This is a genomic window from Ruegeria sp. K7 (assembly GCF_056531785.1).
On the sequence record NZ_JBQFMJ010000003.1, the window covers coordinates 1 to 55,162 of the forward strand.

59 protein-coding genes (1 of these 59 cut by a window edge) are annotated in these 55,162 nt (G+C 60.3%); 34 read left to right on the top strand and 25 right to left on the bottom strand.

The window, feature by feature from the left end; translation table 11 throughout:
* Positions 1–192: hypothetical protein (locus tag ACR0FE_RS06950; RefSeq protein WP_480441028.1), on the top strand; the 192-nt coding region annotated here is incomplete at its 5' end.
* Positions 193–206: 14 nt separating this feature from the next.
* Here ACR0FE_RS06950 and ACR0FE_RS06955 read toward each other — a convergent pair.
* Positions 207–1,409, bottom strand: coding sequence for a Zn-dependent hydrolase (locus tag ACR0FE_RS06955; protein WP_480912451.1), 1,203 nt, complete (start codon positions 1,407–1,409; stop codon positions 207–209).
* Positions 1,410–1,564: 155 nt separating this feature from the next.
* Between ACR0FE_RS06955 and ACR0FE_RS06960 the strand changes: the two genes are divergently transcribed.
* Genes ACR0FE_RS06960 through ACR0FE_RS06975 form a run of 4 tightly spaced genes read left to right on the top strand, consistent with a single transcriptional unit; the run spans position 1,565 to position 5,065 of the window.
* The gene (locus ACR0FE_RS06960; RefSeq protein WP_480911930.1) at positions 1,565–2,215 is read left to right on the top strand and encodes a histidine phosphatase family protein; all 651 of its coding nucleotides are present in this window, start codon (positions 1,565–1,567) and stop codon (positions 2,213–2,215) included.
* A gap of 19 nt (positions 2,216–2,234) precedes the next feature.
* Positions 2,235–2,849, top strand: a complete 615-nt coding sequence (locus tag ACR0FE_RS06965; protein WP_480911933.1) for a glutathione S-transferase family protein — start codon at positions 2,235–2,237, stop codon at positions 2,847–2,849.
* A gap of 14 nt (positions 2,850–2,863) precedes the next feature.
* On the top strand, positions 2,864–3,919 hold the full coding sequence (locus tag ACR0FE_RS06970) for a saccharopine dehydrogenase (protein ID WP_480911935.1): 1,056 nt from the start codon (positions 2,864–2,866) through the stop codon (positions 3,917–3,919).
* A gap of 3 nt (positions 3,920–3,922) precedes the next feature.
* A complete protein-coding gene (locus ACR0FE_RS06975; protein ID WP_480905928.1) occupies positions 3,923–5,065 on the top strand; it encodes a saccharopine dehydrogenase family protein in 1,143 nt (380 codons plus the stop codon).
* Between the two features lie 68 nt (positions 5,066–5,133).
* Here the strand turns inward: ACR0FE_RS06975 and ACR0FE_RS06980 are convergent, their stop codons facing one another.
* The 4 genes from ACR0FE_RS06980 to ACR0FE_RS06995 all read right to left on the bottom strand — a co-directional run bounded on the left by ACR0FE_RS06980 (position 5,134) and on the right by ACR0FE_RS06995 (position 6,985).
* On the bottom strand, positions 5,134–5,334 hold the full coding sequence (locus ACR0FE_RS06980) for a DUF1127 domain-containing protein (protein ID WP_170613123.1): 201 nt from the start codon (positions 5,332–5,334) through the stop codon (positions 5,134–5,136).
* A gap of 54 nt (positions 5,335–5,388) precedes the next feature.
* On the bottom strand, positions 5,389–5,622 hold the full coding sequence (locus ACR0FE_RS06985) for a YjiS-like domain-containing protein (protein WP_170613121.1): 234 nt from the start codon (positions 5,620–5,622) through the stop codon (positions 5,389–5,391).
* A gap of 175 nt (positions 5,623–5,797) precedes the next feature.
* On the bottom strand, positions 5,798–6,115 hold the full coding sequence (locus tag ACR0FE_RS06990; RefSeq protein WP_170613119.1) for a DUF3775 domain-containing protein: 318 nt from the start codon (positions 6,113–6,115) through the stop codon (positions 5,798–5,800).
* Between the two features lie 99 nt (positions 6,116–6,214).
* Positions 6,215–6,985: a DUF1365 domain-containing protein gene (locus ACR0FE_RS06995; protein WP_480911938.1), complete on the bottom strand. Its 771-nt coding sequence runs from the start codon at positions 6,983–6,985 to the stop codon at positions 6,215–6,217.
* Between the two features lie 149 nt (positions 6,986–7,134).
* Between ACR0FE_RS06995 and ACR0FE_RS07000 the strand changes: the two genes are divergently transcribed.
* Together ACR0FE_RS07000 and ACR0FE_RS07005 are read left to right on the top strand one after the other, a co-directional pair.
* Positions 7,135–7,791 carry a sigma-70 family RNA polymerase sigma factor gene (locus tag ACR0FE_RS07000; RefSeq protein WP_170613167.1) on the top strand — a complete coding sequence of 219 codons (657 nt, stop codon included), beginning with the start codon at positions 7,135–7,137 and terminating at the stop codon, positions 7,789–7,791.
* Between the two features lie 7 nt (positions 7,792–7,798).
* Positions 7,799–8,449 (top strand): ChrR family anti-sigma-E factor, encoded by a 651-nt coding sequence (locus tag ACR0FE_RS07005; RefSeq protein ID WP_480905934.1) that lies wholly within the window; start codon positions 7,799–7,801, stop codon positions 8,447–8,449.
* Between the two features lie 9 nt (positions 8,450–8,458).
* Here ACR0FE_RS07005 and ACR0FE_RS07010 read toward each other — a convergent pair whose 3' ends face one another.
* The 6 genes from ACR0FE_RS07010 to ACR0FE_RS07035 all read right to left on the bottom strand — a co-directional run bounded on the left by ACR0FE_RS07010 (position 8,459) and on the right by ACR0FE_RS07035 (position 15,783).
* Positions 8,459–9,688, bottom strand: coding sequence for a DNA recombination protein RmuC (locus ACR0FE_RS07010; RefSeq protein WP_480911942.1), 1,230 nt, complete (start codon positions 9,686–9,688; stop codon positions 8,459–8,461).
* Between the two features lie 52 nt (positions 9,689–9,740).
* Positions 9,741–11,606, bottom strand: coding sequence for a DNA mismatch repair endonuclease MutL (gene mutL / locus ACR0FE_RS07015; RefSeq protein ID WP_480911945.1), 1,866 nt, complete (start codon positions 11,604–11,606; stop codon positions 9,741–9,743).
* A 280-nt stretch (positions 11,607–11,886) separates the two neighbouring features.
* Positions 11,887–12,816, bottom strand: a complete 930-nt coding sequence (locus tag ACR0FE_RS07020) for a metal ABC transporter permease (protein WP_480911948.1) — start codon at positions 12,814–12,816, stop codon at positions 11,887–11,889.
* Complete coding sequence (locus ACR0FE_RS07025; protein WP_170806984.1) at positions 12,813–14,018, bottom strand: metal ABC transporter permease; 1,206 nt, start codon at positions 14,016–14,018, stop codon at positions 12,813–12,815. The genes ACR0FE_RS07020 and ACR0FE_RS07025 overlap by 4 nt, the downstream gene beginning before the upstream one ends.
* A gap of 3 nt (positions 14,019–14,021) precedes the next feature.
* Positions 14,022–14,825 carry a metal ABC transporter ATP-binding protein gene (locus ACR0FE_RS07030; RefSeq protein WP_480813821.1) on the bottom strand — a complete coding sequence of 268 codons (804 nt, stop codon included), beginning with the start codon at positions 14,823–14,825 and terminating at the stop codon, positions 14,022–14,024.
* A gap of 4 nt (positions 14,826–14,829) precedes the next feature.
* Entirely contained in the window at positions 14,830–15,783 is a 954-nt protein-coding gene (locus tag ACR0FE_RS07035; RefSeq protein WP_480911951.1) for a metal ABC transporter solute-binding protein, Zn/Mn family, read from the bottom strand.
* 199 nt (positions 15,784–15,982) lie between these two features.
* Between ACR0FE_RS07035 and deoC the strand changes: the two genes are divergently transcribed.
* Genes deoC through ACR0FE_RS07050 form a run of 3 tightly spaced genes read left to right on the top strand, consistent with a single transcriptional unit; the run spans position 15,983 to position 20,198 of the window.
* Positions 15,983–16,981, top strand: coding sequence for a deoxyribose-phosphate aldolase (gene deoC, locus ACR0FE_RS07040; RefSeq protein WP_480912453.1), 999 nt, complete (start codon positions 15,983–15,985; stop codon positions 16,979–16,981).
* 48 nt (positions 16,982–17,029) lie between these two features.
* Positions 17,030–19,363 (top strand): aldehyde dehydrogenase family protein, encoded by a 2,334-nt coding sequence (locus ACR0FE_RS07045; protein ID WP_480911954.1) that lies wholly within the window; start codon positions 17,030–17,032, stop codon positions 19,361–19,363.
* Positions 19,364–19,388: 25 nt separating this feature from the next.
* Positions 19,389–20,198: an SDR family oxidoreductase gene (locus ACR0FE_RS07050; protein WP_170613097.1), complete on the top strand. Its 810-nt coding sequence runs from the start codon at positions 19,389–19,391 to the stop codon at positions 20,196–20,198.
* 21 nt (positions 20,199–20,219) lie between these two features.
* Here the strand turns inward: ACR0FE_RS07050 and ACR0FE_RS07055 are convergent, their stop codons facing one another.
* The 7 genes from ACR0FE_RS07055 to ACR0FE_RS07085 form a co-directional block, all read right to left on the bottom strand.
* Positions 20,220–21,530: a M16 family metallopeptidase gene (locus ACR0FE_RS07055; RefSeq protein ID WP_170613095.1), complete on the bottom strand. Its 1,311-nt coding sequence runs from the start codon at positions 21,528–21,530 to the stop codon at positions 20,220–20,222.
* The gene (locus ACR0FE_RS07060) at positions 21,527–22,867 is read right to left on the bottom strand and encodes a M16 family metallopeptidase (protein WP_480911958.1); all 1,341 of its coding nucleotides are present in this window, start codon (positions 22,865–22,867) and stop codon (positions 21,527–21,529) included. The genes ACR0FE_RS07055 and ACR0FE_RS07060 overlap by 4 nt, the downstream gene beginning before the upstream one ends.
* Before the next feature lie 81 nt (positions 22,868–22,948).
* Positions 22,949–23,467: a DUF3035 domain-containing protein gene (locus tag ACR0FE_RS07065; RefSeq protein ID WP_170613092.1), complete on the bottom strand. Its 519-nt coding sequence runs from the start codon at positions 23,465–23,467 to the stop codon at positions 22,949–22,951.
* A gap of 50 nt (positions 23,468–23,517) precedes the next feature.
* The gene (lspA, locus tag ACR0FE_RS07070) at positions 23,518–23,994 is read right to left on the bottom strand and encodes a signal peptidase II (RefSeq protein WP_170613090.1); all 477 of its coding nucleotides are present in this window, start codon (positions 23,992–23,994) and stop codon (positions 23,518–23,520) included.
* Positions 23,994–25,583, bottom strand: coding sequence for a bifunctional phosphoribosylaminoimidazolecarboxamide formyltransferase/IMP cyclohydrolase (gene purH / locus ACR0FE_RS07075; protein WP_480911962.1), 1,590 nt, complete (start codon positions 25,581–25,583; stop codon positions 23,994–23,996). Before purH ends, lspA begins: the two co-directional genes overlap by 1 nt.
* A gap of 22 nt (positions 25,584–25,605) precedes the next feature.
* Positions 25,606–27,345, bottom strand: a complete 1,740-nt coding sequence (locus tag ACR0FE_RS07080) for a heparinase II/III family protein (protein ID WP_480911965.1) — start codon at positions 27,343–27,345, stop codon at positions 25,606–25,608.
* A gap of 90 nt (positions 27,346–27,435) precedes the next feature.
* A complete protein-coding gene (locus ACR0FE_RS07085; RefSeq protein WP_480911968.1) occupies positions 27,436–28,692 on the bottom strand; it encodes an RsmB/NOP family class I SAM-dependent RNA methyltransferase in 1,257 nt (418 codons plus the stop codon).
* Between the two features lie 89 nt (positions 28,693–28,781).
* Between ACR0FE_RS07085 and ACR0FE_RS07090 the strand changes: the two genes are divergently transcribed.
* Complete coding sequence (locus ACR0FE_RS07090; RefSeq protein WP_170613083.1) at positions 28,782–28,964, top strand: DUF1674 domain-containing protein; 183 nt, start codon at positions 28,782–28,784, stop codon at positions 28,962–28,964.
* Between the two features lie 4 nt (positions 28,965–28,968).
* On the opposite strand, the gene ACR0FE_RS07095 is transcribed toward ACR0FE_RS07090, so the two are convergent.
* Positions 28,969–29,823, bottom strand: coding sequence for a LysR family transcriptional regulator (locus tag ACR0FE_RS07095; protein ID WP_170806996.1), 855 nt, complete (start codon positions 29,821–29,823; stop codon positions 28,969–28,971).
* Positions 29,824–29,921: 98 nt separating this feature from the next.
* Between ACR0FE_RS07095 and tmpA the strand changes: the two genes are divergently transcribed.
* From tmpA to ACR0FE_RS07110, 3 genes are read left to right on the top strand one after another with little or no spacing between them, the layout of a single operon-like run.
* The gene (gene tmpA, locus ACR0FE_RS07100; protein ID WP_480911973.1) at positions 29,922–31,058 is read left to right on the top strand and encodes a 2-trimethylaminoethylphosphonate dioxygenase; all 1,137 of its coding nucleotides are present in this window, start codon (positions 29,922–29,924) and stop codon (positions 31,056–31,058) included.
* Entirely contained in the window at positions 31,055–31,645 is a 591-nt protein-coding gene (gene tmpB / locus ACR0FE_RS07105; RefSeq protein ID WP_170679852.1) for a (R)-1-hydroxy-2-trimethylaminoethylphosphonate oxygenase, read from the top strand. Before tmpA ends, tmpB begins: the two co-directional genes overlap by 4 nt.
* Entirely contained in the window at positions 31,642–32,310 is a 669-nt protein-coding gene (locus tag ACR0FE_RS07110) for an ureidoglycolate lyase (RefSeq protein ID WP_170613076.1), read from the top strand. The genes tmpB and ACR0FE_RS07110 overlap by 4 nt, the downstream gene beginning before the upstream one ends.
* On the opposite strand, the gene ACR0FE_RS07115 is transcribed toward ACR0FE_RS07110, so the two are convergent.
* The gene (locus tag ACR0FE_RS07115; RefSeq protein ID WP_170613074.1) at positions 32,297–32,980 is read right to left on the bottom strand and encodes a DUF2306 domain-containing protein; all 684 of its coding nucleotides are present in this window, start codon (positions 32,978–32,980) and stop codon (positions 32,297–32,299) included. The genes ACR0FE_RS07110 and ACR0FE_RS07115 overlap by 14 nt on opposite strands.
* A gap of 38 nt (positions 32,981–33,018) precedes the next feature.
* Positions 33,019–33,828 carry a 4-hydroxy-tetrahydrodipicolinate reductase gene (gene dapB / locus ACR0FE_RS07120; RefSeq protein WP_480911978.1) on the bottom strand — a complete coding sequence of 270 codons (810 nt, stop codon included), beginning with the start codon at positions 33,826–33,828 and terminating at the stop codon, positions 33,019–33,021.
* Positions 33,829–33,931: 103 nt separating this feature from the next.
* Between dapB and rbfA the strand changes: the two genes are divergently transcribed.
* The 9 genes from rbfA (at position 33,932) to pnp (ending at position 42,349) form a co-directional block, all read left to right on the top strand.
* Positions 33,932–34,327, top strand: a complete 396-nt coding sequence (gene rbfA, locus ACR0FE_RS07125; protein ID WP_170613070.1) for a 30S ribosome-binding factor RbfA — start codon at positions 33,932–33,934, stop codon at positions 34,325–34,327.
* A complete protein-coding gene (locus tag ACR0FE_RS07130) occupies positions 34,324–35,067 on the top strand; it encodes a phosphodiester glycosidase family protein (protein WP_170613068.1) in 744 nt (247 codons plus the stop codon). Before rbfA ends, ACR0FE_RS07130 begins: the two co-directional genes overlap by 4 nt.
* A gap of 54 nt (positions 35,068–35,121) precedes the next feature.
* A complete protein-coding gene (truB, locus tag ACR0FE_RS07135) occupies positions 35,122–36,030 on the top strand; it encodes a tRNA pseudouridine(55) synthase TruB (protein WP_170824934.1) in 909 nt (302 codons plus the stop codon).
* A 46-nt stretch (positions 36,031–36,076) separates the two neighbouring features.
* Positions 36,077–36,841, top strand: coding sequence for a hypothetical protein (locus ACR0FE_RS07140; protein ID WP_480911983.1), 765 nt, complete (start codon positions 36,077–36,079; stop codon positions 36,839–36,841).
* A 43-nt stretch (positions 36,842–36,884) separates the two neighbouring features.
* Complete coding sequence (locus ACR0FE_RS07145) at positions 36,885–37,388, top strand: DUF1643 domain-containing protein (RefSeq protein ID WP_170613062.1); 504 nt, start codon at positions 36,885–36,887, stop codon at positions 37,386–37,388.
* A gap of 84 nt (positions 37,389–37,472) precedes the next feature.
* Positions 37,473–38,495, top strand: a complete 1,023-nt coding sequence (locus ACR0FE_RS07150; RefSeq protein ID WP_480911986.1) for a calcium-binding protein — start codon at positions 37,473–37,475, stop codon at positions 38,493–38,495.
* A gap of 144 nt (positions 38,496–38,639) precedes the next feature.
* Complete coding sequence (rpsO, locus tag ACR0FE_RS07155; RefSeq protein WP_170613058.1) at positions 38,640–38,909, top strand: 30S ribosomal protein S15; 270 nt, start codon at positions 38,640–38,642, stop codon at positions 38,907–38,909.
* Positions 38,910–39,139: 230 nt separating this feature from the next.
* Entirely contained in the window at positions 39,140–39,973 is an 834-nt protein-coding gene (locus tag ACR0FE_RS07160; RefSeq protein ID WP_480911990.1) for a hypothetical protein, read from the top strand.
* Between the two features lie 225 nt (positions 39,974–40,198).
* Positions 40,199–42,349, top strand: a complete 2,151-nt coding sequence (gene pnp / locus ACR0FE_RS07165) for a polyribonucleotide nucleotidyltransferase (RefSeq protein ID WP_480911993.1) — start codon at positions 40,199–40,201, stop codon at positions 42,347–42,349.
* A 52-nt stretch (positions 42,350–42,401) separates the two neighbouring features.
* On the opposite strand, the gene ACR0FE_RS07170 is transcribed toward pnp, so the two are convergent.
* Positions 42,402–43,286, bottom strand: coding sequence for a LysR family transcriptional regulator (locus ACR0FE_RS07170; protein WP_480911995.1), 885 nt, complete (start codon positions 43,284–43,286; stop codon positions 42,402–42,404).
* A 133-nt stretch (positions 43,287–43,419) separates the two neighbouring features.
* Here ACR0FE_RS07170 and ACR0FE_RS07175 point away from each other — a divergent pair, with 133 nt between their 5' ends.
* The 3 genes from ACR0FE_RS07175 (at position 43,420) to ACR0FE_RS07185 (ending at position 46,432) form a co-directional block, all read left to right on the top strand.
* Positions 43,420–44,727: an aminotransferase class I/II-fold pyridoxal phosphate-dependent enzyme gene (locus ACR0FE_RS07175; RefSeq protein ID WP_170613050.1), complete on the top strand. Its 1,308-nt coding sequence runs from the start codon at positions 43,420–43,422 to the stop codon at positions 44,725–44,727.
* A gap of 216 nt (positions 44,728–44,943) precedes the next feature.
* Positions 44,944–45,639: an outer membrane beta-barrel protein gene (locus ACR0FE_RS07180; protein ID WP_170816826.1), complete on the top strand. Its 696-nt coding sequence runs from the start codon at positions 44,944–44,946 to the stop codon at positions 45,637–45,639.
* Positions 45,640–45,709: 70 nt separating this feature from the next.
* Positions 45,710–46,432 carry a glycosyltransferase family 25 protein gene (locus ACR0FE_RS07185; protein WP_480911998.1) on the top strand — a complete coding sequence of 241 codons (723 nt, stop codon included), beginning with the start codon at positions 45,710–45,712 and terminating at the stop codon, positions 46,430–46,432.
* An 82-nt stretch (positions 46,433–46,514) separates the two neighbouring features.
* Here the strand turns inward: ACR0FE_RS07185 and ACR0FE_RS07190 are convergent, their stop codons facing one another.
* Complete coding sequence (locus ACR0FE_RS07190; RefSeq protein WP_170613045.1) at positions 46,515–47,165, bottom strand: peroxiredoxin; 651 nt, start codon at positions 47,163–47,165, stop codon at positions 46,515–46,517.
* A 202-nt stretch (positions 47,166–47,367) separates the two neighbouring features.
* Between ACR0FE_RS07190 and ACR0FE_RS07195 the strand changes: the two genes are divergently transcribed.
* Positions 47,368–48,807 (top strand): aldehyde dehydrogenase family protein, encoded by a 1,440-nt coding sequence (locus ACR0FE_RS07195; RefSeq protein ID WP_480912001.1) that lies wholly within the window; start codon positions 47,368–47,370, stop codon positions 48,805–48,807.
* Positions 48,808–48,861: 54 nt separating this feature from the next.
* Here ACR0FE_RS07195 and ACR0FE_RS07200 read toward each other — a convergent pair whose 3' ends face one another.
* Positions 48,862–49,704 (bottom strand): bifunctional helix-turn-helix domain-containing protein/methylated-DNA--[protein]-cysteine S-methyltransferase, encoded by an 843-nt coding sequence (locus tag ACR0FE_RS07200; RefSeq protein WP_480912004.1) that lies wholly within the window; start codon positions 49,702–49,704, stop codon positions 48,862–48,864.
* 120 nt (positions 49,705–49,824) lie between these two features.
* On the opposite strand from ACR0FE_RS07200, the gene ACR0FE_RS07205 reads away from it, so the two are divergent.
* The 6 genes from ACR0FE_RS07205 to ACR0FE_RS07230 all read left to right on the top strand — a co-directional run bounded on the left by ACR0FE_RS07205 (position 49,825) and on the right by ACR0FE_RS07230 (position 53,769).
* A complete protein-coding gene (locus ACR0FE_RS07205; RefSeq protein ID WP_480912007.1) occupies positions 49,825–50,274 on the top strand; it encodes a MarR family winged helix-turn-helix transcriptional regulator in 450 nt (149 codons plus the stop codon).
* Between the two features lies 1 nt (position 50,275).
* Positions 50,276–50,914 carry a cysteine hydrolase family protein gene (locus ACR0FE_RS07210; RefSeq protein WP_480912010.1) on the top strand — a complete coding sequence of 213 codons (639 nt, stop codon included), beginning with the start codon at positions 50,276–50,278 and terminating at the stop codon, positions 50,912–50,914.
* Positions 50,915–51,015: 101 nt separating this feature from the next.
* On the top strand, positions 51,016–51,660 hold the full coding sequence (gene nth, locus ACR0FE_RS07215; protein WP_480912013.1) for an endonuclease III: 645 nt from the start codon (positions 51,016–51,018) through the stop codon (positions 51,658–51,660).
* The gene (locus ACR0FE_RS07220; protein ID WP_170613033.1) at positions 51,657–52,646 is read left to right on the top strand and encodes an adenosine kinase; all 990 of its coding nucleotides are present in this window, start codon (positions 51,657–51,659) and stop codon (positions 52,644–52,646) included. Before nth ends, ACR0FE_RS07220 begins: the two co-directional genes overlap by 4 nt.
* Positions 52,647–52,653: 7 nt before the next feature.
* The gene (locus ACR0FE_RS07225) at positions 52,654–52,869 is read left to right on the top strand and encodes a hypothetical protein (RefSeq protein WP_170613031.1); all 216 of its coding nucleotides are present in this window, start codon (positions 52,654–52,656) and stop codon (positions 52,867–52,869) included.
* Positions 52,870–52,995: 126 nt separating this feature from the next.
* Positions 52,996–53,769 carry an extensin-like domain-containing protein gene (locus ACR0FE_RS07230; protein ID WP_480491095.1) on the top strand — a complete coding sequence of 258 codons (774 nt, stop codon included), beginning with the start codon at positions 52,996–52,998 and terminating at the stop codon, positions 53,767–53,769.
* A gap of 49 nt (positions 53,770–53,818) precedes the next feature.
* On the opposite strand, the gene ACR0FE_RS07235 is transcribed toward ACR0FE_RS07230, so the two are convergent.
* Positions 53,819–54,304 (bottom strand): RNA pyrophosphohydrolase, encoded by a 486-nt coding sequence (locus tag ACR0FE_RS07235; RefSeq protein WP_170613028.1) that lies wholly within the window; start codon positions 54,302–54,304, stop codon positions 53,819–53,821.
* Between the two features lie 138 nt (positions 54,305–54,442).
* Between ACR0FE_RS07235 and ACR0FE_RS07240 the strand changes: the two genes are divergently transcribed.
* On the top strand, positions 54,443–55,162 hold the start of the coding sequence (locus ACR0FE_RS07240) for an FAD-dependent oxidoreductase (RefSeq protein ID WP_480912018.1). The gene runs 1,308 nt beyond the window's last position; 720 of the gene's 2,028 nt are visible here — the first part of the coding sequence; the start codon lies at positions 54,443–54,445; the stop codon falls past the right edge of the window.

Consider the following 55,162-nt stretch of genomic DNA (forward strand, 5'->3'; position numbering starts at 1 on the left):
CAACTTCTCCTTCAACTCGCAGCCACTCGTGCTCTTCAGAATAATACGTCGACATTCCTGTTCTCTCCTGACTTCAACGCTTGTAGTTTTGCAAAACAAACGGCAACGACACAATCTCAGATGGCTGAGGCGCAAACGTTGTTTTTGGCAGCAGTTGTATACCAGGATATACAACCAACAATTCCCCTTTAGGAAACTTTTCTCCGTCAGGCAACGGATTTGCCCGAAGGCAGCGCGTTGACTGCATGTTCAAGAACATGCAGCCCGGCGATCAGATCATGTTCGGACGTATCTTCTGAGAAGTCATGACTAATCCCGTTGATCGACGGCACGAACAGCATAGCAACCGGCATCAGGCGGGACACATTGGTTGCATCATGCAACGCGCCGGACGGCATGGAGCGCCAGCGGGATGGGGCAATTCTTTCCGCCCCCTGTTCCAGCGCCGCGCGGAGTTCCCGATCCATCGCCACGGGCTCCAGCCCCAGCAACGGCCCGTAGGTCACCGACAAGTTCATCCGATCGGCGACCTCTTGCGCGGTCGCGCGGATGATCTGCTCCATCCGTTCCAGCCGGTCAGATGTACCGTCGCGCCATTGCATCGAGAAACGCGCAAGCCCCGGCACGATGGACGAGGCGTTGGGATGCAGGTCGACATGGCCAATCGTCCAGACCGTTTCGGGCGCAACCACATTCCGGAACCGGTCGTTGATCAGCGAATTGAAAAGGGACACTGCCTGAAACGCATCCCGACGCAGATGCATCGGTGTAGTGCCCGCATGATTCTGCTGTCCCTCAAAGGTGATTTTCATGTCGCGGATGCCAACGATGTCGGTCACGACACCGATCTGATCCCCGCTGGTGTCCAACGCGGGCCCCTGTTCGATATGCATCTCGAGAAACCCGGTGAACTGACCGGGATCGACGAAGTCCTGAGCCAGACCACTCATCAGGGCGCGGGCCTCGGAAAATGCTGTGCCTTCATGATCGGTGAGAGCATCCGCCGCGGACAAATGCAGCGTTCCCGACCACACGGCAGACCCGGTGGTCACGCCAAACCGCCCTTCTTCATCCTGAAAGCTGACGACCGAAATCGCGCGATCCGTTGCGCGCGCCACTTCAAGTGCCGCGATGACGCCCAGCGCACCATCCAGCCAACCACCTTCTGGCTGGCTGTCGGAATGCGACCCCATCAGCAGCGACGGACCGGCGGCCAACCCAAACAGGTTTCCGACCGGATCGAAATGCGGGCGCAGTTCGGCGTCTTCCATCCGACCGGCCAGCCAGCGGCGCGCCGCGATATCCGCGTCGGAATAGGCGGGCCTGACCACGCCCTTCCCAACACCCGCCGCCCCAAATGAACGCAATTTGTGCAGATCGGCCAGAAACCGGTTTTCATCGACAGCCATGATTGCCCCCTTTGTGCCGATCAACCTTATGGGCTGCGCCTTGACCTGCAAGTCTTCCGCTGCATCGGGTCCGCGATTTTTCACTCCGGGCGGGTGCAACACCTCTGGCCCCGGCAATGAAGCTGTCTTAAGACATGACGCCAAGAGGAACCACCATGTCACATATTACACTGGTTCGTCACGGACAGGCCAACACCTCTGCGCGTGATGAAAAAGACTATGACAAGCTCAGCGAGCTGGGCCATCAGCAGGCGCGGTGGCTTGGGGGGTACCTCAAGGATACGCATACGCATCACACGCGGGCGTATTGTGGCACCCTGACCCGGCATGTGGAGACCGCTGCCAGTATGGGTCTCCTCAACCCGGTGCGCGACGCGCGGCTGAACGAGATTGAATATTTCACAATCGCAAAGCTGTTCGAGGAACAGCATGGCGTGGCCGTTCCGACGGACAGGGAAGGTTTTGTCGAACACCTGCCCCGAACCTTTGCGGCCTGGGCAAGCGGCGATATCCGCAACACACCAGAGACCTTCGCTGAATTCGAAGACCGGGTTTCGGCGGCATTGCGGGATATCGGAACCGAGGGCGGCCCGGCCATCGTTGTCACCTCGGGCGGACTGATTTCCATGGTCGTGCGGCAGGCGATGGGGCTGGACATACCTTCCATGGCTCGCGTGGCTCTTGCCATAATGAACACGTCCATGCATCGTCTGCATCCGATCGGCCCGCAGCTCAGTACGGTTCTGTTCAATGCCGTGCCACATCTGGAAGCGCCCGACCGGCAGTTTGCCCAGACCCATCTGTAAGGAAACCGGAGGCCATCTGATGCAACTCTACTACGCGCCCCGCACGATTTCAGTCGCCGTCGCCATCGCGCTGGAGGAAGCGGGTTTGGAATACGAGGCCATACGTCTGGATTTTGCAGAAGCCGAGCAGACCAAACCGGCCTACAAGCAGATCAACCCCAAAGGACGCGTGCCGGCATTGGCCGTTGACGGCGGTATTCTGACCGAAACAGGCGCGCTGCTGGACTACGTCGCGGCCAAAGCGCCAGAAGCCGGGCTGGTGCCTGACGACCCGATCATGGCGGCCCGTATGCGCGAGGTGATGTACTATCTGGCCTCAACCATGCATGTGAACCACGCGCACAAGCTGCGCGGGCCGCGTTGGGCAGACAAGAAAGCCAGCTGGAAGGATATGAAAGACAAGGTACCGCAGACGATGACCGCGTCCTGCGACTATATCTCGTCGAACGGTCTGCGCGGACCGTTTGTGCTGGGCGAGGCGTTCTCGCTGGCTGATGCCTATCTTTATGTCGTCTGCAGCTGGCTTGAGGGCGACGGCGTGGACGTCTCGGCCTTTCCCAAGATTGTCGCCTTCCGCGAGGCGATGGAAGCACGCACATCGGTTCAGGCGGTGCGCGCCGCCGGAATGCTCTGACAAAAGGACAACGAATGACACATCTCTGGGTCCGGGCAGAACAGCGCCCGAACGAAGAACGGGTCGGCCTGACCCCCGAAGGCGCCGCCGCGCTGATTGCCGCAGGCATCCGCGTGACGGTCGAGGAAAGCCATGTCCGCGCCATCCCGATCGACGGCTACAAAGACGCCGGGTGTGAGATCGCGGCCGAGAATTCATGGCCCGACGCCCCGCGTGACGCGATCATATTCGGCCTCAAGGAACTGCCCGAGGATGGCACGCCTCTGCCGCATCGACACATCATGTTCGGCCACGCCTTTAAGGGCCAGCATTCTGGCCGCGCGCTGCTGGAGCGGTTCAAGACCGGTGGCGGCACACTTTATGACCTGGAATATCTGGTCGACGAAAACGACCGCCGGGTTGCGGCTTTCGGGTACTGGGCCGGGTACGCAGGCGCGGCGGTGACGCTGAAGACGTGGGCCGCACAGCAGCGCGATGAGGAATGTCCGCCCGTGGGTGTCTATCCCAGCAAAGATGCGCTGAACGCGGAGCTTCTGGCCGAACTGGACGCGACCGGCACCGACCGCCCCCGCGCCATTGTCATCGGTGCCTTGGGGCGTGTCGGAACGGGCGCGGCTGATCTGTGCGAAGCCATGGCCGTTACAGTAACCAAATGGGACATGGCCGAAACCGCCAGCGGCGGGCCGTTCCCCGAAATCCTCGACCATGACCTGTTCCTGAACTGCATCTTTGCCCGCCCCGGCACCCCGGTCTTTGTCCCGCAAGAGGCGCTGACCGCGCCACGCAACCTGACCGCCATTGGCGACGTGGCCTGCGACCCGGACAGCGATTACAACCCGGTGCCGGTCTATGACCGCGCCACCACCTGGGACGTCCCCGCCCTGCGCGTGGCAAGTGATCCGGTGATGGATGTGATGGCGATCGACAACCTGCCGTCGATGCTGCCGGTTGAAAGTTCCGAAGACTACGCAGCGCAACTGCTGCCCTCTCTGCTGACCCTGACCGATTTGGAAAGTGGTGTCTGGGGCCGGGCGGAAGCAATCTACAAAACACATATCGAAGGGATCTGAGCGATGACGATTCACTGGTGTGGCACCGGCCTCTCGGCCATTCCCGGCCTGCGCCGCCTGTTCGAGGGCGGGCACAAGATCACTGTCTGGAACCGGACCATCGAAAAAGCCAAAGCCGAGGTCGGAGACCTGACGGATGACATCCGCGCCTTCGACATCGACGCAATTGGTGCGGTACTGGAAAAGGGCGACGTGATCGTTTCCATGCTGCCGGGCGACTGGCATGTGCCGCTGGCGGAGCTGGCGATTTCGAAAGGGGCGAATTTTGTCTCGTCGTCTTATATCGCGCCCGAAATGCGCGCGCTGGACGACAAGGCGCGCGAGGCCGGCGTGGCGCTGGTCAACGAGGTCGGTCTGGACCCGGGTATCGACCACCTGATGGCACATGCACTGGTCGATGAGTACCGCGCCTCGGATGCGTTCGATCCGCAGAACCACCTGAGCTTCATCTCGTATTGCGGCGGTATCCCGAAGAACCCCAACCCGTTCCGGTACAAGTTCAGTTGGTCGCCGTTGGGTGTGCTCAAGGCGCTGCGCTCGCCCTCGAAATCGATCCGCGATTACGCCCCGCTGGATGTCGCACGCCCATGGGATGCGATCAGCAGCTATATCGCGCCGCTTCCAGCGCCGGAAAGCTTTGAGGTTTACCCGAACCGCGACTCGATCCCTTTCATGGCGCAGTATCACTTCGAGGATCACTGGCCGGTCAAGGAATTCGTCCGCGGTACTCTGCGTCTGAACGGCTGGGCGGACGCCTGGTCGGACGTGTTCCGCGAAATCGAAACCCTGACCGGACCGGACGGCGATGCGCGGCTGAAAGAGATGTCCGATCAGTTCTGGGAAGAAAACGCCTATGACGACGGCGAACCCGACCGCGTGGTTCTGTGCGTCGGCCTGAAGGCCGAAAAAGACGGGGCCGAGGTCTGGCACAAAACCTACGTCATGGACGCATGGGGCGATGAACGCGGCACTGCCATGGCCCGTCTGGTATCGATCCCGGTCTCACTGGCCGTCGAAGCCGTCCTGAACCGCGCCATTCCCGCTGGCGTTCATGCGGCGCCCAGCGATCCCAAGCTGGTGGCGGCGTGGATGGGCGAAATCGACACGCTGGCGCAGCATTTGCAGATTGTGGATCACACAAGCTGAGCTTTTTCTCAGCGCGCAAGAAAACAGCCGCATCGGCGTGACGATGCGGCTGTTCCGACATCCCGCTTTCAGATGTAAAGCTGGATCGTTTCATCAAGGTCAGACCGATTGATTCCAAGCTCGGACAGCTGGTTATCGGACAGACGGTTCAGTTCCTGAGCGGCCCGCACAATATCGGACCGAACAGCACGGATTTGCATGGCCCGGTCAAAAAGCAGCAATGCGCTGGCAATGGGTCGCTCCTGGTGTACTCCAATAGTATCTAACATCGTTTTGTTCCTTGAATTGCAGACAAAGATCGGTCCGTGTCGGGACGAACCAGCTTAGCGACGCAGTTCCACCGGGGACTGACCATAGACGCTTTGATAGGCGGATCGTGCGATCCGATGGCGCGGAATGCCGATGTCGTCCAATTGTCGGTCAGTCATTTTTTCCAGCGTTTGCATCGACTCAGCGACCTGCCGGCGACGCGCAAACTCATCTCTGAGCGCGCGGCATTCTGAACTCAGACCGGCAAAGAAGCTGCGCTGCGGTCTGGCTGTGTGTACATGTGCCATCGCTTTCTCCTTCTCATCCGAACAACGTTTCTGGTCACAGTTCTGATAAAGGAGCGGAGTGTTAACGATGCCAAAACACCGGATTAATCCGAATTAATGTTCGGCTTGCGGGTATTCGAAATCCAAAGCAGGATCAGACGACTCTGGCCCGTTCGATGGTTCAGGCCAATGGCGCCTACATCAGGTCATTCTCGACATCCTCGGCCGAAATCCCCAGCGCATCCAGTCCGTTTTCCAGGTGATCCGACAGGTGCGGCGTGCCAATCAGGTAGTCGGCGCAAGGGGTCGAGGCCTCGGACTTTGCGGTTGCGATGGCTTCGGCCAGATCTTCGGCGAAAAAGCTCTCGCGGCCGATCCACATGATCGCCACCAGTTCGGCCTGCTCGTCTTCACTCATGCGGTCGACGAAAGCGCGCAGCTCTGCTTCGGCACGCCCCAGCTCGCGCCCCATCATTGCCACCTGGGCAACCTTTCTGGCCGAAATTTCCAGCATGTCCCATCTCCTTGTGTTCGCGGGTTTCAGGCTATCACAATCACGACGCAACGGCCGCGTCTTTGATCTTACGCAAACGTCGCCTGGTCTGAGGGAATCTTACATGCGGGGGCGCGACACCGGCTGCTCTGGCACCGGTGCGGTTCGAAAGGGTCGGAACGTGGCCTTCTTGATCCACAGCTTCAAAGCCTGCCACAGGATCAGGGCAAATCCCCGGCGCGCCCCAAAGGGGCGACGGACAAGCGCCGTCAGGATAGAGCGGTTGGTTAACGGTGCCCGCAACCCGGTCAGGGTTGCCACCAATCCGCCATCCTTCCGGGAATAGTCGATCATGACGCCAACTCGGTCCGGTCGGAAGTCAAACCGGAAGCTGTACGTCCCTTCAATCTTCTGAAACGGAGAAACATGCATCTTCTTGTCCGCCACTATTCGATCTTCGGGCTGGATCGGCGACAGGTCGGGCTTGTGGCAAATATAGCTGTGACGCGTGCCATAGGTATTGGTCACTTCGGCGATCACTGCGAAAAGTTGCGCGTCGGGGTCAAGGCAAAGCCAGAAGCTGACCGGGTTGAACACGTGCCCCAGTACGCGCGGTTGCGTCAGCAGCAAGATTCGAGACGGCGAGGGCAAGCCCATCTCCTCAAGCCTGCTGCGCAGCCAGTTCACTCCCTGCCCTTCACCTGGGCTGCCACCATGATCGCGGTCGCGCCAGTTCATCAGGTTGGCACGCCGAAAAGAGAACAGAGATGGTGTTTTTGGCAGGTTTTCGGGGTCGAACAGAATGAAATCGACCGAATACCGAAACGCGTTCTCAATCTCACCTTTCCGGCTGTGATAGGTGTGTCCCGCGATATGGTCGATTTTGTTCATGCGGCTTCGGGTTCCTGTCAGTCTGCCAATAATACAGTGTCTGCAAACTTAATGCTCTGATTTCAGTTTTGTTACGGCCAGATAGGAAAATCGGATCAAAAAATGCAGGGCTAAATGATCCGGCTTTGGCGCTGCCACGTAATGTGGTTATGTTTACCGAGATCGACACCGCGACGCTCGACGATCCTGCGCCCCCAAGTGGTGCGGGCCAGCCTTGGGTCGCAAAGAAACGCATCAAGGGTAAACAATTGAACGGAACGCAAAAGAAGTGCGGTGTCAGGTCCGAATGGGTTGATCACGTCAAGCGCATCCGTGACACGCAGGATCAGGCGGCTTTTGCCGAGCTGTTCCGGCATTTTGCACCACGTATCAAGGCGTTCCTGATCAAGTCCGGTGCCGATGGCACCACCGCTGAAGAATGCGCGCAGGAGGTGATGGCAACATTGTGGCACAAGGCGCATCTGTTCGATCCGACCCGCGCCACTGTGGCAACCTGGGTGTTCACGATTGCAAGGAACAAGCGGATCGACATCCTGCGCAAACAACGCCGCCCCGAACCCGAGGATCTGGGCTGGGGACCCGAAGCCGAACCGGATCAAACCGAGGTTGTTGCCCTGCAACAGGAAACCGACCAATTGCGGATTGCGATGAAAGCTCTGCCCGAAGCGCAGCGCCAACTGATCGAAAAAGCATATTTCGGCGATCTGAGTCACCGCGAAATCGCGTCGGAAACCGGATTGCCGCTGGGAACAATCAAATCACGAATTAGACTGGCGCTGGATCGCCTGCGCCATGCGATGAACTGAGAAAACGATGACAGAAGCAATTAAACATCACCTGACCGACGACCTGCTGATGGCCTATGCAGCAGGTACGCTGCCCGAAGCATTCGATCTGATGGTCGCGACACATTTGTCACTGTGCGACCGCTGCCGGGCTGCGGCTGAAAGCTACAACATCATTGGTGGTGAGGTTTTGGAGGATCAGGCCGAGATGCCCACAATGAGCGAAGACTCTTTGGCGGCGACCATGGCCTTGATTTCCCAGGGCGCGCCGAGGCCCAAGCCCGCACGGCCAGCCTGTTCCGTTCTGCCCGCGCCCTTGCAGGATTACGTCGGTGGCGATGTGAACGCGATCCGCTGGAGGCCGATTGGCATGGGCGTCAAGCAAGCGATCCTGCCGACGACACGCGAGTCAACGGCCCGGTTGCTGTTTATCCCTGCAGGGTCTGCCGTACCGGATCACAGCCACCATGGAACAGAACTGACCATGGTGTTGCAGGGCGCGTTTTCGGACGAGGTCGACCACTTTGCGCGTGGTGATGTCGAAATCGCCGATCAGGACCTGCATCACATGCCGGTGGCCGACATCTCGGCCGACTGCATCTGTCTGGCGGTGACGGACGCGCCCCTGAAATTCACCAAACTGATGCCGCGCCTGTTCCAGCCATTCCTGCGCATCTGACCCGCGCGATCAGACCTCGGTCTTGCCCAAGGGCACAACGTTGGCGTGATCGTCCGGGGACAGTTCCTCAAAATCGAAATTGTCCAGCCGTTGTGCCCGGCGTCCCGCCTTTTCAGCGCTGATCTTGATGTCCGAGATGTCTTTGGCGGCCTGCCCGAAATGCCGGTCCAGATTGGCCACGCGATCGCCCAGCCTTTCGACATCCTTGTGCAGCATGCCCAACTCCCGGCGGATCGCGCCAGCCTGTTCACGCATCCGGGCGTCCTTGAGGATCGCGCGCATCGTGTTCAGCGTTGCCATGCAGGTCGTGGGTGAAACGATCCAGACACGTGCCGCGAACCCTTCGCGGACCACTTCGGGCAGGCGCGCGTGCAATTCGGCATAGATGGCTTCGGACGGAACAAACATAAGCGCACCGTCGGCTGTTTCACCGTCCAGAATGTACTTCTCGGAAATAGTCCTGATGTGCACCTTAACCGCCGCACCAAAGGCCTTCAGGCATCTGTCCACTTCGACTCGTGTCTGAGCAGCGGCCAGCGCTTCGAAATCTTCCAGCGGAAACTTTGCGTCGATCACGATGGGGCCGGGCGGGTTGGGCAGGTGGATCAGGCAATCCGCCCGTTTGCCATTCGAAAGGGTGGCCTGCAACGAATAGCTGTCGGTCGGCAGCGCCTTGGACACGATGTCGTTCAGCTGGATTTCCCCGAACATCCCGCGCCGCTGTTTGTTGGAAAGAATATCCTGCAAGGACAGCACATCCCCTGACAACTTGGTGATGTTGTCCTGCGCCTTGTCGATGGCGGCCAGCCTTTCCTGCAATTGGGTCAGCGAGGTCGCGGTCTGTTTCGACGACCCGTGCAGCGATTCCTTCATCCGTTCCTGCATCTCGGCCAGGGCGCGGGCCGATTTCATCGCGTTGTCCGCCAGCCGGTCGTTCATCTGCTGCTGGACCGAAGACAGGCGCGCCTCGACCGTTTGGATCACCTGAACCTGCGCATTGGCCTGCGTGTCCGACACGTGCTGCAGCCCGCCACGCAGCTGCTCCTGCCCTTGCCCCAACTGCTGCACATGCTGGCCCAGATGCGCCATCTGCCGCGCCAGCGGTTCCGCCATCCGGGCTGAGCGGTTGGCCGCCCGCAGCGACAGGAACAACAGCAGCAAGATCAGCGCAACCACTCCACCCACGATCAGGATCAATGGGTCGTTCAACGCGTATTGTGTACCTGCAATCTCGATCATGCTGCCTCGGATGTTCTTGTTTTATTCTCCTTAGCCTGTCTTGGGCACAGGATCAACTGCGCCCGAACAGGCGTTCGATATCGCTCAGCTTCAATTCGACATAGGTGGGCCGACCGTGGTTGCACTGGCCTGAGTGAGGCGTGGCCTCCATCTCGCGCAGCAGAGCATTCATTTCTTCGGCCCGCATCCGGCGGCCTGACCGGACGGAACCATGGCAGGCCACCCGGCTGAGGATCGCCTCGATCCGCGCCTGTACCTTCTGGCTTTCGCCCTGATCGGTCAACTCATCCAGGATATCCAGGATCATCGCCCCGGCGTCGACCTCACCAAGAATGGCCGGGGTTTCGCGAATGGCGATTGCGCCGCCCCCAAAGGGTTCGATCGTCAGGCCGAGGCGGGACAGATCTTCGGCCACCGCCATCAGACGCGAACAATCCCCTTCGGACATTTCAACGATTTCGGGGATCAGCAAGGCCTGCGCGGCAACGCCATTTGCGGCCATCTGGTTTTTTAGCTTTTCATAGACCAGCCGTTCATGCGCAGCGTGCTGATCAACGATCACCATGCCATCTGCGGTCTGGGCAATGATGTAATTCTCATGCACCTGCCCGCGCGCGGCACCCAGCGGCAGGTCTTGTGCAGGCGGTTCTTCCACCGTCGCAATCGCAGACACCAAGGGCGTCGCGTCAACGATGCTCCCGCTGTAGTCGTTTGCCAGTTCGGCAAAGCCCGGGGCCTGCGCCCGGTAGGCCGCCTGGCGCGCGGCTGGTGAAGGGCGGTCCATCTGATAGACCCGCGCCGGCGCCGATTGCGCCGGTTCCGGCCGCATCGCACCCAAAGTGGCATTGGCCACGGTCGAGGACGCCCGGTGCCCGGCATCGGCCAGCGCATGACGCAAGGCGGACACGATCAACCCGCGCGCCAGACCCGGGTCGCGGAACCGCACTTCGGATTTGGCGGGATGGACGTTCACATCCACCAGCGTCGGATCACAATCGATGAACAGTGCTGCTGCCGGGTGGCGGTCTCGGCTGAGGAAATCGAAATAGGCTGCCCGCAACGCGCCGGTCAGCATCTTGTCGCGAACGGGTCGCCCGTTCACGAACAGGTACTGCGCCACCGCTGCCCCCCGGGAATAGGTCGGCAACGCGGCGTAACCGTAAAGCCGGATGCCCTCGCGCGTGGCATCGATCTGCAACGCGTTCTCGGCAAACTCGCGCCCGATCACGCGGGCCAGACGGGCGTGCAGGGCGTCAAACAGATCGCCGTTCTCGCGGTCGGCGCGGAAGGTCACACGCCCCTCTCCCCCGCCCGAGACGTCGCGCAGGACGAAAGTGATCGAGGGCTCGGCCATGGCCAGACGTTTGACCGTGTCGGTGATCGCCTGTGCCTCGGCCCGGTCGGTGCGCATGAACTTCAGGCGCGCGGGTGTGGCAAAGAACAAGTCGCGCAACTCGACCACTGTGCCTGCGCGCAGAGCCGCCGGTTTAACCGGCTCTATCTTCCCGCCCGACACATGGACCTGTGCCGCATCCGCCCCCGGCACGCGGCTTGTGATGGTCAGGCGGCCAACGGCACCCAACGACGGCAGTGCCTCACCCCGGAAGCCGAAGGTGTGGATGTTCAGCAGATCCGTCCCATCTATCTTTGACGTCGCATGGCGGGACAAGGCCAGCGGCAAATCCTCGGGCGCGATGCCGCAGCCATCGTCTGTGACTCGAATCAGCGTCTTGCCGCCATCGGCGATATCTATGGCGATCCGCGTCGCCCCCGCGTCAATGGCGTTTTCGACCAGTTCCTTAACCGCCGAGGCAGGGCGCTCCACCACTTCACCCGCAGCGATACGATTTATCGCCGCGTCGTCAAGTTGACGGATTTTGGGGCGATTTTCGCCGATATTGGGGTATGCCTGCGCCATACCACCAGACCTAGCACAATCACGAGCGATTCTGCCACCGGTTTGAAACCTGTATTTCGGGATACGAGGGGGCGTTCGGACAATTGCACCGCGCCGGTCTGATAGCGGCGTCATGATCACAATTGCCCGAACGTTCTTTGGTGAGTGGTGGTCGTTCGAAGTCCAATTGACCCGTCCCTAGCACGGGACCTAATGAATTTCGCGTTAACTCTGAATGCGCATTCACTTGGGCAGGTTTTGGCCGAGACGTTACGTCAACGGTTGGCGGGAAAGCGCCGCTTCAGGCAGCCGCAGGCGCCCCGGCACGGGCGCGGCAGGGGCCGAATACGGCGGCCAACGCCAGTATCAGACCCGACATGGTCGCAATCATCCCTGCCGCGCTGACCGCATCCGCACCGCCCAGCCACAGTGGCCCGTACCCGGCCAGTATGTAGCCGGAAACGGCGGACAGTACGGCGAAGAGAACACTCCATACGATCTGGGTTTCCAGCCGGTTTGTCATCATCCGCGCCGCGGCAGGCGGGCAGATGAACATCGCGATCACGATGATTGACCCTACTGCGTCAAACGCCGCAACCGCTGCGACCGCCGCCACGATCACAAGCGCCATACCCAAGGCACCCGTTCGGATGCCCATCGTGCGCGCGAACCCTTCGTCGAAGGTCGAGATCTTGAGCGGTCGCCAGAACAGCCAGGTGAACAGAACCACACCGGCCAGCGTCAGGGCGATGCGCGGCAGTTCCGGCGGCAGGCCTGCCAGCGCCGTAGCGTCCAGCAGCGAGGCCCAGCCCGTGGCGTCCAGCCAGATCAGGCTTTCCAGGTTGCCGTAAAGCGCATGCTCTACGTCCAGATGCACGGTCGAGGTGTCCGTCTGTTCCAGCAACAGCACACCGGCGGCGAACATGGTGGTGAAGACCACGCCCATCGCTGCGCCGGGTTCAATCTGACCAAGACGCCGTATTGCCTCGATCATCACCACGGCGACAAACGCAGCACCCGCTGCACCCAGCATCATCGGCCAGGTCGAAATCGCTCCGGTCAGCAGAAAGGCCACAACGATACCGGGCAGCACGACATGGCTGATGGCATCCCCGATCAGCGCCTGCTTGCGCAGCACCAGAAAGTTGCCGGGCAGGGCGCATGCAATCGCCGCAAACGTTCCGATCAGCAATGGCGTCAGGGACAGCGGGACGAATTCTTCACCGCTCATGGCATGACCTCCTGCGGGCCACCGATGCGGTGGTCGATTTCAGTGATCTGATCGCGGGTCAGAACAGATTCGATGTCGCGCAACCCGTCATAAAGTGCCGCCGTTGCCTCGTGCGCCTGATCGGCGCGCACGATCTCCCACCTTTTTTCATCGCGCAGGGCTTTGGCGGCGCGCGCTTTGCCCGCCTCAGTCGCCACACCATCGGCCCGCACAAGGCCAGCCCGGCGCAGCAACCGCAAGGTCAACGGCTCGTATATCTTCTGCCCCTGCGCCATTGCCAGCAAACCCTGACGGATATGAACGCGACGCTGGAACCTCAGGTGGCGCAAAATCGCGGCCAGAACGCCGCGAACCGGCGCAAAAAGCAGCGACAGGGCAAAAAAGCCAAAGCTGACCAGCACGATGATCGGCCCCGTCGGCAGATTGGGGGCCGAGGCTGAAATCCCAGCACCCAGATACCCAGCCATCCCACCGGTCAACCCGGCCAGCAGGACGACGCGGTCCGACCGGTCGGACCAGAACCGCGCAGTCACGGGCGGGATGATCAGCAGGGCGACGATCAGGATCAGCCCAACGATTTTCAGGCCCACAACCGTGACGGCCATGACCAGCCCCATCATGGCCAGATCGACCCGGTGCACCGGCACTCCTCGGGCGGCCGCGTATTCCGGGTCAAAGGCCACCATCATCATGGGGCGGCGAATAATCATCACCAGCAGCAGCGTAACCGCCCCGCCCATGGCGATGATCAGTGCGTCAGCCCAAAGCATCCCTGCGGTCGAGCCCAGCAGGAACCCCTCCAACCCGGCCTGACGGCCTACACCCATGGTCTGGATCACGGTCAGCAGAACGATCCCCATCCCGAAGAACACGGACAGGACGGCGCCGATGGCGGCATCCTCGGCCAGACGGGTGTGCCGGGTCAGCCAGTTCATGCACAGCAGACCCACCCAGGCAGATACAGCCGACCCCGCCAGCAGGCCAATCAGATTGCGCCCGTCGCCGCCCAGCGCAACCAGCACCATGAAGGCCAGGCACACGCCCGGAAGGGTCGCATGGCTGATCGCATCGCTTACCAACGCGCGTTTGCGCAGAAACAAGAAGGTTCCAGCCACACCGGCAGACACACCCAGCAAGCTGGCACCGATGGCGACCAGCGTGGCGTTATAGCCAAGCTGCAGGGTCAGGGCGTCCCAAAGCATGATTTACCCCAGCGCGCGGGAAATCTGGTCGATCTGGGCGGTTGCCAGACGACCTCCATAGGCGGATTGCAGGGTTTCGGCCGTAAAGGCCTGCGCCACGGGGCCTTCGGCAACCTTACGGGTGTTGATCAGGAAGACATGGTCGAAATAGTCGGTGACGGTGGCCAGATCATGATGTACGACCACGACAGTCTTGCCGGCTTCTTTCAGTGATTTCAGAACCGCGATGATAGCTTTTTCGGTAGCTGCGTCGACACCGGCAAAGGGTTCGTCCAGAAGATACAGATCGGCATCCTGCGCCAGCGCGCGGGCCAGAAACACACGTTGCTGCTGCCCGCCGGACAATTGGCCGATCTGACGATCGGCGAAATCGCGCATCCCGACGCGGTGCAGGCAGTCCATCGCCCGCGACATATGCCGCGCACGTACGCGGCCCAGCAGCCCAAGTTCGCGCGACAGCCCCATCAGCACCACATCAATCACGCGGGTCGGGAAATCCCAATCCACGCTGGCGCGCTGCGGTACATAGGCAATACGAGCGCGCTGTTTCTCAAGCGGCTGACCATAGACCGTGACTTGCCCCGACAAAGGCGACACGATCCCCAGAGCTGCCTTGAGAAGGGTCGACTTACCAGCGCCGTTTGGCCCGATAATCGCCGTCATCGCCCCCGGTTGGACCGTCATGTCCACCGAAAACACCGCCGGTTTCTGACCATAGGAAACGGTCAGTCCGCGAATGGCCAGCGGGCTGTTTCCGGCGCTTTGGTCGGTCACTGAAACACCCTGATTTGCGGCCAGTTCAAGCATTGCCTCAGAACCCCGCCGACAATTTGCCGTTCATGCCGCGTGCAGGCACATCGGCCCCAAGCGCCCCGGCAATAACCGTGATGTTGTGATCCAGCATGCCGATATAGGTACCCTCATACGTGCCCGGTTCGCCCATGGCATCTGAATACAGCTCGCCACCAACGCCCACTTCATGGCCTTTCGCTGCGGCGCCTTCGATCAATGCACGCATCGAGCGGTCGGAGACCGAGCTTTCCACGAAAACTGCTGTCAATTGCTTCTCGACCAGCGCATCCACCAGCTCTCCGATCCGGTTCAGACCGGCCTCGGACTGGGTCGAGATGCCTTGTATACCCATCACTTCATAGCCGTACTCGGCCCCGAAATAGCCAAAGGCATCATGCGCGGTGACAAGTACACGGTTGTTTTCCGGGACAGACGCCAGGGCCTGACCGGCATAGGCTTCAAGCTGTTCGAGTTCGGCCAGATGCGCCTGTGCGTTGGCGGCAAAGATGTCCGCCGCTTCGGGGCGCGCCTCGGTGAGCGCCTCCTGCACTTCGGCCACGACATCACGCCACAGGGCCGGGCTCATCCACACATGCGGGTCGTATTTGTCGGCATAATCGTCATGCGCCCGCAGCTTGGCTTTGTCGACTCCTTCGGCAACGGCAACGACGGTGCGCTTGCGGCCAAGGTCATGAAAGAAATCTTCCATTTGCGCTTCAAGGTACAGACCGTGCCATAGAATAAGATCGGCGCGGGTCATCGCAACGATGTCGCTGCGTGTCTGGCGATATGCATGCGGGTCGATGCCGGGGCCCATGAGGCCCTTAACCTCGACCTGATCACCCCCGACCTGACGGGCGGCATCGGCAATCATGCCGGTAGTGGCGACCACCTTCAGCGGCGCTTCGGCCAAGGCGGACAAAGGCAGAATGGCGACCACGGCCAGTACTGCAAGAAAGCTGCGACGAATCATATTCAGCCCCAAAATGGCATCCTCTTGAGAATGAATATGCGAACCATTCGCAACTAAGTCAATGCTATTGCGAATTACTCGCAAGAAAACGCCTGTTTTTGTCCAAATGGTCAAAAAATTTGAGCTGAGAGCAGCCGAACACCTTCCCTTTCACCGCGTCCCGTGCGATTTTGGCGCAAACCTCCCAAAGGACGTGATGATGGATACGCAGAGCTCAGAAAGCCCCGTGCGCACCGCGCATCTGCCGCAAGTGACAGAACCCAGAAACCCCGGCATGGATCTGGACATGGACTGGGTGCGCGCCGTTCAGGCCAACACCTCGGCGATCGAGCGCCGCGCGGCGACGCTGCCCGGCCGCCGTTCAGTCAAAAAAGAGTATCAGGCGGCTTGGCTGCTCAAGGCGATTACCATGATCGACCTGACGACCCTGTCCGGCGACGACACCGTCGGACGCGTGCGTCGCCTGTGCGCCAAGGCCCGGCAGCCTGTGGCGCCTTCGGTTCTGCAAGCGCTGGATATGCCGCCGATCACCACAGGGGCGGTTTGTGTCTATCACGACATGATCGAAACTGCCGTGGACGCGCTGAAAGAAACGGGCATTCCGGTTGCGGCTGTCTCGACTGGTTTTCCCGCGGGTTTGTCACCCTTCCACCTGCGCGTGGCCGAGATTGAAGAAAGCGTGAATGCTGGTGCCGAAGAGATCGACATCGTGATCTCGCGCCGTCACGTGCTGTCGGGCGACTGGCAGGCGCTGTACGAAGAAATGAAGGCCTTCCGCGTGGCTTGTGGCGATGCACATGTCAAAGCCATCCTTGCAACCGGAGAACTGGGCAGCCTGCGCAATGTCGCGCGCGCCTCGCTGGTCTGCATGATGGCCGGGGCGGACTTCATCAAGACCTCGACCGGGAAAGAAAGCGTCAACGCCACTTTACCCGTGTCGCTGGTGATGATCCGCGCGATCCGTGACTACTATGACCGCACCGGCTATCGGGTTGGCTACAAGCCTGCGGGCGGGATTTCGAAGGCCAAAGATGCGCTGGTGTACCTGTCGCTGATCAAGGATGAGCTGGGGGACCGCTGGCTGGAACCCGATCTGTTTCGCTTTGGCGCGTCATCGTTGCTGGGCGATATCGAACGGCAGCTGGAACACTATGTCACCGGGGCCTACTCAGCTGGTTACAGGCATTCTATGGGCTGAGCCCCGTTTTGAAGTCTGGACAGTGAGTATTTGGGAAAAGATGAAGTCATGACAGTCAAAGAGATATTCGAAACCATGGACTATGGCCCCGCCCCTGAAAGCGCTGCCGAGGCGCTGGCCTGGCTGGTCGATCAGGGCGACAAGTTCGGTCACTATATCGATGGCGCCTTCACCAAGCCCGGCAAGGGATTTGACAGCCGCAATCCAGCCACCGGAGAGGTGCTGGCCAGGCTGACGCAGGCCAAACAGGCAGACGTGGACGCCGCTGTTGCTGCCGCACGCGCGGCGCAGCCGAAATGGGAGAAACTGGGTGGCGCTGGACGTGCGCGGTATCTCTATGCCATTGCGCGGCTTTTGCAGAAGCATTCGCGCCTGTTTGCGGTTCTGGAGAGCCTGGACAACGGTAAGCCGATCCGCGAGTCGCGCGATATCGATATCCCTCTGGCGCAGCGGCATTTCTATTACCACGCGGGCATGGCGCAGCTGATGGAGAGCGAATTGCCCGGTGCCGAGGCGTTGGGGGTTTGCGGCCAGATCATTCCGTGGAACTTTCCCCTGCTGATGCTGGCGTGGAAAATCGCTCCGGCGCTGGCCATGGGCAACACGGTGGTTTTGAAACCGGCCGAATACACCTCGCTGACTGCGCTGCTGTTTGCCGATATCTGCTCGCAGGCGGGCCTGCCCAAAGGGGTGGTCAACATTGTAACCGGTGATGGTGCAGTGGGCGAGATGATCGTGGCGTCGGACGTTGACAAGATCGCCTTTACCGGCTCGACCGTCGTTGGCCGCCGGATCCGGGAAGCGACGGCTGGATCGGGCAAGGAACTGACGTTGGAACTGGGCGGAAAGTCCGCCTACATCGTGTTTGACGACGCCGATATCGACAGCGCCATCGAAGGTTTGGTTGACGCGATCTGGTTCAATCAGGGTCAGGTCTGCTGTGCGGGCTCGCGCCTGTTGGTGCAGGAAGGCATTGCCGACCGCTTCCACGACAAGCTACGCGCGCGCATGGACGGTTTGCGCGTCGGCAATCCGCTGGACAAATGCATCGACGTGGGTGCCGTTGTGGACCCGGTCCAATTGCAGACCATCAAGAGCTTGGTCGAAAGCAACACGGCTGGTCATGTGCATCAGGCCGCTTGCGAGATGCCCGCGAACGGCTGCTACTATCCTCCGACGCTGATCTCGGGGCTGGAGACATCCGATCCGCTGATGCAGGAAGAGATCTTTGGTCCCGTGCTGGTGTCCTCGACATTCCGCACACCGGAAGAGGCGGTCGAGCTGGCCAACAACACCCGCTACGGGCTGGCCGCGACTGTGTGGACCGAGAATGTGAACCTCGCGCTGGACATCGCTCCCAAGCTGGTCGCGGGTGTGGTCTGGGTGAATGCCACCAACCTGTTCGACGCCGCCGCAGGCTTTGGCGGCGTGCGCGAAAGCGGCTTTGGCCGTGAAGGCGGCTGGGAAGGTCTGGCGGCCTATACCAAACCCAAGGGCAAGGCCAAGCCACTGGCAAAGGTCGAAGCAACGACGGGCGAAGGCGCACCGGTCGATCCGATTGACCGCACCGCCAAGATGTATGTCGGCGGCAAGCAGGCGCGCCCCGATGGGGGTTATTCGAAACCGGTCTGGGGCAAATCCGGCCTGCTGGGTCATGTCGGCCTTGCCAACCGCAAAGACGTTCGCAACGCCGTTGAAGCTGCCGCGGGGGCCAAAGGCTGGTCCAAGACCACCGGCCATCTGCGCGCACAGATCCTGTATTTTATCGGTGAGAACCTCTCGGCCCGTGCTGATGAGTTCGCCGCTCGTATCGACGCCATGACCGGAAAGAAGGACGGCGCCAAAGAGGTTGAAGCATCAATCCAGCGCCTGTTCACCGCCGCGGCCTGGGCCGACAAATATGACGGTCAGGTGCACGGCGTTCCGATCCGCGGCGTGGCGATTGCCATGAAAGAGTCCGTGGGGGTCATCGGCGCGCTGTGCGCGGACGAAGCACCTTTGCTTGGTTTGGTTTCAGTGATGGCCCCGGCCATTGCGATGGGCAACCGGACAGTTCTGGTGGCATCGGAGCCTTATCCTTTGGCGGCGACGGATTTTTACCAGATCCTCGAAACCTCGGACGTGCCCGCTGGTGTGGTCAACATCCTGACCGGCAGCCACGCGGAACTGGCGAAACCGCTGGCCTCGCATCTGAACGTCGATGCGGTCTGGTCGTTCTCTTCCACCGACCTGTCGAAAGAGATCGAGGTGGTCTCGGCCGGGAACCTGAAACGGACCTGGGTCAATAACGCGACGGCATTTGACTGGAGCATGGACCATTCCCGCCGCTTCCTGCAGGCTGCGACCGAAGTAAAAAACATCTGGGTGCCTTACGGCGAGTAGGGCTCCCGCATCTCGGGAGGCCTACATGGACTTTTCAGGAAGGACCGTCATCGTCATCGGCGGAACCAGCGGTATCAACCGAGGCATTGCCGAGGCCTTTGCGGCCTCGGGTGCCAAACTGGCCGTTGCCAGCCGGTCGCAGGAGAAGGTCGATGATACGGTTGCCGCACTGAAAGCTGCGGGCGCACAGGATGCCGTCGGTGCGGCGTTTGACGTGCGTGACCCTGAGGCTGTGGCTGAGGGCCTCAAGCAATTCCACGAGGCATTTGGAGATTTCGACGTTCTGGTGTCGGGCGCGGCGGGCAATTTCCCCGCCTTGGCGGCCGAGATGTCGGTCAATGCGTTCAAGACCGTGATCGATATTGATCTGATGGGCACGATCCACGTGATGAAGGGGGCCTATCCTTACCTCAAGCGTCCCGGGGCCAGCATCATCAACATCTCGGCCCCGCAATCCTATCTGCCTTACGAAGGTCAGGCGCATGTCTGCGCCGCCAAGGCGGGCGTCGATCAGATCACCCGCACATTGTCGATGGAATGGGGTGTCGAGGGCATCCGCGTGAACTCGGTCGTGCCCGGATTTATCGAAGGCACAGAAGGGGCCAGACGTCTGGCCCCCACCGAAAACGCCCACGAAGAGCTTCGCAAGGACGTGCCCTTGGGCCGCTGGGGACAGCCGAAGGATGTGGCCAATGCCTGTCTGTTCCTCAGCTCTGATCTGGCCAGCTATATCAGCGGCACGGTTCTGGCCGTTGACGGAGCGCTGTACCAGCGTGGGTCGGGTAAGTTCGGACAGATGATGGGTGAGATGTTGCGGAGCATGAAAAAGGGCTGAGCTTCGCTCAGCCCCTGGTCATCAGTTGGTCGTTTCCAGACCGACCGGCTTGCCCACGACGGTAAAGTGCAGGCCTTCCGGGTCCAGCAGTTCGGATGCCACTCGGTTCACATCCTCAAGCGTCACGGCATTCACCTTATCGTTGCGGGTGGCGACATAATCGATGGGCAGGCCTTCCATCTGCATCCCGACCATGATCCCGGCAATCTGGCCATTGCCATCAAAGCGAAGCGGATAGGCTCCTGTCAGGTAGGTCTTGGCATCATCCAGTTCCTTCTGAGTCACGCCTTCGGACGCGGCGCGCGCCCATTCATCGCGGATCACCTCGACCGCTTCTGCGATCCTGTCATTGGCCGATGACACCGACCCCAGATAGACTGAGGCCAGATCCTTGGGCACAAGATAGGTTCCGACGCCATAGGTCAGGCCCCGTTTTTCGCGAACCTCCTGCATCAGGCGGCTTTCGAACCCGCCGCCACCCAGAATGTGGTTCAGAATAAAGGCAGGAAAGAAATCCGGATCGTCACGGTCAATCCCCTTCTGGGCAAACAGGGCGACCGATTGCGGGGTGTCGAAATCCACGACGCTGATGCCGCCCGTAATTGAAACCTGCGCCTTGTCCGGGATCGGTTTGCCGGTTTCGGGCAGATCGGCCAGCAGCCTGTCCAGCAGTGCACCCAGGTCTTTTGCCGATATGTCGCCGACGGCCCCGACATACAGCCGGTCCCGGGCAAAGACGTTGTCGTAGGCCGCAACGATGTCGTCGCGCGTCAGGGCGGAAACGCTTTCGATCGTTCCTTTGCCCTCGGACCCGTAGGGATGGTCCCCATAGGCCATACGGGCAAAGCTGCGGCCAGCTATGTCGTTCGGATCGGTCTCGTCCGACCGCAAACCGGACAGTACCTGAGCGCGAACCCGGTCAATCGCGTCCTGATCGAAGCGGGGCTCATGAATCGTGGTGCGCAGCAGATCGATCACTTCATCCCGATTTTCGGTCAGAAACCGCGCCGAAATCGAAACCGTGTCATCGCTGGCGTTGTAGGTGAACGAGGCCGCAAGCGATTCCAGTTCTCGCGCGTAGGACCGCGCGTCCATATCGCCCGCGCCTTCCTCGATCAGGCCGCTCATCAGATAGACCGCGCCACGCTTGTCCGGGTCATCCAGCGAGGTGCCGCCGCGAAACCGCAACTCCAACGCGGTGAAAGGGATCGATGGGTCCTCGACCAGCCAGGCCTTGATGCCGCCGGGCGAGGTGACTTCCTGGATCTCGATCTCGGCCCATGCAGGCATCGCAATGACCAAGGCGATCAGGGTTGCGAATATCCGTTTCATTGCGTCACCTCATCGTCACGCATCAACCATCCGGTGACAGACGCTTCGGACTGCAGCACCTCGCGGGCGGCCGCAATGATCTCTTCCCCGGTCACGGCCTGCAGAATGTCGGGCCAGGCCTGCACATCCTCGACCGTCAGACCGGTGGTCAGCGCGCGGCCATAGCGGTTGCCGATCCCGTCGACATTGTCGCGCGCATAGGTTTGGGCGGCACGCAGCTGCATCTTGATCCGGTCCAGATCATCTGCGTTCACACCTTCGGCAATGAAGTCCACAACCGCCTGATCCATCGCATCCTCAGCCTCTTGCAGCGAGACGCCCTCGGCCGGGACGACCACCATATCGAAGGTCGTGTCATCCAGCGATACGCCCCGATAGAACGCGCCTGCATAGACGGCCATCTGCTTCTCGAACTGCAGTTTTTCATTGAGGTACGAGGTGGTGCCGCCGCCCAGCAATTCGGCCAGCAAATACAGCGCTGCGGCCTTTTCCTGAGCACCTGCGTCACGTTCCGGCGCCAGATAACTGCGCTGCAGGTAGGGCTGCGCCACGCGCGGATCCTTGAAGGTCAGGCGTCGTTCGGCGGTTTGCGGCGGTTCCTGCGAGCGGACCCGTTCAGGCAGGTCCGGGTTGGCGGGGATCACGCCATAGTATTTTTCGGCCAGAACGCGGACCTCCTCCGGGTCGACGTCACCCGTGACCACCAATATCGCGTTGTTGGGCGAATAGTGTATCCGATAGAAGGAAAGCGCATCGTCCAGATCCAACTCCTCCATCTCGTGCTTCCAGCCGATGATCGGCACACCATACCGGTGGTTGAGATACTGCGCCGCGCTCATCTGCTCGCCGAAGAGGGCACGAGGGTTGTTTTCCGTGCGCTGGTTGCGTTCCTCCAGGATCACATCGCGTTCGGTTTCGATATCGGCTTCGGTCAGGCGGATGTTGCGCATCCGGTCCGATTCCATCTGCATCATCAGTTCCAGCCGGTCAGCGGCGACGCGCTGGAAATAGGCGGTGTAATCATACGACGTGAACGCGTTGTCATTGCCGCCATTGGCCGCCACGGTGGCCGAGAACTCTCCGGCCTCAAGCGTGTCGGTGGCCTTGAACAGAAGGTGTTCCAGGAAATGCGCCACGCCGGACGCGCCGATGGGCTCGTCCGCCGAACCGGCCCGATACCAGACCATATGCTGTACGACCGGGGCGCGATGATCCTCGACCACCACGACATCCATGCCGTTATCCAGTGTAAAAGTCGTGACTGCCTCCTGCCCGCCTTCGGCCAGAAGCGGGGTCGCGGTCATCAGGGCGGCAAACAACGCCAGTGCCCGAACCATGCGGCATCCTCCGTTTGGTTTATGCGTTTCAAACTACGGTGGCGCCGCGCGGGTTCAAGGGCGATGACGGAAAGTTAAGAATTATTCATCGGCAGGCGGGGCCGAGGGAGTCTCAATCCCTGCCGCGCGGGCTGCTTCGTTTTGCGCATTCGCGTTAATCGCCTGCCGCTCGTAAACCTGCTCATAGCGGTCAACCGGGAACAGTTTCAGACCTGTCCAGCGGCCACGGCGCTTGCGGAAATCCGCATCTTCCTGCGCGACGACCTGCCGCGTATTGGCCGGAACGCCATAACGGCTGGAGGCGGTGACCAGTGCCGCATCTGAAGACGGAATGCTGGTATTCGAGTTCAGTGCCGCCGCACTGCCCCCCAGCGCCACCACGGCATCCGCCTTGGGCGTCGGATCAACCAGATTGCCGCCGCCCGGTGTGGGGGCCGGCAGGAAGCTGTAATCTTTAGGCGCCGTCAGCGGCTTGACCGGCAGCACCGAAAACTCGTCGGGACCCGGTCCGGGTGGCTGAAGATCGCGCAGACCACGTTTGGAACAGCCCGCCACGGCAACGGCAAGTGTCAGTGCAAGTATGGCAAGCGGCATCCGCATTTGTGTCTCCAGCCTGTTTGAGGCGCTTTTATCGCATATCGTCCGGCGCGTCACGAGGGCTTTTTGCCGTCAAACAGAACAAGTCCCAGCGCTCCGGCAAAAATGAACACATCGGCCAGATTGAAGACAAACGGGTTTTCGATGCCACAACAGGACATGTTCAGGAAATCCAGGACATAGCCATAGAGAACCCGGTCCACCACATTTCCAAGCGCCCCGCCGATCAGCAAGCCGCCGCAAATCTGCATCAGCTTCGGCGGCGTCGTCCGCATCAACCAGATCAGAACGGCCGTGCAGATCACGACCGATATGCCAATCAGAAACCAGCGGGCTGCGTCCGTGTTCCCCTGAAACAGGCCAAAGTTAATCCCGCGATTCTCGCCGTACTTGAACACAAGCAGCGGCGGCAACACGTCGACACCCCCGGGCCTTTCGGCCACGCGCATCACGTGAACGACCAGATATTTACTGATCTGGTCGATCAACAGCGCCGCCAGCGCGGCCCAGAGCAGCAGGCGATAACGCATCAGTGACGGAAATGGCGCATGCCGGTGAAGACCATTGCAAGGCCTGCCTCGTCCGCCGCAGCGATCACCTCGTCATCGCGCATCGAGCCGCCCGGCTGGATCACGCAGGTCGCGCCGGCTTCGGCGGCCTCCATCAGCCCGTCAGGGAAGGGGAAGAACGCATCGGACGCCACGGCCGAGCCAATGGTCAGCGGTTGCGGCAAGCCAAGCGCATCGGCCATGCGTTCGGCCTTCTTGGCGGCAATCATGGCAGAGTCCAAGCGGCTCATCTGGCCCGCGCCCACGCCCACGGTCGCACCGTCTTTGACGTAGACGATGGCGTTGGATTTGACGTGCTTGGCGACTTTCCAGGCAAACAGCAGGTCGCGCATCTGCTCTTCGGTCGGGGCCTTTTTGGTGACAACCTTCAGGTCATCCATTCCGATGAACCCATTGTCCTTGTCCTGCACCAGCAGGCCACCGGCCACCTGTCGCACGGTTTTGCCACCAGTGGTCACATCCGGCAGGCCTTCGGTGGTCAGCAGACGCAGGTTTTTCTTGGCCGCGAAGATCGCCTTTGCCTCGTCCGACGCGCCGGGGGCGATCACGACTTCGGTGAAAATCCCGGTGATTTCCTGTGCGGTTTCGGCGTCGAGCGGCTGGTTCAGTGCCACGATCCCACCAAAGGCCGAAGTCCGGTCGCAATCGAATGCCGACTTATACGCGTCCAGCAAGGTCGCGCCTGTGGCAACGCCGCAGGGGTTGGCGTGTTTGATGATCGCACAGGCCGCACCTTTTGCAGGATCGAACTCGGCCACCAGTTCAAACGCTGCGTCTGTGTCGTTGATGTTGTTATAGCTCAGCTCCTTGCCCTGGTGCTGAACGGCGGTCGCTACACCCGGCCGGTTGGTTCCATCAGTGTAGAAAGCCGCCTGTTGGTGGCTGTTCTCACCATAGCGCAGGGTTTGTTTCAACTCGCCAGCAAAGGCCCGACGCTTGGGGGCCTCAAGCTGCAGCGCTTCAGCCATCCAGTTGGACACAGCGGTGTCATAGACAGCCGTCCGGGCATAAGCCTTTTGCGCTAGCCACTGGCGGAAGCCGTAGGAGGTTTTGCCGTAATTCTCTTCCAGTTGATCCAGCAGCGAAGAGTAATCCTCGACATCCACAACCACATTTACGAAGGCATGGTTTTTGGACGCGGCGCGGATCATCGCGGGACCGCCGATATCGATGTTCTCGATACATTCGTCATAGCCCGCGCCTTTGGCCACGGTCGCCTCGAACGGATAGAGATTCACGACCAGCAGGTCGATTGCGCCGATACCATGTTCATTCATCGCAGCGACGTGGGTGTCGTTGTCGCGTAGTGCCAGCAGGCCGCCATGCACCATCGGGTGCAGGGTTTTCACACGGCCGTCCATCATCTCGGGGAAGCCAGTAATCTCACTGACATCCTTCACCTCAAGCCCCGCATCACGCAGTGCCTTGGCGGTGCCGCCGGTCGACAATAGCTCGACCCCGCGCTCTGCCAGCGCCTTACCCAGCTCGATCAGCCCGGTCTTGTCGGAAACGGAAAGCAACGCGCGGCGCACGGGGTGAAGATCGGTCATGGGTCCAAAGGTCCTTTTGGCGTCAGTCAAACTCGGGCTCGTCCCGGTGCAGATCGCGTACGGCATAGGCTGTATCCTGAGCCTTGCTCAGCGTCCACCGGATGCGGGTCGCATACTCCATTGCGCGCCCGGATAGAACGATCTGTTTTGTCGCGCGGGGCTTCAAACGCCCTTTCTCAAGGTAAACGCTTGGCTCGACTGACAATTTTCCCGCGCCATCATGGCGAAAAACCCAGATCTCACCGCTTTTGAGAGCCATCGACACCGCAGCGCCCCCCAAATCCAGCGCCGCATCCACGTCGGGGTGCAGGTGAAACCGGATATCAAACCCGATCCCCGACAGGCCCGAGGCATCCATCGCCTTGTCAAACTGCCGCTTCGCCTTGTCGGTTGCGGTCAGCAAAATGTCCTCACCCACTAGTTCGCGGCCGTCAAAACGCAGTTCAAAAGTACGGGCGTGGGTCAGACCAAACACTTTTGCGTACCCGTCATGACCAGCCATGAAGCGGGTTCCTTCAAAACCGGCCTCAACCTCGGTCAGGACCTGCGAGGGCGCATCGACCAGCGCTTCGTATTCCGTGCCCGGGGCCGGATCGGTCAGGCGGGCGCTGGAGTATCCGTCCAGGCACAGGGTGGAATGCGAAGGCGTCGCCCGCCCGGCCCGACGCCATTCGACCCCGAAACTAGCGCCGGACCCGCAATTCACGACCAGAGGCCTGCGTCCGGATGTCAGCTCAAACGCCAGGGTGGAAGCGTGCGCGTTATAGGATGCAGCCCCTTTGGGTGGCGCGCTGGCATCGATGATCACGCTGGTTCGTGCGGCGTAGAGACGGGCATATCCCATTGACAGCCCGGTTGAATTGTCCGGCTTCACGCCACTTTGCGCCAGGGCCTGATCCAGCCGCCCTTCGAGGCCGCGCCCCCCCCCATGAAACCGGGCCAGCGCGCCGTCCGAATGCCGCAGACTGCGCAGGGTCGGTGCAATGCGTCTGATCGCGTTCAGCTGAGATCCCGGCGTCCCCCGGCCCAGTTCACTCAGCGCGGCGGATGTCCAGGACAGAAGCGTAAATACCTCAAGCAATTCTTCGGGGTTCCGGGTGCTGATCCCGCCCTGCTTGTCCACCTGTCGCTCGCATTCCCGCGACAATGCGCTGAGGGCGGGATCGGCCAGTCTCTCCAATCCCTCCAGCGCCAGACCGGCCTGCACCAGACCGGTCAACGCTTCGAACCGGGGCAGGCCAGGCGTCGCGGCGTGCCAGCGCTTGGACAGATACCACGTTTGCTGCGCCAGTGAGCGGAAGAACAGCCTGCTGTGCTGCTCGTCCACGCCGCGCAACAGGAAAATGGCGTGGTTGATCCAGCGTATCAAACGGCGACCTGTCAGGTCGGGCGCCCAGCCGGGTCCCTGCCCCCGGCCATGTGTCGCGATCCAGCCCCAGACCCAACGCTGGGCTTTTTCCCGCGCGCGCATGTCTCCAACTGCGGCCAGATCGTCCAGCCAGGCAAATCCGTGACGCTCATTGTCAAAACCGGCACTGGGCGCTGCGACATCCCACAGCCCGGTATCCTGCGCCTCGACCAAGTAACCGGCGAACAGCAGGTTCCCGGCCACCAACTGCCTGCCGCGCGCGAATGAGCCGACAGCGCGGGGTTCGGGCTGGCTGACAAATCCGGTGACCGCCTTCTGGCGCTGGCTGAGGCGCGCGTAGAAACGGTTCTGAAACCGCATCCACCGGTTGGCCATGGTGTCCGACTTCGACATGACGCTTGTTTCTCTGCCCCTTGCGCTCTGCTGGCGCCTGAGACCCAACGATAGACCGGGCGGCGCGTCAAGTCATCGAAAAGCGTGCCTTCAGGCGGATTTGTTCAGGCAGGCGATATAGAACCCGTCCATGCCGCCCCGATCCTCCCAAAAGTCTGGCCGCAGGCGCAACCCGCCTTCCTGCGTGATCCAGTCGGAATCGACACCTTCGATGCCCAGCGCGCCTCGGTCGATCTGCATATCGGGATATTGTTCCAGCGCCTCTTCGACCTGCACCTCGCCTTCATCCGGCAGCAGCGAGCAGGTGCAATAGACCAGCCGCCCGCCGGGTTTCAGAAGGGTCCAGGCATGGGCCAGCATCTGGGCCTGCAATTCGATCAGCCCGCCAAATTCCGAACCATCCTTTGCAAAGGGCAGGTCAGGGTGCCGACGAATGGTGCCCGTGGCGGAACAGGGGGCATCCAGCAGGATGGCATCATACTGACCCTGATGTTCCAACGCGTCGCCGGCGATGACCTTGGCTGACAAACCGGTGCGGGCAAGGTTTTCGCGCACCCGCTCCAGCCGCCCTTCAGAGATGTCCAGCGCGGTGACATCTGCCCCAGCCGCCGCCAGTTGCAACGTCTTGCCGCCGGGGGCGGCACAGAGGTCCAGAATTCGCTCACCCGCTTTCGGCGCCAGCACCCGCACGGGCAAGGCCGCCGCTGCATCCTGTACCCACCACGCGCCCCTGTCATAACCCGGCAGGGTCGATACCTGGCCGGCATCGTGAACGCGCATTGAACCCGTTGGCAAAGCCTCACCGGGTCCGGTCGCGCCGGGCTTCACCGTGATGTCCAGCGGCGCGCCATTGAAATGAGCCACCTCCATGCCCGCAACGGCATCGGGACCCCAGGCCATGATCAGCGGTTCCCGCAGCCAATCCGGCAGGCGCGGCACCCGCATTCTTGGCCAGGCGTCCGGGCCTTCGGCGGCGACTTTACGCAGCACGGCGTTCACCAAGCCCTTTAGGCGTCCATGCTTGCGCGACCGGCCTACGATCTCGACCATGGAGTTGACGACACCATGCGCCGCCTCGCCGTGACACAACTCGACCGCGCCAAGACGCAAGGCGTTATGGACAGTCAGCGCCGGGGTTCGGTTCAGGTGATTGTCCAGCAGGCGGTCCGCCCGTTCCAACCCGCGCAACGTTTGCAGCGCAAGACGCTGAGCCCTTGCACGGTCCTCGGGTTCAAGACGATCCAGCGCGCCTGCGGCCAGGCATTCCGACAGCAATCGCCCTTCTCCCAAAATCTGATCCAGCAGATAGATCGCGCTGCGCCGCGCCGCTGTTGCGCTGTCAGACATGGATTCGCCTTTCCTGTGACCCAAGCCCGCATTGCCAAGGGCGGACGCGGGCGTATATCAAGCCCATGCACGGAAAGGAACCCGATGTCATGACCGATCAGCGCAAAGACCTGCCGCCTGCTGCCCAGCGCGCGCTGGCCGAAGCCGAAGAACGCCGCAAGAAGGCCGAGACCGAAGCCAAGGAAATGCCAAAGGAACTGGGCGGGCGCGACGGCCCCGACCCCGCCCGCTATGGCGACTGGGAGAAAAAAGGCATCGCCATCGATTTCTGATCGTTCAGCCCCGCAAAGCCTGCAGAAAATCAGCGATCAGAGCGCGCTGCTTGTTCGATTTCGCGCGCTCTTCGGGCCATGTCAGCCAATAGCCATCCTTTGTCGGCAACTCGGGCAGATCCAGCCTGCACAATCGTCCCGCATGTAAATCCGAATGGGCCAGAGGCACCGAACCCAGCGCCACGCCGATCCCCTGCCGAGCTGCGGAAATCGCGTGTTCCATCGAATCGAGACTGATCTTTGACGGCGGCAATTCCGCATTGTCCGTCTTGCGCGCCCAGTCCCGCCATGCCGGTCGTTCCCCGCGCAGATCAATCAGCGGCGCGCCCCATTCAACACCCGGCGCGGCCATCGGCACCAGAACCTCACGCGCGATCAGCGCCGCATCGCGCCCGGGCCAGGTTCCGCGGCCGTAGCGGATTTGCAGCCATGTCCTCTCCTCGTCCAGCGACGACCGGCGCGCAACCGAGTCGGTCATCACCCGCACCTTGGGCCGCACCTCCTGAAACCGCGCGACGGCCGGCAGAACCAGTGCGTGGATGTTCGAGGACAGGCCCGCGACACGCAGCTCTCGCGGGGATTTGCCGAACAGGTCCTCTGTATTTCGCTCCAATGCCTGCAGACTGTCCTGCACCAGAGGCAGGTAACTTTCGCCTTCAACAGTCAGGGACACGCCGCGCGCTTCGCGCACGAACAATGTTCGACCCAGCCAGGATTCAAGGTTGCCGATCCGCTGGCTTACCGCCGCCTGCGTCAGGCCAAACTCACGCGCGGCGGCTGAAAACCCGCCAAGACGCCCGGCGGCCTCGAACACGCGCAGCCAATCCAGAGGGGGCAGACCGACTTTCTTTCTATCCATTAGTTTTTCCGGGCCTCAGCAGAAAGAAGGATTAATTGTATTAATGCCACAAGCACCGTATCTCCTCAACCAAAGCCGCGCTGAACAGGAGATTCCCAATGCTGCGCACCGCCACTTTCACCCCTTCGGTCGTAACTGTCACTTTTGCCGACGCGTCCCAATCGCGCTTTCACGCCATCTGGCTGCGTGACAACGCGCTGGACCCCGACACCCGCGCGCCGGGCAACGGACAACGTCTGATCACCATCGGTGACATTCCCGCAGATGTTTCGGTCAGTGCAGCAGAAATTGTCGGCGGCGATCTGCATGTCACGTTCCAGCCCGAAGGCAAGACCGTTTCCTTCCCGGCCGACTGGCTGGCCGACCACGGCTATGATCACGATCACGCCGGTGCTTTCGGGCGAGTCGCGCAGGGCATCAGAACCTGGGAACGCGGCATGGAGGCGCCCTCCGGCGACTGGACTGCGGTTCACGTCAACCCCGGTGCCAAACGGGACTGGCTGGCCGCAGTGGCCGAGTTCGGTTTTGCCAAGCTGTCCGGTGGTCCCGCCGAACCGGAATCGCTGCTGAAAGTGGCCGATCTGTTCGGTTATGTCCGCGAAACAAACTACGGCCCCTATTTCGAGGTCCGGACCGAGGTGAACCCCACCAACCTTGCCTATACCGGCCTTGGTCTGCAGGCCCATACCGACAATCCCTACCGTGATCCGGTTCCGACGCTGCAAATCCTCTATTGCCTGGAAAACAGCGCCGAAGGCGGTGACTCGATCGTGGTCGATGGCTTCCGGGCCGCTCAAAAGTTGCGTGATCTGAACCCTGAAGGTTTCGCCCTGCTGGCGGGCTATCCGGCGCGGTTCGAGTATAAGGGTTCCGACGGTGTCTGCCTGCGCTCGCGCCGCCCGATGATCGAGCTTTCGCCTGACGGAGAACTGATCAGCATCCGCTTTAACAACCGTTCATCCGCGCCGTTTGTGGATGTGCCGTTCGACAAGATGGAAGCCTACTACGCCGCCTATCGGCAGTTCGGTGAGATCATCGACGACCCGGCCATGGGCGTGTCGTTCAAGCTGGAACCGGGCGAAAGCTTTATCGTCGACAACACCCGCGTGCTGCACGCCCGTCTGGGCTATTCCGGTGCCGGATCACGCTGGCTGCAGGGGTGTTATGCCGACAAGGATGGATTGCTGTCCACTCTAGCCGCGATGGAGATGGCACAACCGGAGGCGGCGGAATGAAGCCCGATTTCTCGACCCTGAACCGCGACAATATCGTGGCCTTCATAGGTGATATTTTCGAGCGCCGTGGCGGAGAGGAGTATTTGGGGGAACCCGTCACCATGGCCCAGCACATGTTGCAGGGCGCCACGATTGCCGAGCAGAACGGCCAGACCGAAGAGATCATCGTCGGAGCATTGCTGCACGATATCGGCCATTTCACGTCCGAATTCGGCACCTATCATCCCGACGACACCGAGGATCGCCACCACGAGGACGCTGGTGCCGAGGTGCTGGAGCAGTTTTTTCCGTCGGTCATCACCGATTGTTGCCGCTATCACGTCGCGGCCAAGCGCTATCTCTGCGCCACCAAGCCCGAATACTTCAACCGCCTGTCCGCCGCGTCGGTCCACACGTTGGAACTGCAGGGCGGACCCATGAGTGCCGATGAAGTGGCAGAGTTCGAGGCCAACCCGAACCTGAAAGAGATTATTCAGGTGCGGTATCTGGATGAGGCGGGCAAGCGTGCCGACATGGAAACTCCGGAATTCGCCCATTTCGCACCGATGGTGCAGCGTATGGTCGACAGACATTTGGGGGCATCATGAACGCGCCGGAATACATCTTCGAAGCGAGCTCCAAGCCGTCACTGCCATGGCATGAGGTTCCGCTGATCCGGGCGACAGAGCAGTCGGTAAAAGGCTACGGCTGCCTGGTCGATGATCCTGATACGTTCGAAATCGAAATCGTCCGCTGGCCGCAACAGGGTTGGCGGCCGATCGACGACGGCACCGGTGACGAAGGTGGCTGGGTCGAGGGCACATTCCATGGGGAATGGAAGGGTGATGTGCTTTATGGTCGAAACGAAGCCGTCAATGGTCACTATGTGCTTGGCTGGTCGACCGATCCGCAGCAAGCGCAATCGCAACAGCAAACCGCGCCGCGCGATCAGGTGTTGTTGTGGCACATGAACTATCACCCGGATGGCGGGCAGATGTTCTGGCCGCTGGATAACAGACCGTTCATCGTGCCTGCCGCGCTGCCCGGCGATAACCTGACCCCCGACAAGGTGGTGGCATTCTGGTGCGACGGCTCGCGCGGTCTTTATATCCATCCCGGCATCTGGCACGAGGGGATTTTTCCCGTTGAGGACAATCAACGGTTCCTGGACCGTCAAGGCAAAGTCCACGCCCGGGTCAGCGCTGACATCGGGAAGGAATTCGGTGTCTACCTCGCCTGCCCGCTGCGTGCGGACAAGATCAGGGATCTGTGACCAACGCCCGCTGATGGTCGTTACGTCGCCCTGAAATCCAAACCTGCACGGCCAGCAGATAGGGAAGAAAGAACGCGAAATTCTGCACCAGATCAAAAGGGCCCGAAAAATCGGGCTCTGACCCAAGCCCTCCGGTCAGCAGGTACCATAATGTGTAGTGCACACGGTATAACCAAGACCCAAGCGCCAGCCAGAACAGTCGCAATCCCCAGGCCCAGTGACCAGCGCGATCACCTGCCACTGCCTTTTGGGCCAGCATCAGAGCCGAAACAAACAGGCACAGGCCATAGAGGAAGAAGCCCACAGACATCACCGGGCCACCAATCGTTCCTCGCAACAGGATATAGGCCATTCCCGCCGCGCCTGTGATCAATGCCAGCGAAATCAGAACAGAACCCAATGCACGGTGAAATCGGTTGAATCCAAGCCGAAGCCTTTTGATCAGTTGCAGCGGCACCAATGCCACCAGCACAGTTCCGGCCAGTATGTGCACCATCATCATCGTATTGCCGATGCCCTGACCGTCGGCAAACAAATAGCTGCGCTGGGCTGCATCGTCAGACAGCCCAATACCAATCATGCCAAACCCATGCACCAGAAAAGGCAGCAGTGTCAGATAAAACGCCACGAGCAAAAGGCCGGACGCCACTGGGGATTTCAGGATACGCATACCCGGACTTTAGCGCCGGCTTGCGACCTGTCTACGGGTCAGAGCCCCAGCACATCCACCATGTCATACTGACCGGGCGCCTTGCCCTGCCCCCACAGCGCCGCCTTCAGCGCACCGCGTGCAAAGATGGCGCGGTCCGAGGCAAGATGGCGCAATACGATGCGTTCGCCGGGGGCTGCGAACAGCACGTCATGCTCGCCGACAACGTCCCCACCCCGAATGGCGTGGAACCCAATGTCCCCTCGCTTGCGCGCGCCGGTGATGCCGTCGCGACCCCGGTCGGACACATCGGCCAGATTGACGCCCCGGCCCTCGGCAGCCGCCTCGCCCAGCATCAGCGCGGTGCCCGATGGTGCATCGACCTTGTGGTGATGATGGCCTTCGATGATCTCGATATCGAAATCCTCATCCAGCGCGGCGGCAACCTTTTTGGTCAGTTGTACCAGCAGGTTGACACCCAGACTCATGTTACCGGCCCGCACGATTACGGCATGGCGCGCGGCCGGTTCCAGCGCAGCGATCTGTTCTTCGGTCATGCCGGTGGTGCCGATCACGTGCACGCAACGCGCTTGCGCGGCCAGGGCGGCAAATTCCAGCGTCGCCTCGGGTGCGGTGAAATCGATGACAGCCTGCGCCTGCGCGAAAGCCTCGAGCGGGTCATCGGTCACGGCTATGCCCAGCGCCTGCCCACCCATCGCCTCGCCGACATCCTGACCGATCCAGTCGTGGCCGTTACGCTCGACCACGCCGACCAGACGAACCTGATCACTGTCCGTGACGGTCCTGATCAGCATCTGCCCCATACGGCCCGAAGCCCCTGTGATGACGATCCCCGGAATATGGGTCATTGCGCTGGTCCTTTCGCGTTGCCTGCCGGATGGTCGGCTCAAAGCCTCCTACCCCGTTCGCGCCCGCTTGGCAAAGCCCCGCTTTGCGCTTAGATCGGGGTTTATGGCAAAGAACAAATTCCACGATGGCCCCGGCCCGTCCCAACGACAGCTGCGCGTCGGCGAGCTGATCCGCCGCACCCTGTCCGAGGTTCTGGCGCGCGGAGATGTCCACGACCCCGACCTGAACCGCATGTCGATCACCGTGGGCGAGGTGCGCACCTCGCCCGATCTGAAGATTGCCACTGCCTACGTGCTGCCGCTGGGCGGCAAAGGGCAGGAGGACGTGATCGCGCTGCTCGCCCGCAACAAGGGTGAGCTGCGGCGCATGGTCGGCAAGAAGGTCGGTCTGAAATTCTCGCCCGATCTGCGGTTCCGGCTGGACGACACGTTCGACCGGCTGGACGACACCCGCCGCATGTTCGATCAGGACGCGGTGCGCCGCGATCTGGACGAGTGATCCGCCCCGCCGTCTCGCTGATCGCGGCCTTCTGGGCCGCGCAAGCCTCTGCGGTGACCTGTGATAAGCTGACCCATGAGGGCAAGCGGTACACAGTCTGCGAGGTGGATGCCGCGAACGAAGATCTGCGTCTGTTTCTGAACGATGAAAACGGCGAGCTGCTGGGGCACTTCTCTTCCGTCAATGATGCACTGAAACCGGGCGGCAAACGGCTTGCCTTCGCGATGAACGCGGGCATGTATCACGAAGACCGCTCACCTGTCGGTCACTATGTCGAAGACGGCCAGGAACAGATGCGCGTGATCGCCAATCCGGGCCCCGGCAATTTCGGTCTGTTGCCCAATGGCGTGTTCTGCATTCGCGAGGGTCGCGCCGACGTGTTCGAGACACTGGATTTCGTCGATCAGGTTCCCGACTGCCGTTTTGCGACACAATCCGGCCCGATGCTGGTCATCAACGGAGAGCTGCATCCGCGCTTCCTGCCCGATTCGACCTCGCTCTATGTTCGCAACGGGGTGGGCACCAGTGCCGACGGCACCCGCGCTGTGTTTGCAATTTCGGATGATTACGTCACTTTCCACGAGTTCGGCGGCCTGTTCCGGGATCTTCTGGGTACGCCCAACGCGCTGTTCTTCGACGGCAATATCTCTCGGATGTATGACCGGGCGAACAAACGGTCCGATGTCGGGTTTTCGCTGGGGCCAATCGTCGGCGTGGTCGAGGATGCGCCAGCAAATTGACAGCAGTGAGGCGATCCGCTAACCCGCGCGCCTCAGCAATCTTCTAGGTGCAGTATGGGACGCAAACGCAAGGGCCGCGATATTTCCGGTTGGCTGGTGGTGGACAAGCCCGCGGGCATGACCTCGACCGCAGTGGTCAACAAGGTGCGTTGGGCGATGGATGCAAAAAAGGCGGGCCATGCGGGTACACTTGACCCTGAAGCGACCGGTGTTCTGGCCGTAGCTCTGGGCGAGGCGACCAAGACCGTTCCCTACATCACCGATGCTTTGAAAGCCTATACTTTCACCGTGCGTCTGGGTCAGGCCACCAACACCGACGATGCCGAAGGCGAGGTGATCGCTGAAAGCCCCGCGCGCCCCTCGGATGACGACATCAAACAGGCACTGGCCCCGTTTCTGGGTGACATCATGCAGGTGCCGCCCAAGTTCTCAGCCGTGAAGATCGACGGCCAGCGCGCCTACAAGCTGGCCCGCGACGGCGAGGATGTGAACCTGTCCGCCCGCCCGTTATGGGTCGAGGAACTGGTACTGGTCGACCGCCCCGATGAAGATCACGTCGTGCTGGAAATGACATGCGGCAAGGGCGGCTATGTCCGTTCGATCGCACGCGATCTGGGCGAGGCACTTGGCTGTCACGGCCACGTCAGAGAGCTGCGCCGCATCTGGTCCGGCCCGTTCGAGGCCGAAGACGGGCTGAGCATCGAGCAGATCGACGAAATGGCCAAGACCGAAGCACTGGACGACTACCTGCACCCGCTTGAGACCGGCCTGTCCGACCTGCCCGAGCTGAAGTGCACCCCCGAAGGTGCTACCCGCCTGCGCAATGGCAATCCGGGCATGGTTCTGGCATCGGACGTTGAATACGGCGATGAGGCCTGGGCCTCGCTGGATGGCAAGGCTGTGGCCGTGGGTATCTACAAATCGGGCGAATTGCACCCCAGCCGGGTGTTCGTCGATAGTTGAGCGATGTTCCCCCAACTCGGTTTTGCCGCTACGGTCGGATTACCGATTGCAACGATGGGGGTTCACGTTGGAAAACGATGCGGTCTTCCAATACCTGAAGCTGTTTCTTGAAAACATCTCGATCTGGTCGCTGATCGCCCTGGGGCTGGTCATATGGATCATCCGCAAGCCCGAGCGCCTTAAGGCGATCCCTCGCTACATTTCGTCCGCAAAGCTTGGCGAGTTCGAAGTTCAGCTTCGTGAAGTCAAGCAAAAGCTCGACGAAACAGAGGCGCATGTCGCCGAGTTGGAAGAGGAAAACGCGCGTCTGAGCACGTTGTATTCGGCCTTCGACATTCACGCGCCGGTGTCCGAACTGGAAGAAACCCGGCAGTCGCTGAAAGTCCTGGCGGGGAACCTGCCCGATACGGCGCCGATCCATGACGGGTTGAAACCCGGCGCGGACCCTGCAGATGTTTACGTGGCCGCCGAGATTTTGCGGACAAACAGGGACCTGACCTTCTATGACGTTTTGGTTGCCGTCATCGCCCGCATCGCGGCGCACCCAAAACTGGAAGGCCTGCGGTATCATACGGTCTGGACACTGGCTTCGGCGCTGCATCGGATGACACTGGCAGCCGTCAAGCACAGCGACGTACCCAAAGTGACCAAGGACCAGTTGGCTGCGGCCAGGGACGCGCTCACGCTTCTTCGTGACAATCCGCATGTGCAGCTTGATTGTCCCACGAATCCGAAACAGGGCATACGCGGGCCAGCGGGATATGCCTTGAACTGGGTCGACAAAGGTTTGGACAAATACACCGACCGCTGAGCTTGCGCTTGCGAAAGCCGGCGCAATTGGTCACTAACCCATCATGATCACCCGTTCCCACACCAAAGGCGACGCGCCCTCGACCGCCGTGTATTCCGATTGCGAGAACTATCGCTATAGCCTGACACGCATCTGGGATCCGACGGGGCGCAAGGCGCTGTTCGTCATGCTGAACCCATCGACCGCGACCGAGGTACAGAACGACCCAACGGTGGAACGGTGCGAACGTCGGGCGCGGGCATTGGGGTTCGGCGCATTTCAGGTGACCAACATCTTTGCCTGGCGCGACACCGACCCGCGCAAGATGCGAGCCGCCCCCGATCCGGTCGGACCCGAGAATGACGCGGCCATTCTGGACGGTGTCCAATGGGCCGACCAGGTCATCGCCGCCTGGGGCACCCACGGCGCACATCTTGAGCGTGGCCCTGCTGTTGAAAACCTGCTGCGCGGAACCGGCCAGCCCCTGTTTCATCTTGGGCTGACAAAAGACGGGCATCCCAAGCATCCCCTCTACATCGCCTACTCTCAGCAGCCCCAAGCGTGGTGACAAAAGGTTAACCACACCTTCAGGCTTGCTTTGACCAAACTTCTGAATCCATGGGATATTTCACCAGGCTTTCGGAGGATTTTCATGTTTCTGATCGGTTTGCTTGGACTGGCGGCCGTAGGCGGTGCCGCCTACGCGGTCAGCGATATCTTTTCGTCCGAAGATGAAGAATCAGATGACGACGTCGCACCGGATCAGCCGGATGACGCCGGACAGGGGGCATTTCTGGAAATCGACGACAATGTCGATGACCCGGCCCCTCCCGAGGTTGAAGACCTGCCCACCGGAACTGAAGAACCCGAGTTCGAGGGCACTGAAGTCCCCGAAACGGGCGATGACACCGAGACGCAACCAGACGCGGCCGGGGACGATCCGACTGACGTTCAGGACAGCAATTTGATCATCGAAGGCAGCCATGAGGACGACATGTTGTTCGGGGACACCGGCGACGACATCGTGTCCGGTGCAGAAGGCGATGACCTGATTCATGGCATGGATGGGGATGATCTTCTGAACGGCGATTGCGGGGATGACGAGCTTTATGGACATGGCGGTTCGGACGAGATGCACGGTGGGCAGGGTGACGACACGCTTATTGGTGGGCAAGGTGATGACATTCTGACCGGCGGGGAAGGCGATGATGTGCTGCAGGGCGGCTATGGCAATGACACGCTAAGCGGCGGGGCCGGTGAAGACGTCGTTTTCGGCGGCGATGGCGATGATCTTATTTCAGGCGACGATGGCGACGCGGAACAATCAGCAGACTTCCTGAACGGTGGCGCAGGGGAAGACACGATTCTGGCGGAAAGCGGCGATATCGTCACTGGCGGACAGGACGCGGATACATTTGTTCTGAGCCCCGAGGACGACGACGATCAGGTCACAGTGATGGATTTTCAGCCAGGGCAGGACAAGTTGCTGATTTCCTGGAATGACGCTGAAGGACCCGATATTCGTCTGGAAACCGACGCCGAAGACGAAAACCTGATCCGGGTGATGTTCAACGGGCAGGATGTGGCGCATCTGCTCGGTGCCGAAGGTATCACGGCAGATGATATCCAATTGATGACCGAAGCAGAACTGGAACAGCTGGGCCTTATGGACTGAGCCAGGAGATTCCCTTTGCCATTTGCCGCAAATGCGCCTATACGCGCGCATCCGTATCGAAATCGGTGCGGTTTTCTCCATGGGCCTGCGCTGGACGACATCCCGGCCTGCGCCATTCACTCTAACCTTTCAAAGGAGACCCCGATGTCGATCACTGCCGCAGAAAAAACACGCGTCATGAAAGAATTCGCAACCAAAGAGGGCGACACCGGTTCGCCTGAAGTTCAGGTTGCCATCTTGACCTCGCGCATCAACACCCTGACCGAGCACTTCAAGACCCACAAGAAAGACAACCACGGTCGTCGTGGTCTGCTGAAGATGGTTGCTCAGCGCCGTAAGCTGCTGGACTACCTGAAAGGCAAGGAAGAAGCACGCTACCAGGACCTGATCAAAAAGCTGGGCATCCGCCGCTAACCGCTTTTTGCATTTGTTTCAAACGCCCGCCATTTTGGCGGGCGTTTTTTTTGTTTTGTGCTCCCCATTGACAAACGTCACATCGAACCACAATTTGATCGCACGGCGCGTGCCGGGGCACTCGCAGGCCTAAAACGCGACTTAAAAACTTTCCACATTCGAGACTGCCTTCCAAGTGAAAGGCTCCAGTCCAAATTGCGAGCGTATGGAGCCATCATAAGGAGAAGAGCATGTCACTCGATGTGAACGCTTACGAACAACTGAAAACCGCTCTGTGGCCCATTAAGGGTGATATCAAATGGGGCAAACTTCATGAGGGTTTGGCGCACGGTTTTGGTTTTGCCGATTCCTACAGACTTAAATCCGGTCTTGCAGAACAAGACATGAAGCTAAATTTTGACGTCGACGCCTTTCTTGAAAGGATGGGTCAGCTTGGGTATCGTCCCGGACCAGATGTCAACGATCCGCATGCATCGCTACGCGCACTTGCGGTAACGACGCTGTCAATTGCCGAACCCACGAGATTTCTTGAAATCATGAACGAAACCGGCATCACCGGCTCGGTGATACGACTGGATGTCACTGACAAGAACTGGAAACAGCAAGTCTTGCAATATCGTGCGGCTCTGACCCGCCACTGGGGCTTGGAAACCTATGGCTATGTCGGCACCGCATCCGAAAAGCCATGGGTATGCTGGACGATCACACCGCCTTTGCGCTGGAAGCGAGGGAATCGGTTCGAGGTCACAAATGCGATGATCAAAGTCCAGCAAGGGCGGGATTTCGGCCATATTCTGGATGAACGAGACGCCGACAAAATACAGGCCATTGAAACGGAAACCGGAGAAAGCCCAGATGCGTTCTTCAGCCGAATACTGACCGACCTCCGTCCCTACTTCCCAGGCTTTAAAGACAATGATATCGACCCCATAGACGATATCCTGTTCACGGATGAGGGGCTTATGGTCCAATGCTCGTTCAACAACCGCCGCGCATCCGATGGTCTGGGTTGTGCGGTTTTCTTTGAGAAAATACCATTTCAACGCCAGAAAACTGCCGGCTGAGCCGAAAATGCTGCCCCATTTCGATTTGGGGCAGCAAACAGCCAAGGGTGAGCCTCCAGTTCCCCTTCCCTTTGGTCGCGTTCTCATGTATGCGCGCGTGTATCTGAGACGTTGTGCCCTGACCCCGGCACTCGAATGGAAGATAAAGTGGGGTCGGCGGCAATGGGGCCGCCATGCAAACGGGAGACCCGGAGGGCCGGGAGTGCTCCCTTCTAGGATACGCATATGTTTGATGTAACAAAGAAATCAATTCAGTGGGGCGAGGAGACGCTTACACTGGAAACCGGCAAGGTTGCCCGTCAGGCCGACGGCACAGTGATCGCCACGCTGGGCGAAACCAGCGTCATGGCGAACGTAACCTTTGCCAAGAGCCAAAAGCCCGGTCAGGATTTTTTCCCGCTGACCGTGCACTACCAAGAGAAATACTATGCCGCCGGTAAGGTTCCGGGTGGTTTCTTCAAGCGCGAGGCGCGCCCGACCGAGAAAGAGACGCTGACCGCTCGTCTGATCGACCGTCCGATCCGCCCGCTGTTCGTTGACGGCTTCAAGAACGAAGTTCTGGTGATGTGCACCGTGCTGAGCCACGATCTGGTCAATGATCCCGACATCGTTGCGATGATCGCCGCCTCGGCTGCCCTGACCATCTCGGGCGCGCCGTTCATGGGCCCGATCGCCGGTGCCCGTGTTGGTTTCGTGGATGGCGAATACGTCCTGAACCCGACCGTGGACGATATGCAGGACCTGCGCCTGAACCCCGAACAGCGTCTGGATCTGGTTGTCGCTGGCACCAAGAACGCCGTGATGATGGTGGAGTCCGAAGCGTACGAGCTGTCCGAGGCCGAAATGCTGGGCGCCGTGAACTTTGCGCACGAGCAGATTCAGCCGGTTCTGGACCTGATCATCGATCTGGCCGAAGAAACCGCTAAAGAGCCGTTCGATTTCCAAGCGCCCGATTATTCGGACCTCTACGCCGCTGTAGCTGCAGCCGGTGAAGAGCAGATGCGGGCCGCCTTCGCGATCACAGACAAGCAGGAGCGCACCGCCGCTGTTGCCGCTGCCCGTGAAGCGATCAAGGAAGCGTTGACCGAGGAACAGCTGGAAGACGCGAACCTGGGTTCCGCGATGAAAAAGCTGGAAGCTGGCATCCTGCGCGGTGACGTCGTCAAAGGCGGCAAGCGCATCGACGGCCGTTCGACCACCGATGTCCGCGCCATCGAAGCCGAAACCTCGCTGCTGCCGCGTACGCATGGCTCCGCCCTGTTCACCCGTGGTGAAACGCAGGCGCTGGCCGTGACCACGCTGGGCACTGGCGACGATGAGCAGTTCATCGACGCGCTGCACGGCAACTTCAAATCGAACTTCCTGCTGCACTACAACTTCCCTCCGTATTCGGTTGGTGAAGTTGGCCGCGTTGGTTCGCCCGGCCGTCGTGAGATCGGCCACGGCAAGCTGGCATGGCGTGCGCTGCAGGCTGTTCTGCCTGCGCCGACCGACTTCCCCTACACCATCCGCGTGGTGTCGGAGATCACTGAATCCAACGGCTCGTCCTCGATGGCCTCTGTCTGCGGCGGTTCGCTGTCGATGATGGATGCAGGCGTTCCGCTGAAAGCGCCGGTTGCCGGTGTGGCCATGGGCCTGATCCTGGAAGATGACGGTGAGTACGCTGTTCTGACCGACATTCTGGGTGACGAAGACCACCTGGGCGACATGGACTTCAAGGTTGCGGGTACCGCAAACGGCATCACCTCGTTGCAGATGGACATCAAGGTCGCAGGCATCACGCCGCAGATCATGGAAACTGCTCTGGCACAGGCCAAAGAAGGCCGGATGCACATCCTGGGCGAGATGGGCAAAGCGCTGTCCGAGACCAACGAATTCTCGGTCCACGCTCCGCGCATCGAGACCATGAACATCCCGACCGACAAGATCCGTGAAGTGATCGGCTCGGGCGGCAAGGTCATCCGCGAGATCGTCGAGGTTTCGGGTGCCAAGGTCGACATCAACGACGACGGCGTCATCAAGATCGCCTCGCCGGACGGTGAATCGATCAAGAAGGCCTATGACATGATCTATTCGATCGTGGCCGAGCCGGAAGAAGGTCAGGTCTATACCGGTAAAGTGGTCAAGATCGTCGACTTCGGTGCCTTCGTGAACTTCTTTGGCAAGCGCGACGGCCTGGTGCACGTGTCCCAGATCGAAAATCGCCGCCTGAACCATCCGTCGGATGTTCTGAAAGAAGGTCAGGAAGTGAAGGTCAAGCTGCTGGGCTTTGACGATCGTGGCAAGGTTCGCCTGTCGATGAAAGTCGTCGATCAGGAAACCGGTGAAGAGATCGTCCCCGAGAAGAAAGAAAAGAAAGAGGAAAGCGCAGAGTAATCTGCCCCTTTTTCAGAAATACAGAAGACCCCGGCTTTGGCCGGGGTCTTTTTTATGGGCTTTGGTTTTCAGGTCGGGTTTCCGGCGACTGCACGCTCTGTTTCAGCAGGTCGGCGATTTCATCGACCTCTGGCCTGCGCCGGGTCCTGTGCGGGCGGTTCAGGACCAGTGAGAGGCCGCTCTCGCATCTTTCGGGAAACAACGGGCAGAGCAATCCAGTGTGCAGCGCCTGTTCGATCAGGCAGGCATGGCCCATCAAGACCCCCGCCCCGGATTTGGCTTCCTCGACAGCCAGACTGTACAGGGAATAGCGCGGTCCTTTTTGCGGATCAGCCAGCGCCCGCCCGGATTTATCCGACCAGATCGCCCAATCGTCCTGCCATGTCTGATCGTGCAACAATGGAAGGGTGCCCGGATCGCGACCCTTTGCGACGTCTTCGGCCAATGCCGGAGTGCAGACGGGAAAGGTGATATCCCTGGCCAGGACCACCTGCTCGGCGCTGCCATCGGGGATGGCGAAGAATACGGACAGGTCGAAAAACTCGCGCGTCAGGTTGGGCGGTGATTCCAGCGCGGTGACCGAGAAATTGATATCAGGATAGATTTTCCGGATCCGCCCAAGCCGGGCGGGCAGCCAAAGCTGCGCGACCGACGGCAGAGCGGCGATATGGATATCCGCATTGGGTTGCTGGTTCCTCAGGCTTTGCGTCGCGGATGCAAGCGCGTCAAAGGCCTCGGTAAATTCGCGGCTCAGACTGCGGGCAGCCGGGGTCAACTGTACGCCCTGCGCATTCCGGCGGAACAATGTCACCCCTGCCCAGCCCTCCAACGCCTTGATATGCTGGGAAATCGCACCGGGCGTGACGTTCAGTTCATCCGCAGCGGCGACAAAACTGCCGTGACGCGCCGCGGCCTCGAAGGCGCGCAGGGCGTTCATGGGTGGCCCCTTGGGGCGGCGTGGTGAAACGGGCAAATTCCTAGCCTTAGTTTTTCTACGCCAAGAAATAGCAAATCTGATTTGCGCTGTCATTCGAAGTGATCAATCTTGGCCGCAAATGGAGGACACAGATATGACAATCGAACAACGGGCCTGGGTTCCTGCGGCATGCGAGACACTGGTGCAGGACATCGCGGCCAGGACGGCACAGGCGTCCTCGGCAGATCTGCTGGGGCGGATTGACCAGCTTGTGGCACGAAACCGGGACATCCACGAGAAAGAGTGCTTCAACCTCAACCCTGCCACAAACGTGATGAACCCGAAGGCCGAGGTATTGCTGGCCTCGGGCATCGGCTCGCGCCCTTCGCTTGGCTATCCCGGCGACAAGTACGAGATGGGCCTGGAAGCCATTGAAGAGATCGAGGTGATCGCGGCCGAGCTGTGTGCTGAGATTTTCGATGCGAAATATGCCGAAATCCGTGTGCCTTCTGGGGCGATTGCGAATCTTTACGGCTTTATGGCCACCTGCAAACCGGGCGACACGATCATCGCACCACCCGCGTCAATCGGCGGGCATGTCACCCATCACCTGGCCGGCTGTGCCGGGCTGTTCGGCCTGCGAACCATCGAAGCGCCGGTAAATCCCGATGGCTACACCGTCGATCTGGACCAGCTGCGGCAGATCGCGCTGACGGAACGGCCTCGCCTGATCACGATTGGCGGCAGCCTGAACCTGTTTGAACATCCGGTCGCCGAAATCCGTGCCATCGCTGATGAAATCGACGCCAGGGTCATGTTCGATGCCGCGCATCAGTGCGGGATCATTGCCGGAAAGGCTTGGCGCAACCCGCTGGCCGAAGGCGCGCATTTCATGACCATGAGCACCTACAAAAGCCTGGGCGGACCTGCAGGGGGACTGATCGTCAGCAATGACGCCGAGATTGCGCAGGCGCTGGATCGCATCGCCTTTCCCGGCATGACGGCAAATTTCGACGCGGCCAAATCGGCGGCCCTGGCTGTGACGATGCTGGACTGGCGCGATTTTGGTGCCGAATACGCGGCGGCGATGATTGCGATGGCCAAAGCGCTGGCCGAAGCGTTGAATGCCAAAGGGGTTCCGGTTTTTGCGGGTGCCGGGGGCTTTACCGCCTCGCATCAGTTCGCCGTGCTGGCGGAGCCCTTTGGCGGCGGGCAAGCGGCCTCAAAAACACTGCGGCATGCGGGTTTCCTGGCCTGTGGCATCGGGTTGCCCGTTAACGCTGTCGCCGGCGATCTGAACGGCCTGCGCATCGGAACACCGGAACTGGTCCGGTGGGGCATGACTGCGGCCGACGCCGAACAGCTGGCCACGCAGATTGCAGACGGTTTGGCGAAAAAGGATATCGCAGAACAGGTTTCAGACTGGCGGCAAAGCTTTTCGACCCTGCATTTCATGCACTAAGACGATGCGGGCGCGTGAGCCGCAATCTCATGCGCCTGCGGTTGTTTTCCTCATACATTATAGCAGCTTGCACCATTTCCAATAGGGCCGATGCCACCGACGAAATTATTCACTCACGCCGTTCAAATCCACCGTGACCCGAGTTGATCGGGGACCGGCTTTCGTTTGTTCCGATCCGCCCCACATGTGCCGCGTGCATCTTACGGAACAAAGGACATGACCATGATCACCCGTTTCATCCTCGCCTCTGCCGCATTAGGCCTGGGCGTTTCCGCCGCCGGCGCGCAAAGCCTGACCGAGGGCGCTTATATTCAGGGCTTCGCCGGCTACAGCCAGTTGCAGGACAGCGATTTTTCGGGCTCGATCGGTGGCGCGACCCAGTCAGTTGATACCGATTTCGACGCGGGCTATGGGCTTGGCTTGGCAATCGGAACGGAAGTTCCGCAATGGTCCAACGACAGGATCGGAACCCGGATCGAGCTGGAATTGTCCTATCGCGAAAATGATGTGGACGGGGTGAACTTCTCTGGCAACGGACCGGCGACCGAGGGCAATATCTCGGGCGATGTCACTCAGACCTCGCTGTTTGCAAACATCCTGTTCGACATCAAACAAAGCGGACCGCTGACACCCTATTTCGGCTTTGGTCTGGGTGCGACCTATTCAGATCTGGACTTCGCCTATGGTCCGGGGGTTGAGCTGAACGACAGCGGCACCGATTTTGCCGCACAACTGATTGCCGGGGCGGCGTATGACATCAATGACAACACCGCCTTCATCGTCGATGCCCGCTATTCGCGCGCCTTTGATGTTTCGTCCGATCGTTTGGCACCAAACGGCGCGCTGACCGGGTCGGTCGAGGACGATCTGGATACGTTCAGCATAAATCTCGGCCTGCGCTACAAGTTCTGACGCGGTACGGGAAAGTGTTTCCCTCCGGTTTCGCTTTCCCCGCGTGCCCTCGTGATCTATGCACGGGGGCATGCGATCCTTTGTCATTCATATGTCCTCAAGCACAGCGCGCCGCGCCAATGCCGATCAACTGTGCCAAGACCTTCCCAATGCCGAATTGTTCGAGGCCGTGAATGGTCGCGACCCGGACCAGATCGCGCATGTCAGACTGCATCCCGGCAACCTGCACCGACCCCACTATCCGTTTCCCCTGCGCCCCGCTGAAATCGGCGTCTTCGAAAGCCACAGGCGGATCTGGAAAAAGATAGTCGATGAACAGATCGATCTGGCCATCATCACCGAGGATGATCTGCGCATAGATCCCCCCCGCATGGCCCAAGCACTGGACATGCTGGACTCTCTTGCGACCCCCGACCAATATATCCGCATCCCGGTGAAACAGCGCGAAGTACCGGTGCAGACCCTGGCCGAGAAGAACGGTTTGAAACTGATCCTGCCGAAGGTCATCGGACTGCAATGCGTGTGCCAGATGGTTGGCCGGCGCGCCGCAGAACAGTTGCTGGCCGCAACCAACGAAATTGACCGCCCCGTGGACACGTTTCAGCAAATGCACTGGCTGACCGGCCAGCCGATCCACGCCCTGCTGGGCAGCGGCAACCGTGAAGTGGCGCGGGAAATCGGCGGCTCCACCATTCAGACAAAACCGCCGCTCAGCGACAAGCTGACCCGCGAATTCAAGCGCGCTGCCTACCGGGCGAAGCTACACCTGCACCCACAAAGACCACTGCCGTAATCAGATAGAAAGTACCTTCGCGGGAAATCGCGCCCCGAGGGGCGCGATGGGGAGGGCAGACCCCCCTAGACCAACGCAGCCGTTACGACGGCGCCTTGGTCTTGCGCAGATAGGGGAAGATCGTCTCGAACTCGCCAAACTTCGCTTTGGCATCTTCATTCGACACGGTGGGCGGGATAATCACATCCTCACCCGGCACCCAGTTTGCCGGGGTCGCAACGCCCTTCGCGCTCATCTGCAGCCCGTCCAGCGCGCGCAGGATCTCGGCAAAGTTGCGGCCGACAGTCATCGGATAGGTCATGGACAGCTTCAGCTGCTTGTCCGGCCCGATGATAAAGACCGACCGCACCGTGGCGCTGTCGGCAGGTGTGCGGCCATCGGGCAGGTAGGCTTCGGCAGGCAGCATGTCAAAGGCCTTGGATACCGCCAGACCGTCATCGGCGATAATCGGGAAACCGGGGTTGGCATTGCCATAGGCCTCGATGTCCTTTTTCCATTTCTTGTGATCTTCCACACCGTCGACAGACACGCCGATCACTTTGGTGTTACGCGCAGCCCATTCATCGTTCAGCTGCGCCACAGCCGAAAATTCGGTGGTGCAGACAGGGGTAAAATCCTTGGGGTGCGAAAACAGGATGGCCCAGCTGTCGCCGATCCAATCGTGGAACTGAACAGTGCCCTGATCCGTTTCTGCAGTGAAATTCGGGACGGTATCGTTGATGCGCAAACCCATGGGGCATCTCCTTTCCTGTGAAAAAACCGAGTCGGTTGCCGTAAACCTAAACACTTTCCGCAATTGTTAAACCATATGCAGAGCAAAGCAGTCAGCAATTCGCAGAAATAATTTGATCAAATTATCTCTTGCCCGTATTTGGCGGCAATGACAGAGTGACGCCGAGCCCGAAGCCGGAGCAACAGGGTCAGGAGGACAGGCCATGATCGAGAAACGCAATTTCTACATCAACGGACAGTGGGTCGCGCCGTCAGCGCCCCAGGATTTCAACGTCATCAACCCCTCGACCGAGGAACCATGCGCGGTGATTTCACTGGGCTCCCAGGCGGATACCGACGCTGCAATTGCTGCTGCCAAGGCCGCTCTGCCGGGTTGGATGGCGACACCGGTGGCGCAGCGGATCGCAATGGTGGAAAAACTTGCAGATATCTACCAGACCCGCAGCGAAGATCTGGCGCAGGCAATGTCGCTTGAGATGGGTGCGCCCATCGACATGGCGCGCACCCAGCAATCGGGTGCAGGTATCTGGCACCTGAAGAACTTCATCCGGGCCGCCAAAGCCTTTGAGTTCGAGCGTCCGCTGGGCGACCACGCCCCAAATGACCGAATCATCTACGAGGCCGTCGGCGTGGCGGCCCTGATCACCCCGTGGAACTGGCCGATGAACCAGATCACGCTCAAGGTCGGTGCGGCGGCGATCGCGGGCTGCACCATGGTGCTGAAACCCTCGGAACAAAGCCCGCTGAACGCGATGATCTTTGCCGAGATGATGGACGAGGCAGGCTTTCCGCCCGGTGTGTTCAACCTCGTGAACGGTGACGGCGCCGGGGTCGGCTCGCAACTATCTGCGCATCCGGATGTGGATATGGTCAGCTTCACCGGCTCGACCCGTGCTGGGACCGCAATCTCGAAAAGCGCGGCTGATACCTTGAAGAAAGTTCATCTGGAACTGGGCGGCAAGGGCGCCAATGTCGTCTTCGCCGACGCGGACGAAAAGGCGGTCAAGCGCGGCGTTCTGCACATGATGAACAACACGGGCCAAAGCTGCAATGCGCCCAGCCGTATGCTGGTGCAACGCCCGATTTATGATCGGGCGGTCGAAACGGCGGCCGAAGTGGCAGGTAAGGTCACTGTCGGCAGCGCCGCCGAAGAAGGTCGCCACATTGGCCCGGTCGTGAATGAGGTGCAGTGGACCAAGATTCAGGACCTGATCCAGAAAGGCATTGACGAAGGCGCACGCCTGGTCGCGGGCGGCACCGGTCGGCCTGAAGGTTTGAACAAGGGTTACTATGTGCGGCCCACCGTGTTTGCCGATGCCAACAACCAGATGACCATCGCCCGCGAGGAGATCTTTGGCCCGGTCCTGACCATGATCCCCTTCGACACCGAGGAAGAGGCCATCGGGATCGCCAATGACACGCCCTACGGCCTGACGAACTATGTCCAGACACAGGACGGTGCGCGCGCCAACCGGATGGCCCGCGCCCTGAGGTCCGGCATGGTTGAGATGAATGGCCAGTCCCGCAGTGCCGGCTCGCCCTTTGGCGGCATGAAGCAATCCGGCAATGGGCGCGAAGGCGGCGTCTGGGGGCTTGAGGATTTTCTGGAAGTCAAAGCCGTCGGCGGCTGGGCGGCAGAGTAACGCGCCACAACAAGTCAGATGCGCGGCACCCGAGGGTGCCTCGCTTACTGGGCGTCAGGCATCCGCCTGCGCGGCTTCGTATGCCAGCATCGCGCGTTTCACCGGCAACCCCCAGTGATAGCCACCCAACCCGCCGGATTTGCGCAGGGCGCGGTGGCAGGGGATCAGCCAGCTGACCGGGTTGCGGCCCACGGCTGTTCCCACGGCGCGCACGGCTTGTGGTGAACCGACCCGCTGCGCAATCTCGGAATAGGTCGTGACCTGACCCGACGGGATGTGCATCAGCGCTTCCCACACCTTGATCTGCAGAGGAGAGCCAAGCAGGTGCAGCGGCGTCTCGGCGCGGCTGGGCCCGAAGGCACCTTGCACCCAAGGGTTCAGGCGTTCGGAATTTTCCACAAACTCCGCATTCGGCCAGCGCGCGACCATGTCCTCCATCGCTGCTTCCCCGCCCGTCTCGGACGCAAACGCGATACCGCAGATGCCCTTTTCCGTTCCCATGACCAGAGCCGGGCCAAAGGGGCTTTCGAACCAGCCCCAGAAGATCGCCAGTCCTTCGCCTTTGCGGGCATATTCGCCGGGGCTCATGGATTCCCATTTGAGGAACAGATCGTGCAGGCGGCCACTGCCGGACAGGCCGACATTGTGCGCGGTTTCCAATGTGGTGAACCGTTCCCGCAGTAGTGCCTTTGCATGGCCCAGCGTCAGATATTGCTGGTAACGTTTCGGCGACACCCCGGTCCAGCGCGAAAACAACCGCTGAAAATGCGCGGGGCTCATGTCCATCTGGCGAGAAAGCTCTTCGAGGCTGAGCGCTTCGCCGCCCTGGTCGATCAGATCGATGGCCCGGCGCATGACGTTGTAGTGATAGCCGGTTTCTGGGTTCTGGACGTTCATGTTGCACCTCTTCGCTTGCATTAACATTACCGCGCTCAGACCAATGCCGCGACCCGGAACCTGCGCATATTATTGTCAACTGAGTTGACGAATTGTTTTGCACCCATCAAGATTGAGGGCATGGAACACTCGTTGGATCAGCTCTATCAGGCAGTTCAGGCCACGCGGCCCCTGCTCCGCAACATTACAGCCGCGGTTGAACGCGGCAGCAATCGCGAAGGCGTAACTGTTGGACAACGTGCGATCCTTGAGGGGTTATCCATTTTCCCCGGAGCGACGGCCCCACAGTTGTGCATCGAGTTGCAACTAAAACGGCAATACGTCGCGCGCATCCTGCTGGAAGTGATGAAGGCCGGTCTGGTCGACAGTCGCGCCAACCCCAAGCGCGCGCGTTCTTACTGCTATCGGCTGACACCCACGGGCCAAGACATCATCACTGCGATCAGAACAGATGAAATGTCAAAACTGGCCGGTTTTTCCACAGACTTCTCTCCCGAAGAGCTTGCGACTTACCATAATGTGCAAATGGCGCTCACACGGTTTTTCGCCAATCTGGCTGAGGAGGTATGAGATGTCGGTTCTTTGGATCATCATCACGGGAAGTGTGATCGCGGTTCTCTATGTTCTCAATGAAATTCGCAGGATTGGAGTACCAACAACCGGACCGACAATTGATCTGGCCGCTCGCCCGGCAACGGCGCTGGTGGTGATCGACATGCAGACTGACTTCACCTCAGTGCCCGGATGGGATGCAGCGGAGTTGGATGGCGCCATTTCGAAAATCAGAGACTCCGTCAGGCAGGCCCGCGAAACCGGAATGCCCGTGATCGCCATTCGGCACGTTTTCAAGGGCAGGCTGGCGAACCTTCTGAACGGCTGGTTCAATCAGGGGCGTGGCAATGAAGGGTCGGCCGGGATCGAGACGGACTCGCGCCTCGGGCTGGATGCGGACGCGGAATTTGTGAAATCCATAGGTGATGCCTTTTCTTCGAATGCGTTTGAACAGTTTTTGGAAGACAATCGGATCGGAACCTTGCTACTGACCGGTCTTGATGGTTGTCATTGCGTCAACAAGACGGCGCAGGGGGCGCTGAACCGGGGATATCAGGTTCGCATCGATCCAACTGCTGTTCTGGCGGCCAATCCAGCACATTGGGCGAAGGTCAAGGAAAAGCTGGAGTTAAATGGGGCGGAGCTCCGAGGGCTATAGGCGTGAAACTCTGATAGCAGCCCCGACACTCGGCCATTCGTATTGCCAATTTCCCGCCTTTTTAATTGCGGGCAGCGATCCGGCAGGGCATACCGTGCTGGATGGCTAAACAACTCGACTACCACACGATCCGAGAGATCTTCACACGCTTTCAACAAGCCGACCCGGAACCCAAAGGCGAGTTGGAACATGTGAATGTCTACACCCTGGTCGTGGCGGTGGCGCTTTCGGCGCAGGCAACCGATGCGGGTGTCAACAAGGCCACGCGCGCGCTGTTCAAGATCGCAGATACACCGCAGAAGATGCTGGAGCTGGGCGAAGAGGGTCTGACCGAACACATCAAGACCGTCGGTTTGTTTCGTCAGAAAGCCAAGAACGTCATCAAGCTGAGCCGAATTCTGGTCGAGGAATATGGCGGCGAAGTTCCCAACTCCCGTGCCGCGCTGCAATCGCTGCCGGGGGTGGGGCGCAAGACGGCCAATGTGGTGCTGAACATGTGGTGGCGGCAACCGGCGCAGGCGGTGGACACCCATATCTTTCGCGTTGGCAACCGAACCGGGATCTGCCCCGGCAAGGACGTGGACGCCGTCGAACGTGCCATCGAGGACAACATTCCGGCCGATTTCCAGCTGCACGCGCATCACTGGCTGATCCTGCACGGCCGCTATCATTGCAAAGCGCGCAAACCTCTGTGCGGAACCTGCATTATCCGCGATCTCTGTCAATTCGAGGACAAGAACCTATGAAAACCTACCAGCTTGTCGGCATCGGAAATGCCGTCGTTGACGTGATTTCCCAAGCCGATGACAGCTTTCTTGAGCTGATGGGCATCGAAAAAGGCATCATGCAACTGATCGAACGCGAGCGCGGCGAGGTGCTGTACGCCGCGATGGGCAGCCGGGTCCAGACGCCAGGTGGCTCGGTGGCCAATACCATCGCCGGTGCCGGAGCGCTTGGGCTGGACGCTGCCTTCATCGGTCGGGTGCATGACGACGCGCTTGGCCGGTTCTATGCCAACGCGATGAACGAAGACGGTGTGGATTTCGTGAACGCACCGGTCCCGGGTGGTGAACTGCCGACCTCTCGCTCAATGATCTTTGTCTCGCCCGATGGTGAACGGTCGATGAACACCTATCTGGGGATTTCCTCGGAACTGTCGTCCAAGGATGTTCCAGCCGACGTGGCAGGCAACAGCCAGATCATGTTTCTTGAGGGTTATCTGTTCGACAAGGAAAAGGGCAAAGCCGCGTTCCTTGAGGCCGCGCGCAATTGCCACAAAGGCGGCGGCAAGGCAGGTATCGCCATTTCAGATCCCTTCTGCGTGGAACGCCACCGGGTGGACTTCCTTCTGCTGATCGAGAACGAGCTGGATTTCGTGATCGGCAACGAAGCCGAGATCAAGTCGCTGTTCGAAACTGACGACCTGGAAGAAGCGTTGGCCAAAACCGCCGAGATTTGCCGGCTGGTCGTATGCACCCGCTCGGGCGACGGTGTGACTATTCTGCACGAAGGACAGCGCATCGACGTTCCCGTTCAGAAGGTTGTACCGGTGGATGCGACCGGCGCGGGCGACCAGTTCGCTGCCGGGTTCCTGTTCGGTATGGCCACAGGCCGGGACTATGAGACATGCGCCCGGATCGGCAATATCTGCGCCCGTGAAGTCATCAGCCATATCGGACCCAGGCCCGAGGCGGATCTGGTCGCGCTGTTGTGGGAAGAAGGATTGCTCTGACCCCTGCATGGATGCGTTCCTGACCCGCCTGCCGGATCGGCTGGCGGGTTTTCTTTTTCAGGATCGGCGGATCGGGCGCGGGTTTTTCCGCGTAGCCTTGCGCCGACGTGTCCTGATCGCTTGGAAAAAACTGTTTAACAACAGAAGGCATTTCTTCTTATCATTCAGCCGAAGCCCTTCGCTGCTCCCGGCGTTCTGGCACTGTTTAAAAAGCGAAACTTAATTTGGCACGTAAATCTGATAATTCCTTTCTGGGACCATTCTTTACCCGTTCCCGATCCGGATGTGCCCACAAGTCAGCGGCGTCCCGGGATTTGAATGTGAAGAACCTTTCGGTGGATTCAGCGCGTTGAGGCGGGGTCTGGTCGCACTTCTGGTGCTATGGGCCGCCGCAGCACACGCCGAACCGGACTGTGCCGAAAGCCCGGTGCGAAACGCGGTCGATCTGGTTGCCTTTGAAATCGGCGCGCTTGAATCGGACAAGGCATCGGACCTGTCTGCCGAAACACCCGGGACCGAAGTCACCGAGTCACGGCGACCGCAATTAAGGCCCTGCAAGTTCCGCAACATTGCCCTGGGACGCGAACGCATGCGCAATCGGGGTGCGGTGTGCAAAGACTGGACCATCCTGGGCGAAACGCTCAAGCAGATATCGGGGCCATACAGGGGGTGCAGGATCGCGAACCCGGTTCGTGTCCGAAAGATCTCGGATGTTGCGCTCAGTCAATTGGCGTTGATGGATTGCGAAACCGCAATCACGCTGAAGACCTGGATTGAAAACACGGCCAAACCGGCCTTCGCGGATCAGGGCGGTGGCCTGAAAGGAATGCGGCTTGCGGGCCACTACGCCTGTCGGACGCAGAACAACCGGCCCCGCGCGCGCCTGTCGGAACACGCCAGAGGCCGTGCCGTGGACATTTCTTCCTTTGTGCTCTGGGACGGCACCATCATCACGGTGGGCGACGGTTGGACAGATGAGGACAACAGCGACGTTTTGCGTGAACTGCACAAGGGTGCCTGTGGTCTGTTCGGAACAGTTCTCGGCCCAGATTCAGACCGGTTTCACAAAGGCCATTTTCATTTCGACACCGCCCGACGCGGCGGTGGGCCGTTGTGCCGGTAGGCGCAGGGCATGGTCATCACACAGTCAAGTCGGCTGACGGACGCCTGACTTAGAAAAGGTGTTCTTCAAAGGCCTCCAACACCCTTTGGTACACGTCCCGCTTGAACGGAACGATCTCGTCGACCAGGTGTGCGGGTTCCTGCCATTTCCAGCGGGTAAATTCCGGGTGTTCGGTCTGGATATCGATCTGATCGTCACGGCCTGTAAAGCGTAGCAGAAACCATTTCTGCTCCTGCCCGCGAAAGCGGCCCTTCCAGATTTTCGGAACGATGTCATGCGGCAGATCATAGGGCAGCCAGCCGTCGGTCTCGGCCACGATCTGAACCAGGTCCGCGGTCACGCCCGTCTCTTCCATCAGTTCGCGCAGGGCCGCATCGCGGGGGTCTTCGCCCTTGTCCACGCCACCTTGCGGCATTTGCCAGGCCTCGGCGTGGCGGTCGTTGCGCTGACCGACGAATATCCTGCCCTCGCCATTCATCAGCATCAGCCCGACGCAGGGACGATACGGCAGTCTGGCGATTTCTTCAGGTGTCATGTGCGGCCTCGTGAAAATGCTGTGTAGCGTCTGTAACAAGCGGCACGGCGAAGGCAAAGAGTATGACGTTAGGTTTCACGTGACAATGTTGACGCGAACGTCAATCTATCAGCCAAGTTTACGAGGGAGAGTTCCGCCATGACTGCGTACCCAAACATGCTGGCCCCGCTGGATCTGGGCTTTACCACGCTGAAAAACCGCGTGTTGATGGGGTCGATGCACACGGGACTTGAGGAAACCGGCGACTGGAACCGGGTGGCCGAATTCTATGCCGACCGGGCGCGGGGCGGCGTGGCGCTGATGGTGACAGGCGGAATTGGCCCGAACCTTGAGGGATCGGTGCTGCCCGGGGCGGCGATGATGACCAACGAGACAGAAGTGGCGAACCATTCCATCGTGACCCAGCGCGTGCACGACGCGGGCGGCAAGATCGCCATGCAAATCCTGCATGCGGGACGGTATGCCTATGGCCCGAAATGTGTGGCCCCCAGCCCGGTCAAATCCCCGATCTCGCCGTTTCCCCCGCATGAGCTGGATGAAGAGGGTATCGAGAAGCAGATCAGCGACATCGTGACCGCCGCCGTTTTGGCGCAGAAAGCGGGCTATGACGGGGTCGAGATCATGGGGTCCGAGGGGTATTTCCTCAACCAGTTTCTTGTGACCCACACGAACAAGCGCACCGACCGCTGGGGCGGTTCCTACGAAAACCGGATGCGCCTGCCGATCGAGGTTGTGCGCCGCACGCGCGAGGCAGTGGGTGCCGAATTCATCATCATCTATCGCCTGTCGATGATTGACCTGATCCCCAACGGCTCGACCCATGACGAAGTTGTGCAACTGGCACAGGAGATCGAGAAG

Excerpts from the sequence above, each read along its gene's own strand:
- ACR0FE_RS07175 (WP_170613050.1), top strand. The coding sequence starts at position 43,420 with ATGACAATCGAACAACGGGCCTGGGTTCCTGCGGCATGCGAGACACTG.
- ACR0FE_RS07150 (WP_480911986.1), top strand. The coding sequence starts at position 37,473 with ATGTTTCTGATCGGTTTGCTTGGACTGGCGGCCGTAGGCGGTGCCGCC.
- ACR0FE_RS07085 (WP_480911968.1), bottom strand. The coding sequence starts at position 28,692 with ATGTCTGACAGCGCAACAGCGGCGCGGCGCAGCGCGATCTATCTGCTG.
- rbfA (WP_170613070.1), top strand. The coding sequence starts at position 33,932 with ATGGCAAAGAACAAATTCCACGATGGCCCCGGCCCGTCCCAACGACAG.
- ACR0FE_RS07065 (WP_170613092.1), bottom strand. The coding sequence starts at position 23,467 with ATGCGGATGCCGCTTGCCATACTTGCACTGACACTTGCCGTTGCCGTG.
- ACR0FE_RS06960 (WP_480911930.1), top strand. The coding sequence starts at position 1,565 with ATGTCACATATTACACTGGTTCGTCACGGACAGGCCAACACCTCTGCG.
- purH (WP_480911962.1), bottom strand. The coding sequence starts at position 25,583 with ATGACCGATCTTCACCCCGTGCGCCGCGCGTTGCTTTCCGTTTCCGAC.
- ACR0FE_RS07185 (WP_480911998.1), top strand. The coding sequence starts at position 45,710 with ATGCGATCCTTTGTCATTCATATGTCCTCAAGCACAGCGCGCCGCGCC.
- ACR0FE_RS07030 (WP_480813821.1), bottom strand. The coding sequence starts at position 14,825 with ATGCTTGAACTGGCCGCAAATCAGGGTGTTTCAGTGACCGACCAAAGC.
- tmpA (WP_480911973.1), top strand. The coding sequence starts at position 29,922 with ATGCTGCGCACCGCCACTTTCACCCCTTCGGTCGTAACTGTCACTTTT.
- dapB (WP_480911978.1), bottom strand. The coding sequence starts at position 33,828 with ATGACCCATATTCCGGGGATCGTCATCACAGGGGCTTCGGGCCGTATG.
- ACR0FE_RS07170 (WP_480911995.1), bottom strand. The coding sequence starts at position 43,286 with ATGAACGCCCTGCGCGCCTTCGAGGCCGCGGCGCGTCACGGCAGTTTT.
- ACR0FE_RS07205 (WP_480912007.1), top strand. The coding sequence starts at position 49,825 with ATGGAACACTCGTTGGATCAGCTCTATCAGGCAGTTCAGGCCACGCGG.
- ACR0FE_RS07145 (WP_170613062.1), top strand. The coding sequence starts at position 36,885 with ATGATCACCCGTTCCCACACCAAAGGCGACGCGCCCTCGACCGCCGTG.
- tmpB (WP_170679852.1), top strand. The coding sequence starts at position 31,055 with ATGAAGCCCGATTTCTCGACCCTGAACCGCGACAATATCGTGGCCTTC.
- ACR0FE_RS07235 (WP_170613028.1), bottom strand. The coding sequence starts at position 54,304 with ATGACACCTGAAGAAATCGCCAGACTGCCGTATCGTCCCTGCGTCGGG.
- ACR0FE_RS07010 (WP_480911942.1), bottom strand. The coding sequence starts at position 9,688 with ATGATCGAGATTGCAGGTACACAATACGCGTTGAACGACCCATTGATC.
- ACR0FE_RS07020 (WP_480911948.1), bottom strand. The coding sequence starts at position 12,816 with ATGAGCGGTGAAGAATTCGTCCCGCTGTCCCTGACGCCATTGCTGATC.
- ACR0FE_RS07045 (WP_480911954.1), top strand. The coding sequence starts at position 17,030 with ATGACAGTCAAAGAGATATTCGAAACCATGGACTATGGCCCCGCCCCT.
- ACR0FE_RS06955 (WP_480912451.1), bottom strand. The coding sequence starts at position 1,409 with ATGGCTGTCGATGAAAACCGGTTTCTGGCCGATCTGCACAAATTGCGT.
- ACR0FE_RS07180 (WP_170816826.1), top strand. The coding sequence starts at position 44,944 with ATGACCATGATCACCCGTTTCATCCTCGCCTCTGCCGCATTAGGCCTG.
- ACR0FE_RS06985 (WP_170613121.1), bottom strand. The coding sequence starts at position 5,622 with ATGGCACATGTACACACAGCCAGACCGCAGCGCAGCTTCTTTGCCGGT.
- ACR0FE_RS06975 (WP_480905928.1), top strand. The coding sequence starts at position 3,923 with ATGACGATTCACTGGTGTGGCACCGGCCTCTCGGCCATTCCCGGCCTG.
- ACR0FE_RS07055 (WP_170613095.1), bottom strand. The coding sequence starts at position 21,530 with ATGAAACGGATATTCGCAACCCTGATCGCCTTGGTCATTGCGATGCCT.
- ACR0FE_RS07035 (WP_480911951.1), bottom strand. The coding sequence starts at position 15,783 with ATGATTCGTCGCAGCTTTCTTGCAGTACTGGCCGTGGTCGCCATTCTG.
- truB (WP_170824934.1), top strand. The coding sequence starts at position 35,122 with ATGGGACGCAAACGCAAGGGCCGCGATATTTCCGGTTGGCTGGTGGTG.
- ACR0FE_RS06980 (WP_170613123.1), bottom strand. The coding sequence starts at position 5,334 with ATGTTAGATACTATTGGAGTACACCAGGAGCGACCCATTGCCAGCGCA.
- ACR0FE_RS07110 (WP_170613076.1), top strand. The coding sequence starts at position 31,642 with ATGAACGCGCCGGAATACATCTTCGAAGCGAGCTCCAAGCCGTCACTG.
- pnp (WP_480911993.1), top strand. The coding sequence starts at position 40,199 with ATGTTTGATGTAACAAAGAAATCAATTCAGTGGGGCGAGGAGACGCTT.
- ACR0FE_RS07080 (WP_480911965.1), bottom strand. The coding sequence starts at position 27,345 with ATGTCGAAGTCGGACACCATGGCCAACCGGTGGATGCGGTTTCAGAAC.
- ACR0FE_RS07060 (WP_480911958.1), bottom strand. The coding sequence starts at position 22,867 with ATGGTTCGGGCACTGGCGTTGTTTGCCGCCCTGATGACCGCGACCCCG.
- ACR0FE_RS07220 (WP_170613033.1), top strand. The coding sequence starts at position 51,657 with ATGAAAACCTACCAGCTTGTCGGCATCGGAAATGCCGTCGTTGACGTG.
- rpsO (WP_170613058.1), top strand. The coding sequence starts at position 38,640 with ATGTCGATCACTGCCGCAGAAAAAACACGCGTCATGAAAGAATTCGCA.
- ACR0FE_RS06970 (WP_480911935.1), top strand. The coding sequence starts at position 2,864 with ATGACACATCTCTGGGTCCGGGCAGAACAGCGCCCGAACGAAGAACGG.
- ACR0FE_RS07160 (WP_480911990.1), top strand. The coding sequence starts at position 39,140 with ATGTCACTCGATGTGAACGCTTACGAACAACTGAAAACCGCTCTGTGG.
- ACR0FE_RS07190 (WP_170613045.1), bottom strand. The coding sequence starts at position 47,165 with ATGGGTTTGCGCATCAACGATACCGTCCCGAATTTCACTGCAGAAACG.
- ACR0FE_RS06990 (WP_170613119.1), bottom strand. The coding sequence starts at position 6,115 with ATGCTGGAAATTTCGGCCAGAAAGGTTGCCCAGGTGGCAATGATGGGG.
- ACR0FE_RS07210 (WP_480912010.1), top strand. The coding sequence starts at position 50,276 with ATGTCGGTTCTTTGGATCATCATCACGGGAAGTGTGATCGCGGTTCTC.
- mutL (WP_480911945.1), bottom strand. The coding sequence starts at position 11,606 with ATGGCGCAGGCATACCCCAATATCGGCGAAAATCGCCCCAAAATCCGT.
- ACR0FE_RS06965 (WP_480911933.1), top strand. The coding sequence starts at position 2,235 with ATGCAACTCTACTACGCGCCCCGCACGATTTCAGTCGCCGTCGCCATC.
- ACR0FE_RS07090 (WP_170613083.1), top strand. The coding sequence starts at position 28,782 with ATGACCGATCAGCGCAAAGACCTGCCGCCTGCTGCCCAGCGCGCGCTG.
- ACR0FE_RS07200 (WP_480912004.1), bottom strand. The coding sequence starts at position 49,704 with ATGAACGTCCAGAACCCAGAAACCGGCTATCACTACAACGTCATGCGC.
- deoC (WP_480912453.1), top strand. The coding sequence starts at position 15,983 with ATGGATACGCAGAGCTCAGAAAGCCCCGTGCGCACCGCGCATCTGCCG.
- ACR0FE_RS07050 (WP_170613097.1), top strand. The coding sequence starts at position 19,389 with ATGGACTTTTCAGGAAGGACCGTCATCGTCATCGGCGGAACCAGCGGT.
- lspA (WP_170613090.1), bottom strand. The coding sequence starts at position 23,994 with ATGCGTTATCGCCTGCTGCTCTGGGCCGCGCTGGCGGCGCTGTTGATC.
- ACR0FE_RS07195 (WP_480912001.1), top strand. The coding sequence starts at position 47,368 with ATGATCGAGAAACGCAATTTCTACATCAACGGACAGTGGGTCGCGCCG.
- ACR0FE_RS07095 (WP_170806996.1), bottom strand. The coding sequence starts at position 29,823 with ATGGATAGAAAGAAAGTCGGTCTGCCCCCTCTGGATTGGCTGCGCGTG.
- ACR0FE_RS06995 (WP_480911938.1), bottom strand. The coding sequence starts at position 6,985 with ATGAACAAAATCGACCATATCGCGGGACACACCTATCACAGCCGGAAA.
- ACR0FE_RS07225 (WP_170613031.1), top strand. The coding sequence starts at position 52,654 with ATGGATGCGTTCCTGACCCGCCTGCCGGATCGGCTGGCGGGTTTTCTT.
- nth (WP_480912013.1), top strand. The coding sequence starts at position 51,016 with ATGGCTAAACAACTCGACTACCACACGATCCGAGAGATCTTCACACGC.
- ACR0FE_RS07000 (WP_170613167.1), top strand. The coding sequence starts at position 7,135 with ATGTTTACCGAGATCGACACCGCGACGCTCGACGATCCTGCGCCCCCA.
- ACR0FE_RS07005 (WP_480905934.1), top strand. The coding sequence starts at position 7,799 with ATGACAGAAGCAATTAAACATCACCTGACCGACGACCTGCTGATGGCC.
- ACR0FE_RS07025 (WP_170806984.1), bottom strand. The coding sequence starts at position 14,018 with ATGCTTTGGGACGCCCTGACCCTGCAGCTTGGCTATAACGCCACGCTG.
- ACR0FE_RS07115 (WP_170613074.1), bottom strand. The coding sequence starts at position 32,980 with ATGCGTATCCTGAAATCCCCAGTGGCGTCCGGCCTTTTGCTCGTGGCG.